Below are 57,671 nucleotides of genomic sequence, written 5' to 3' on the forward strand. Positions count from 1 at the left end.
CCGCGCAAGCCGAGGAAGCTCTGTGGAAGCATCAGGGGCGAAGTCGAGGGTGTGGCCGAAGGGCAACGTTGTGAGGGGTTTGGGCTTCTTGGATTGACCAGAGTTTCTGCCGAGCTGAGGCCAGTGTACGGTCTCTAAAATTTCGCGTGTACCGGGAATAGGCATAGATTTAACAATGCGAGACAAAAGAAATGATTGGCTAGTTTTGGTCATTTTGTTTGGGTCAATGGTTCTCATATGGAGTATTGAGAAGGTACTTTTTCAACAGGTTTCCAGATCAAGTTTTGAGCGGTTCTACGATGTTTTCCTCATAGGAAATCGTTTTGAATATCTCGCTGAATCCTCCAGCAGTGCGGTGTACTTTTTTGCTGCTTTCTTAGTCGCTGCACCCATCACGCTCTTTGTCTACTTCATCTATTTCGTGTTTATCGGTTTCGATGACGCTGCGATTGAAGAGAAATTGGGAGCCGAGAATGGCTTTCTAAAGGGGATTGCGTCTGTTGTTTTTTTGGGCGCAGCCGCTTGTTGGGCCGCTTTTTTTTCTTCCCTCACTGACTACAAGGGTGCTCAGTCTAAAGTGGCGTTTTTTCTCACAACTGAGGCTGCCCCGGTATTCTATGGAGGCTTAATTTTCGGCATTTGTTTGGTCGGATATGCTTGCGTTGTTTTGATCCGGAGGACGCTGAAGAAACATGTCTAACGATTTTGGGGTAGACGGGAATACCGTGGCAGATAGCAAACAGTGCACCGACCGAAATGCGCCAAATCTTTTATTCTCGAAGAATACTAGCAGACGCAGGAAATGCCTTTGCTGACGGCGGTTAATGCTCGGATTGGGGAAAGCGACCCGTGATTGTGCCCCGGATCTAGGCTATCGGGCCGAGAGCTTCTGCGTCGGGTGCCCACGAAACGCCGACCAGAGTGACTTTCCGCTCCTATGCCGGTAATGGGGGCGAGAGGCTTCTTTCGAGCTCCATTATCTGACGACGCCTCTCGCGCCTTGGAGTGACATTGCTAAGGGCATAGTACAGAGTGCGCTTGGAAGGAGTTCCCTAACTACCAGTGCAGAGCATCATCCCAACACACGTCAACAGCGACAACCCGAGCGCCACAGTTTCCCTGTTTGAGACTACTGAACTCCCCTCTGACCATCAAAAGAGGCGCCAAGCAGCTCTCAACCCCGCGGTTCACTCGCCCTCTTCCAGAAGGTGTTGCAGTCGGCCGCGCCAGTCTTGTCGGGAAGAGCCGGATTTGCCGATGGATTGAAACCCGAAATAGAGATGCAGGATCACATCTGCCAGCTCTTCTCTGTAAGCTGCGGTTTGGCCCACCCCCTTGGCGTCCAGAACCGACAAGATGCCACCACGCAGTCGGTCTGCCATGTCTTGTGTCTTGCGGGCGACATCGGGGTTTTCGGGGGCGACCTCGACCATGGCGTTGCAGATAAAACAGCCAAAGCTCGATTTGTCTGAGGGGGTAAACATCGGCATCAGGCAGTCTGTGGCGGAGCTCTCTTCGCATCCACGCAGGATGCCAAGCGTGGTGGTCACGACTGTCTGATCATAGCGTTCCAGTGCCGCTTGATAGACGCTCTCCTTATCCTCAAACGCCTTGTAGAAGCTCCCGCGGGTCAGACCCATCGCGGCAAGCAAGTCTGGCAGGTTGGTTGCTTTGTAGCCCTGGCGCCAGAATATCTCCATGGCACCATCCATCGCCTGATCGATGTCAAATTCCCTAGGTCTCGCCATTTGCCTCTCGTCTTTCCAAATGTGTCTGCGTGCTCACATCGATGTGATTTGTACCATTCGGTTCCCAATGTTACATCATTCCCCATAAGGAACCAAGCAGTTCCTAACGAGATCCAAAACGCTAAGGAGTTTCCAAATGCAAATCTTCAAGACACTGGTTACCGGCGCAGCTCTGTCTGTTGCTCTCGCAACGTCTTCCATCGCCGCAGGCGTTGAACTGAACGCAAGCTCCACTGGCCTGGCACTGCAGGGCTACGACCCGGTTGCATACTTCACCCAAGGTGAACCAACCAAAGGTGACTACCGCATCTCTTCCATCTACAACGACGCGACTTACCGCTTCGCTAACGAAGAGCACAAAGCTGCTTTTGAAGCAGATCCAGAAGCCTACCTGCCTCAGTACGGCGGTTACTGCGCCTTTGGTGCGGCCATGGGCTTCAAATTCGACGGTGACCCAGAGTACTGGAAAATCGTTGACGGCGAACTGTTCCTGAACCTGTCTCAAGACATTCAGGTGCGCTGGGAAGAAGACGTCCCTGGCTTCATCGAGCGCGCAGACACCAACTGGACTGACATCGCTGACAAAGCACCGGAAGCCCTTCAATAACCCCTGACGACTTCCGTCTTCCCCCAGAGCCCCTGCCTTCCCCGGCAGGGGCTTTTTTGCGCCTGAGGAAGTTCGTTGATGTGTGTGTGGCGAGGGAATGTGGCGACCCCGGCAGGATTCGAACCTGCAACCTGCCCCTTAGGAGGGGGCTGCTCTATCCAGTTGAGCCACGGGGCCGTGGTGTATGTGTTCTAGCGGCGATGTTTTGGAATGTCATGGGCGATGTTTGGTACTTGTTACGCGCCCTCGGCCGCTTCAGACCTTCTCAGAAAAATCCGCCACCACTTGGGCATAGACTTCACGTTTGAACGGCACGATGTTGTCGACCAAATCACCGACCGGAAGCCAGCGCCATTCGGAAAACTCCGGATGATCCACCGCGATATTCACATCGCGATCGGTGCCGTGGAAGCGCAGAAGAAACCACTTTTGTTTCTGTCCACGAAAGCGGCCCTTCCAGATGCGTGGCACGATGTCATGCGGCAGATCATAGGCGATCCAGTCTGCGGTTTCCGCTTCGACCGTCACCAGATCTGCAGAGACGCCAGTTTCCTCTTCGAGCTCACGTAGGGCGGCGTCTTTGGCGCTTTCGCCTTTGTCGATCCCGCCTTGGGGCATCTGCCAAGCTGGGACCTCGCTGTCGAGGCGCTGGCCGACGAACACATGGCCGTCGCCATTCACCAGCATCACACCCACGTTTTCACGGTAGGGCAATTTTGCGATCTCTTCTGGTGTCATAACGGGCTCCCTGACTTGATGGTGTCTCACTGGTATCGCCCCTGAAAGAGGGTCGCAAATGAAAACAGCCCCGCGCGGGCAGGGCTGTTTCGACTTCCAGAGGGCGGGCCTTATTCGCCGTAAGGCACCCAGATGTTTTTGACCTCGGTTGCGGCCTGCAGGAAGGCGCGCCCTTCACCATCAGCGCTCTGCCAGTCGCGGGCAGCGCCGTTGTTGACCCAGGTGCGCTTCAGGTTGCCCGCGCTTGCGGCCTCAATCTCCTGCGCCAAGTCGGTGCTGGAGAACGACCAAACCGCATCAACGTCCAGATGCCCGGCCAGCGAGCCTGCGAGTTCCGCGTGAGAGCCGGTGAGAATGTTCACCACACCGGCTGGCACATCGGAGGTTTCCAGCACCTGATAGAAATCAGTTGCTGCGAGCGGGAAAGCCTCGGAGGCGACAAGCACGGCGCGGTTGCCCATTGCGATGGCTGGAGCCATGGCAGAGATCAGGCCAAGAAGCGGGGCTTCGTCAGCACAGAGCGCGCCGATCACACCGACCGGTTCCTTCATGGCAAGGGCGACGCCACGAATGGGCACGCCATGGGCTTGGCCGTCGTATTTGTCGGCCCAGGCCGCATAGGTGAAGAGACGGCTGATCGCGACGTCAACTTCGTTTGCGCCATCTTTGCCGCCGGTCAGCGCGTCGATGCGGCGCGCGAACTCTTCGCTGCGGGCGGAGAGGTTTTCGGCAATGTAGTAAAGGATTTGCGCTCGCAGGTGGCCAGTGGTGCCGGACCAGCCTTTGGCCGCATGCGCAGCCTCGACAGCGTTGCGCACATCTTTGCGGTTGGCGATCGGCGCCTGGCCAAGCAGTGCGCCGTTTTTGCCGTAGATATTCTGGCTGTAACCGCCATCCGGGCGCGCCTGTTTACCACCGACATAGAGCTTGGGTGTGCGGTCCAGCGGATCCACCGGGCCTTTGTCACCGGTGAAGGCTTCAACCGGCTTGAGTGCTTTGGCGGTGCCTTTAGGCTTGGTGTAGGCGGCAAGTCCTTCCCAGCCCCCCTCGCGGCCGTAGCCACTTTCACGCACGCCGCCAAAGCCGGCGGCGGCATCAAAGAGATTGGTGGCGTTCACCCAAACCACGCCGGCAGCGAGTTTGGGCGCGATGTCGAGCGCAAGGTTGACGTTCTCCGTCCACAATGTCGCGGCCAAGCCATAACGTGTGTTGTTGGCCAGCTGTACCGCCTCAGATGGGGTGCGGAAGGTGGTGGAGACGAGCACCGGGCCAAAAATCTCTTCCTGCATCAGCTTGGAGGAGGGGGCGAGGCCAGTGATCAGTGTGGGGGGATAGAAGCAGCCTTCCACCGGCATGTCGATGGCGGCTTGGTAGGTTTCACCCTCTGTGTTGCTTGCGACCATCTCGGTGATGGTTTGTAACTGCACCGGATCCACCACAGCGCCCACATCAATGCATTTGTCCAGCGGGTTGCCAATGCGCAGCCCGTCCATGCGCGCCTTCAGCTTGGCGTGGAAGCGCTCGGCAATGCCTTCTTGCACCAGCAGGCGGGACCCTGCGCAGCAGACTTGGCCTTGGTTGAACCAGATTGCATCCACCAGACCTTCGATGGCGCTGTCGATGTCTGCGTCTTCAAACACGATGTAGGGTGATTTGCCGCCGAGCTCCAGCGTGAGAGACTTGCCGGATCCAGCAGTGGCTTCGCGGATGCGCTTGCCCACAACGGTGGAGCCGGTGAAGGCCACTTTGTTGACGTCGTCATGCGTGGTGATCATTTCGCCGACGGCGCCGTCACCGGTAACGATGTTCACCACGCCCGCAGGCAGGCCCGCCTGTTGGCAAATGTCAGCAAAGAGCAGCGCGGTAAGGGAGGTATACTCCGCCGGTTTCAGCACCACAGTGTTGCCCATGGCAAGCGCAGGGGCCACTTTCCACGCCAGCATCAGCAGCGGGAAGTTCCATGGGATGATCTGGCCGCAAACACCAAGCGCTTGAGCGTTGGGCAGCTCTGCTTCCATCAGCTGCGCCATGCCAGCGTGATAGTAGAAATGGCGCTGCACCAGCGGGATGTCGATGTCGCGGCTTTCGCGGATCGGCTTGCCGTTATCCAGTGTCTCCAGAACTGCAAACAGGCGCGCGTGTTTCTGCAGCAGGCGCGCAATGGCATAAAGGTATTTTGCGCGGCTATGCCCGCCAAGACCTTCCCATTTGCCCTGGGCCTTGCGCGCCGCCTTGACCGCGGCATTGACCTCATCTTGGGAGGCTTGCGTCAGGTCTGCCAGCGTTTCGCCATTGGCGGGGTTCTTGGATTGGAAGTCCTTGCGCGGCGCGGTCCAGGCACCGTCGACGAAATGGCCGAAGGCCGCGCCTTGATCGACGATCCAAGCCAGCGCATCTGCGGCGCTTTCTGGGGCAGGGCCATAATCCATGGTCTCAAAAATCTCTTTTACGGTCATCGTGTCAGCCTTTCTCGGATCAAGCCATCGCGTGGCGGCAGGAGGCCGAGTATTGGCCGGTGACGTGGTGTTCGAGCTGGCGTTCGATGTCGCCGAGCAGGGAAGATGCGCCAAAGCGGAAGAGGTCAGGCTGCAACCAGCGGTCTCCCAGCTCGTCCTTGATCAACGACAGATAAACGAGCGCGTCTTTGGCTTTGGAAATGCCGCCCGCAGGTTTGTAACCCACGCGGAAACCTGTGCGCTCATAATAGTCACGGATCGCGCGGACCATCACGAGGGTGACGGGCAGGGTCGCGTTCACGCTTTCCTTGCCGGTGGAGGTCTTGATGAAATCAGCGCCTGCCATCATGCAGACAAGCGAAGCCTTTGCCACATTGCGCAGTGTGCCCAGTTCGCCAGTCGCCAGAATGGCTTTCACATGGGCATCGCCGCAAGCCTCACGCATGTCTTTCATTTCATCATACAAAGCCTGCCAGTTGCCCTGCAGCACGTGACGGCGGGTGATGACGATGTCAATTTCTTCAGCACCTGCTTTTACGCTCTCGCCAATTTCGGCAATGCGCAGATGATAGGGAGAAAGGCCCGCAGGAAAACCGGTTGACACCGCCGCCACAGGAATGCCGGTGCCTTTGAGGGCATTTACCGCGGTTTCGACCATATCGTGATACACGCAGACCGCTCCCGTGGTCAGGCCTTCCATGCCAAGTGCGGCCAGCAGGTCGGCGCGGACAGGCTGGGCGGCTTTGGCTGCAAGGCGTTCAACGCGGCCTTCGGTGTCATCCCCGGAGAGCGTCGTCAGGTCGATCAGCGAAATTGCCTTGCACAACCAGGCCGCCTGGTAGTCTTTTTTGACAGACCGGCGGCCCGGCAGCGTCTTGGCGCGGCGTTCAATAGCTGAGGTGTTGGCCTGCGCACTGCGCACCCAGTCCAGATCCAGCGCCATGCCGGGGTTGCGCGGCTCCAATGCGGTGGGCAGCTGATGCCCTTCGGAGGTCAGTGTTGACGTAGCCATCGGCCTATCCTGTTGCGAAAAACAGGCTTCAAAATGCCCTACAATATGAGTGCTTGGCAAGGTATGGTGGCGCGCATTTGCTCATTTTTTGACCATATGGTCAGGTAAAAGATGCGAATAAGTCGCAATAGCGTTGACATATTTGAGAATGGTTCTCATATTCAATCTGAACTGGTGAATGAGGGCAGAATGCGATTCTCTCGGCGCGACTTTATTTTGACAACCATAGCGACAAGTTTGGGTGGTGCGATGCCCGCATTCGCTGCTGGCAAGCTGCAGGTTGTGGCGACCACCGGGATGATTGCCGACACGGCGCGCCGCATTGGCGGAGACCTGGTCGCAGTAAAGGGGCTGATGGGACCGGGTGTTGATCCGCATGCTTACCGCCAGACCCGCACCGATATCGTGGCACTGACCAAGGCGGACCTTGTGTTGTGGCACGGCCTCTATCTCGAAGCGCAGATGGAAGAGTTTTTCCACAAGCTGGAGAAGCGCGGCACCGTTGTTGCGGTGACAGACACATTGCCAAAGACACTTTTGCGCGGCCACGACGACTATGAGGACAAATTTGATCCTCACGTCTGGATGGATCCAAAGCTCTGGGTCTTTGTCGCAGAGCGTATCCGCGACGCACTTACAGAGAAGATGCCGGAAGCCGCTGCGCAGTTTGAGGCCAATACCGTAGAGTTTCTGGCGGAGCTTAATGCGCTGAGTGACTATGCGGCCAACGCGTTGACCTCCGTACCGCAAGAGGCGCGCATTTTGCTGACAGCCCATGATGCCTTTGGGTATTTTGGTCAGGCCTATGGGTTTGAGGTTATGGGCATCCAAGGCATTTCAACCGAGTCAGAGGCCGGTTTGAACCGGATTGGTGAGCTGGTTGATATGCTGGTCGCGCGCCAGATCGGTGCCGTGTTTGTCGAAAGCTCCGTCTCTGACCGTTCGATCCGCGCCCTTGTTGAAGGCGCTGCGGCCAAGGGCCATGAGGTTGCGATTGGCGGCGAGCTTTACTCGGATGCCATGGGGGCGGAAGGCGCCTATGAAGGCACCTATGTCGGTATGATTGACCACAACATCACTGTGATTTCACGGGCGCTTGGCGGACAGGCTCCGGTGCGCGGGATGTCTGGTGATCTGACGGTTGGGTCATAAGGAGAAAGAGATGAGCGTTTCCCTGGCAGCAAACGAGGGTGTAGCGCCCTCATCTTCTTCTGTTTCTGACAGCCCGCTGGCGATCCGTGGCATGACCGTCTCTTACGGTCAGAAACCGGTTGTGTTTTCCGTCGATATGACCGTGGCCGAAGGCTCCATGACCGCGATCATCGGGCCGAACGGCGCGGGCAAATCGACTTTGCTGAAGGCGGCGCTCGGGATTGTGTCGCCTCTCGCGGGGCAGGCGACCGTCTTTGGCAAGCCGCTCAAGTCGGCGCGACACCGCATCGCTTATGTGCCACAGCGCGCCAGTGTGGATTGGGATTTCCCAACCCGAGTGATTGATGTGGTGCTGATGGGGCTGTCCCGCGAACTGGGCTTGCTGCGCCGCATTCGCCCGCACCATATGGACAAAGCGCGCGTCTGTCTGGAGCGCGTGGGCATGACCGAATTTGCAGAACGCCAGATTGGCCAGCTTTCCGGTGGTCAGCAACAGCGCGTGTTCCTTGCGCGTGCCTTGGCCCAAAACGCTGATCTCTATCTGCTGGATGAGCCTTTTGCGGGCGTAGATGCCGCCACAGAAAAAGCCATCATCGACGTGCTCAAGGCGCTGCGTTCTGAAGGCAAAACCGTGGTGGCCGTGCATCACGACCTGACCACTGTGCCAACTTATTTTGACCGTGTGTTCCTGATCAACACCCGTAGAGTTGCTGAAGGCACTGTAGCGGAGGCCTTTACACCAGATAGGCTCCACAAGACCTACGGCGGACGTCTGGCAACCGGGCAGATCGATCAGCTGGAACTCGCGGCAGGCTAACCCATGTTGCTTGACGCTCTGACTTTGCAGCTTGGCTACAACGCCACGCTGGTGACTGTGGGTGCCACTTTGCTGGGTGTCGCATCCGGTGTCACCGGAACCTTTCTCTATCTGCGCAAACGTGCCTTGGTCAGCGATGCGATCAGCCACGCGACCCTGCCCGGTGTCGGGCTGGCCTTTATTGTGATGGTGCTGCTTGGGGGCGATGGGCGGTCATTGCCTGGCCTGCTTATGGGCGCCGCGCTTTCGTCGTGGATCGGGCTGCTGTGCGTCAATCTGCTGACCCAGCGCACCCGGCTTTCTGAGGACGCCGCCATTGGCGCAGTGCTTTCGGTGTTCTTTGGCTTTGGCATTGTCTTGCTGACAGTCATTCAAACCATGGGAAGCGGGCGTGCTGCAGGGCTTGAGAGCTTCCTGCTCGGAGCCACGGCGGGCATGTTGTTTAACGATGCGATGGTCATCGCCGTAGGCGGCGCGCTGACGCTTCTGGTGGTTGTGATCCTGCGCCGTCCGATGACATTGCTGGCGTTTGATCCTGAATATGCGGCCGCGCGCGGCTTGAATGTGCAACGCATGGATCTGGCGATCATGGCGCTGGCCATGGCCGTCACGGTGATTGGTTTGAAAATTGTCGGGCTGATCCTGATTGTGGCGATGCTGATTATCCCGCCGGTCACCGCCCGTTTCTGGACTGATCGAACCGACCGTATGACGCTGATCGCTGGTCTTGCTGGCGGGGCTGCCGCGTGGATCGGAGCCAGCCTTTCGGCCATCGCGCCAGCGCTGCCCACCGGTCCGATCATCGTTTTGGTCAGTTTCGCGCTCTTTGCACTGTCGCTTCTGCTCGCGCCCAATCGCGGTCTGCTTGCTGTCGGGATCCGCCACAACCGTTTCCAACGCCGGGTTCATTTGCGGCAGGGCCTGTTAGCTTTGGCGCAGGGGCAGCCGATCTATGAGGCCTATACGCTGCGTCTTTTGCGTCGCGCCGGATTGGCGCATGCCGATGGTGTCGCCACCGACACAGGCCGGGCGCGCGCCGCCAAGGCGCTTCGGGATGAGAAACGCTGGGAAACCGTGCGTCAGGATCAGGCCTTTGAAAGCGCCGCCGCGCTTTATGACGGGCTTCGCGATATCGAAACCGTGCTGACCGCCGACCAGACCGCCGAGATTGACCACCGGATTGGTGGCCCCAAAGAGGTACAGCCATGAGCGGTGTGGAATTTGTCCCTCTGTCACTAACCCCAATGTTGATCGGCGTGCTGTCGGCCATCGCTTGTGCGCTCCCCGGCAACTTTCTTTTGCTGCGCAAACAGGCCCTGATCGGAGATGCCATCTCCCATGTGGTTCTGCCGGGTATTGTCACGGCCTTTCTGCTCACAGGCATCGTCGCGGCCGTGCCAATGATGCTTGGCGCTGCCGGTGCGGCCGTTGTCGCTGTAGTGATGATCGAAGCCATCCGCCGTTTGGGCAACATCGAGCCTGGGGCCGCCATGGGGCTCACCTTCACCACGCTTTTTGCGGCTGGCGTTTTGTTGCTGGAACAAAGCGACACCTCCGGCGTGCATCTGGATGTGGAACACGCGCTTTATGGCAATCTGGAAAGCCTGATCTGGCTGGATGCGATTGGCTGGGAAAGCCTGTTGGCCCCAGTGGCGCTTGCCGGTTTGCCACCAGAGCTGGCCCGCGTTGCCATCGCTTTGTGCGGGGTGGTCGTGTTCCTCTGGCTGTTTTGGCGGCCCTTGGTGCTTTCCACATTTGATGAGAGCTTCGCGCAGTCCATGGGCGTGCCAACCACCGCGCTTGGCATCGCTGTGGTGATGGTCTCGGCGTTGGCTGCTGTGGCGGCCTTTGATGCGGTCGGGTCGATCATTGTGATCGCCATGTTCATCTGCCCACCCGCCGCCGCGCGGCTGATGACCAACCGTCTTGAGCATCAAATTGCATGGAGCGTGGTGTTTGCGGGGCTCTCCGCTGTTCTTGGCTATGTGCTGGCAGGATACGGGCCGTTGTGGATCGGGTTTGAGGACGCCGTGAGCGCGGCAGGCATGATCGCGACTGTGTCCGGTCTCATACTGGCTGTTGCGGCCTTCTGCGCTCCCCACCGCCATCGAACAGGCGCGCCTGCTCTCTAAAATTTTAAACCTGATTAAAAAACTCTGATTGACCTTCCTTACTGTTTTAGTAAGAAAAAGCACTCACCTTGCTCTGATGCTGTGCGAAAGCCGAATCGATAGCGGGTGAAGAGACTGTGCCTACACCTGGAAGGCGAAATGCGATGTCACGCGAAGAAAATAAGAGTTCAAATATGACCGACCGCTTTGACGCAAACACTGTGCAATCGACGCCGATCCACGACGCGGAGAGTCTGACCGATGGCGGAAATCTGGCGCGCATTCGGCTGAATGAAGCAGAATACACCTTGCGCATCACGCGGCAGGGAAAACTGATCCTCACTAAATAAACTGGACCTGTCATGATCATTTGCCACTGCATGAACATATCAGATCAAGAGATTCACGCCGCCATCGACTGGATGCGTGCCTCTGATCCAGCGGCTTTGATCAATCCAGGAAAAGTCTATCACGCTTTGGGTAAAGCGGCGGATTGTGGCGGCTGCATGCCGCTGTTCCTCGACACAATGCGCAAAAATGATAACCTCTCTGTGCCAGCGCACCTTTGTGGTTTGCGCAAGCCACAGTCGGAGGAGTTACCCATTGAAAGGCAATCCAGAAGTTATTGAATACCTGAATAAATCCCTAAGACATGAGTTGACCGCTGTCAGCCAATATTGGCTGCACTATCGTTTGCAAGAGGACTGGGGATTGCTTCACATGGCGAAGAAAAGCCGTGAAGAATCCATCGAAGAGATGGAGCATGCTGACAAGCTCATCGCCCGCATTATTTTCCTGGGCGGTCACCCAAATCTCCAGAAGCTAGATCCGCTCCGCATCGGCCAAACGCCGCTTGAGACACTTGAGTGCGATCTTGCCGCTGAGATCAGCGCGCGCGAGCTGTACGCAGAAGCGCGTGTTTGCTGTCAGTCGGCAGGAGACTTCGTGTCCATGAAGCTGTTTGAAGAACTGATCGCGGATGAAGAAGGTCACATAGATTTCCTCGAAACCCAGCTCGAACTGCACGAGCGTCTCGGTGCGGAAAAATATGCACAGCTTAATGCCGCTCCTATGGATGAGGCGGAATAATCGCGCGACGCTGGAGGTAACCTCGGCGTACGCTGGCCGTCTTGCCGAATAAAACGACACCTGATGCCTGCATTGGGTGTCGTTTTGTTTTGACGTTGCGTCCGGCCTTTTGTAAGCATCGCCCAAACCGTTGGGGTGTCCCACTTGTTGGGGCTGAGAGTCGCGCTTGCGTAAACCCATCGAACCTGATCCGGGCAATTCCGGCGGAGGGAACGGTGTCAAAGTAGATGACGTTTTTGCCGTGCGGAATCCCGTTTGCGAACTGGGAGGCGCCACTTTGGCACGTATCGCTTTGACAATTGCCGGCTCTGACAGCGGCGGCGGCGCAGGTATTCAGGCAGATTTGAAAGCGTTTTCCGCGCTGGGCACCTTTGGCACCAGTGTGATCACCGCCGTGACAGCGCAAAACACCCAAGCCGTAACGGCTGTGCATCCGATCCCGCTTGATGTGGTGCGTGCACAAATTGATGCTGTGCTCTCAGATATGGACGTCAATGCCATCAAAATCGGCATGCTGGCCACGCCGGAAATCATCCAAACGGTGGCCGAGGCAATCAAGGATTTCGCGGGCCCTGTGGTGCTCGACACCGTGATGATCGCCAAATCCGGTGACGCGCTATTGGCCGATGAAGCGGTGGCAACGCTGCGCGAGGTTTTGGTGTCACGCGCGGCGGTGATCACACCCAACCTCCCCGAAGCCGCGCGGCTTCTTGACCAAACTTCTGCTGTAGATGATGCAGCCATGGTGGCGCAGGGGCAGGCGCTTTGTGCGCTGGGCGCGCAAGCGGTTCTGATGAAAGGCGGCCATGCGAGCGGCGAAATTTGCCGAGATTTTCTGGTGTCGCCCGAAGGCGTTGCCGCCGAATTTACAGCGCCGCGCAAAAACACCCGCAACACCCATGGCACCGGATGCACCCTGTCGTCCTCGGTTGCGGCAGGCTTGGCTAAGGGGCTGAACCTTGAGGAGGCTGTGAGGGAAGCGCACGCCTATCTACAGGGCGCGATTGCTGCGGCTGATGATCTCAACATCGGCAAGGGCCACGGGCCGCTGCACCATTTCCACCGGGTTTGGCCTGCATGACACTTTATTCCGTCATAGGTGCGGGCGTGGCTGGATTGGCCGTGGCCACCGAGCTTATGGAGCGCGGGGCCGAGGTGCAGGTATTTGATCCTGCCGGACCACCTGGCCCCCATGGCTGTAGCTGGTGGGCCGGGGGCATGCTTGCGCCATGGTGTGAATATGAAAACGCCGAAGAGCCAGTCTTGCGGCTGGGGCAGGAGGCGATCGACTGGTGGGCCAAACGGACCCCTGTCACCAAATCAGGCACTTTGGTTGTGGCCAACAAACGGGATTTGCCGGACCTGCGCCGCTTTGCCCGCCGCACGGAACAGTTTGTCGAGGTGGGGCGTGAAAAAGTCACCGAGCTGGAGCCTGATCTGCACGGTTTTGGGCAAGGCCTTTTCTTTGAGGGTGAGGCGCACCTCAACCCGCGGCAGGCGCTTCAGGATCTCTACCGGGGTCTCAAAGACAACGGTGTCATCTTTCACAAACGCCTTGCCCCGTCGTCGCTGGAAAACGCCATCGACTGTCGCGGTCTGTCCGCGCGCGAATACCTCTATGATCTGCGTGGAGTGAAAGGCGAGATGCTCATCATCCGTTGTCCGGACGTGGAAATCACCCGCCCTGTGCGCCTGCTGCATCCGCGTATCCCGCTCTATATCGTACCGCGCGGCGAAGGTATCTATATGCTTGGCGCGACAATGATTGAAAGCGAAGACAGCAGCCGCATCACCGCACGCGCCATGCTGGAAATGCTGAGCGCGGCCTATGCACTGAACCCGGCTTTTGGCGAGGCCGAAGTTCTGGAAATTGGCGTCGATCTGCGCCCCGCGTTCCCTGACAACCTGCCACGCATCCGTCGCTTGGGTCGGACAATCTACGCCAATGGGCTTTACCGCCATGGCTACCTGCTCGCACCAGCCTTGGCGCGCGGCGTGGCAGATCTGGCGCTTCACAACACACATTCGGAGATGGTCGATGAAGATCGTGCTTAACGGAGAGGCGCGCGATGTCGCTGCCACCACCCTTGCCGCGCTTTTGGAAGAATGCGGTTTCTCGGGCCGCGTGGCGACCTCTCTCAATGAAACTTTTGTTCCGGCCACCATGCGCGGCGTTCAGACGTTGAATTATGGCGACCGCATCGAAGTTGTCGCACCGATGCAGGGAGGCTGAGTGATGAGAGCGTTTTATGGTGTTGATCTGCTCAATCCGCTAATGCTGGGCACCGCACAATATCCAAGCCCGGCCATTCTCGAAGAGGCCTTCCGCACAAGTGGCGCTGGCGTGGCCACGGTGTCTTTGCGTCGTGAAGGGGCTGGCGGGACCGGGCAAACATTTTGGAAAATGATTCAGGATCTGGGTGTGCACGTGCTGCCCAACACCGCGGGCTGTCACACCGTCAAAGAGGCTGTCACCACCGCCCATATGGCGCGTGAGGTCTTTGACACGAAATGGATCAAGCTTGAGCTCATCGGCCACACCGACAGCTTGCAGCCAGATGTGTTTCAGCTCGTGGAAGCCGCGCGCATCCTTTCAGAAGACGGTTTTGAGGTGTTCCCCTACACTACCGAAGATTTGATTGTGGGCGAGCGCCTTCTGGAGGCGGGGTGCGAGGTGCTGATGCCATGGGGTGCCCCCATTGGTTCCGGCCGGGGCCTCAACAACATCTACGCCCTGCGCGCCATGCGGGCCGAATTTCCGGATGTGCCTCTGGTGGTGGATGCGGGCATTGGTCTGCCCTCCCATGCGGCGGCTGCCATGGAGCTGGGTTTTGACGCGGTGCTGCTCAACACCGCTGTCGCCCGCGCCGGAGATCCTGCGGCTATGGCCAAAGCCATGATGCTGGCCGTCGAAGCCGGGCAAGCCGCGTTTGAAGCCGATCCCATTGAGGCGCGCGATATGGCCGAAGCCTCCACGCCGGTAATTGGAAAGGCCTTCCTGTCATGATGCTTGATCGTTTCTATCCCATTTTTGATGACGTGAGCTGGCTCAAGCGGATGTTGCCGCTTGGTGTGAAACTCGTGCAGTTGCGCATCAAGGATCAGCCAGAGGCACATGTGCGCGCCCAGATTGCCGAAGGTCAGGCGCTCTGTCGCGAATACGGCGCGGTACTGGTGATCAATGATTACTGGCAGGCGGCGATTGATCTGGGCTGCGAGTGGATTCACCTCGGGCAGGAAGATCTCGACGACGCGGATATGAAAGCGATCCGCCAAGCAGGTCTCAAACTCGGCGTGTCGACCCATGACGATGATGAGCTGGAGCGTGTTTTGGCGATGTCTCCGGAGTATGTCGCACTTGGCCCGGTCTATCCGACCATTCTAAAAAAGATGAAATGGCACCAACAGGGCCTGCCCCGCGTGACCGAATGGAAGGCTCGCGTGGGAGCTGTGCCGCTTGTCGGGATCGGCGGCATGTCTGTCGAGCGCGCGCAGGGCGTGTTTGAGGCCGGTGCCGATATCGTGTCCGCAGTGACCGACATCACGCTCAATTCCGACCCGGAAGCGCGCGTGCTTGCATGGTTGGAGGTCTCAAGATGAGCCGCTACGCGCGCCAGATGATCTTGCCTGAGGTTGGTGATGCCGGGCAGGAAAAGCTCGCCGCCGCTCATGTGCTGGTGATTGGCGCGGGTGGTTTGGCTGCCAGCGCTCTGCCGCTTATGGCAGGGGCGGGTGTGGGCCGCATCACCATTGTGGATGGCGACCGCATAGAGCGCTCCAATCTGCACCGCCAAACTCTGTTCACAGAGCGGGACGAAGGTTTGCCCAAGGCTGAGGTGGCCGCTGCGCGGTGCACCGCGATCAACGGCGATATCGCGGTTGAGGCCGTGGTGGCGACACTTACCCCTGCGGTGGCGTCGGTCATGGTCGAAGAGCCCAATCTTGTGCTCGACTGCGCTGACAGCTACGCGGTCAGCTACACCTTGAGCGATGTGTGTTTCGCGCAGAATGTGCCCCTGATCACCGGTTCTGCCCTTGCATTTTCGGGCTATGCTGCCGGTGTGTGCGGCGGCGCGCCCTCGCTGCGCGCGATTTTCCCGGAGGCCCCGCAAAACGCGGCCAGTTGCGCCAGCGCTGGGGTGCTGGGGCCGGTGGTTGCCATGATCGGAACGTTGCAGGCGCAAATGGCGCTGTCCTGTCTGATCGGTTTGAGCCCGAGTCCGCTTGGCCAGATGGTGCAATATGACGCCACAACTCTGCGCAGCGCGTCGTTCCGCTTTGACGGCGCAGCTGAACCGGCGCAGGCCTTCCCCTTCGTCAGCCCGGATATGCTGGAAAGCGGCGACACCATTGTCGAGCTGCGCGACGCCGATGAAGCCGCCATTCCAGCGCACCCCAATGCGCGCCGGATCGACCCCGCAAAACTCAAAGAGACCTTGCCTGCAAATGGCACCGGCCGCCTCGCGTTGTGCTGTGCCACAGGTCTGCGTGCCTGGCGCGCTGCAGAATCCGCAACCGAATTTTGGCCCGGCGAGATTGTTCTCGTCGCGGCTTCCGCTTCTTAACTCGAGAGGGAGACGCATGAAGCACCTAGTGACTGCCCTGGCCATGTTGGCCGCCACCCCAAGCTTTGCCGCAGACAAGATGACCCTGCTGCTGGACTGGTTTGTAAACCCCGACCACGGCCCGATCATCATCGCCGAAGAGAACGGCTATTTTGCCGAGCAGGGGCTTGAGGTTGAGGTGATCCCACCAGCTGACCCCTCCATGCCGCCGCGCCTTGTGGCTGCTGGCCAGGCTGACCTCGCGGTTTCCTATCAGCCGCAGCTGCACCTGCAGATCCACGAAGGCCTGCCGCTCAAGCGCGTTGGCACCCTCGTGGCAACCCCGCTGAACTGCCTGCTGGTTCTGAAAGATGGCCCAATCAAATCCCCTGCCGATCTCAAGGGTAAGAAGGTTGGCTTCTCTGTGGCGGGTGTCGAAGAGGCCGTGCTTGGCGCCGTTCTGGGCAAATATGGCGTCACGACCGATGACATTGAGCTGGTCAATGTGAACTTTTCGCTGTCCCCATCCCTGATGTCTGGTCAGGTGGATGCTGTGATCGGCGCTTACCGCAACTTTGAGCTCAACCAGATGGACATCGAAGGCGCGCCGGGCACCTGCTTCTACATCGAAGAAGAGGGCGTGCCGTCTTATGATGAGCTGATCTATGTGGCCAACCCGGACACCATGGATGCCGACAAAGTGGCGCGTTTCATTGCGGCGACCGAAAAGGCGACCCAGTACATCGTGAACAACCCGCAAAAAAGCTGGGAAATCTTCGCATCCACCTCCACCGAGCTTCAGGACGAGCTGAACGCGCGCGCTTGGGTCGACACCCTGCCACGTTTCGCACTGCGCCCTGCGGGCTATGACGCTGGTCGTTATGCGCGCTTTGAGCAGTTCCTGCATGACAGCGGTATGATCGAGGGCACCAACCCTGTGGATGCCATCACCATCGACGTGACTGCAGAATGAACACGCCAGAGTACGGTCGTGGCTTCGCGCTGATGCGCGAGGCCGCAGGGGAGGCATGGGCGGATTACACCCGCCATGCCTTCGTGGAAGGTCTCAAGGATGGCACCCTACCGCGCGAAGCGTTTTTGCATTATCTGCGTCAGGATTATGTGTTTCTGATCCATTTCTCTCGTGCTTGGGCGTTGGCGGTGGTCAAATCTGAGACCCATGAGGAAATGCTCGCTGCGGTTGCCACGGTCAACGCATTGGTGGCTGAGGAAATGCAACTGCATGTCGGTATTTGCGAAGCGGCAGGCATCCCGCAGGATGAGCTTTTTGTAACGCCTGAACGTCCTGAAAACCTCGCTTACACGCGCTTTGTGCTGGAGGCCGGCTACTCAGGAGATCTCTTGGACCTTCTGGCGGCATTGGCCCCCTGTGTGATGGGGTATGGCGAGATCGGTGCGCGTTTGGGACAGGAAAAAACCTCCGAGGCCTACGCAGACTGGATCGGTACTTATGCTGGCGAAGGGTTTCAAAGCGATTGCGCAGCGGTTGGGCTGCTTTTGGATAGCGCTTTGGAACGTCGCCTTGGCAAAGACTATGCAAACAGCCCGCGTTTCGCGACGCTGTGTGACAAGTTCCGCAAGGCAACCGAGCTGGAAGTCAGCTTCTGGCAGATGGGCCTGACCCCATGACCCACGCACCCGGCATCACGCTTAAGGGCGCGGCCTCCATTGAGGGGCGGCAGCTCTTTGCACCTTTGTCTCTGACGCTGGATGCCGGGCGCTGGACCTGCCTTCTGGGCGGGTCCGGTGTTGGAAAAACAACGGTTCTGCGCCTGTTGGCTGATTTGCCAACGGGGGCAGCCTTTGACGGCACCATAATGGCTACGGATGGCGCTGGTGTTGCTGATCGTATCGCCTACATGGCGCAGGATGACTTGCTTTTGCCATGGGCCACGGTTGAGAAAAATATCACCTTGGGCACACGCTTGCGGGGCCAGAAAGCGGATGACGCGCGGCTTTCCCGACTGCTTGATCGCTGTGGCTTGCGGGATCATCTCGGCAAACGTCCCTCCGAGCTATCCGGTGGCCAACGACAACGGGTCGCGCTCGCGCGCACCTTGATGGAAGACAAACCCATCATCCTGCTTGATGAGCCTTTTTCTGCCCTTGATGCGCAAACCCGCGCAGCCATGCAGGATCTTGCAGTCGAGCTTCTGGCCGGTCGCACGGTTTTGGTTGTCACGCATGATCCCGGCGAGGCCGCACGGCTTGGGCATGCCATCCACGTGATGACGCCAGCAGGCCTGACCTCGGTTGCGCCACCTGCAACCGCCGTGCCGCGCGCAGTCGAAGCGATGGAAACTCTGACCTGCCAGTCAGATCTCTTGCGTTTGTTGATGGGACAGGCCGCATGAAAATTCTTCCGGCCGTAGCCGCCACACTCTTTGCGCTTGCCGTCTGGCAAACCATTGTCTCACTCACCGAGCTGCCGCGGTTCATCCTGCCTGGCCCGATGTTGGTGGCGGAAACCTGGTGGACCAACCGCGCTGTGATTGCAGAACATACGTTGGTCACCGCCCAAGAAGTGCTGTTGGGTCTCGCAATTGGCACGGCGCTGGGCATTTTTACCGCGCTGCAGCTCGCCACATCCAAAACAGCGCGTTTGCTGGTGCAGCCCATTCTGGTGTTCACACAAGCGCTTCCGGTCTTTGCACTGGCCCCGATCTTGACGCTTTGGCTCGGCTACGGGCTGTGGTCAAAGATCGCTATGGCGGTTCTGATCATTTATTTTCCCGTGACCTCGGCCTTCTTTGACGGGCTCATGCGCACGCCACCGGGCTATCTCGACCTTGCCAAAACTATGCAGGCCAGCCCGTCTCGCGTGCTTTGGCACATTCGCGTTCCCGCTGCGCTGCCTTCTTTGGGTGCCGGGGTGCGACTGGCGGCGGTCTACGCGCCGATTGGCGCTGTGATCGGTGAGTGGGTTGGGGCGTCAAAGGGGCTTGGCTATTTGATGCTTCTGGCCAATGGTCGTGCCAAGACCGACCTGATGTTTGCCGCAATGCTGACGCTCGGGGTGTTGTCTGTCCTGCTGTACGTTGTGATCTCCAAACTCACCAAGAGTTTGGGAGATCGGGAAACCTGATTTTCCCAGCAATCCAACGGGCAATTGGTGCACGCCAGCATCGTTCACAAGTTTGAAAAATTGTGGTGGCAGACAACTTGTGCGCTATATGGTTAATCTTTCTTTAAGCACTCGCTGCCACTGACAGGTTAGCTTGCAAACCACGACTACTCCGCTGAGCGATTATGGCCCAACTGCGCACAACCAAAAGATTTCTTCGCCTGCGCAGTGGGACAGCGCTGGCCATTTTGCTGGTGGCCTCGTTGATTGCCCTTGTGGTTGCGCTCTCTGGACGCGACGCTGTGGAGACGCGCACAAATAACACCACCCGGATTGATGCCATCCTGCTATCGCTTTCAGAGATGTCGGTTGTGTTTCATCAAATTCAGGACGGAGAAAGCCAAAGCCAAAATCTCGTTTTGCGCGGACAGCTGCGTCGTGCGGCCCATAACGCGCAAGAGGCTTTTGACGCTCTGTCGGGCCCAAACGTTGTAGAGAGTTTCTCGCCGGATGCGGAGGCCATCCTGACGCGCCCCAACATGAATCCGTTGATGGAACTCGAAGAGGTGCTCTATCTGGCTGATGTGGTGGTCGCGGCAAGTGCCAGTGACACATCTATCAACCTTGCGGCCAAATTGGCGTCTGATCTGTCCTTCCGTCTCATGCCGTTTTTCAACCGGGTGCGCCAGTCAGAGGTGGAAGCCGCGGAGGCCGCTGCGGATGATCAAGTGCTTTACGGTCTCGCAGCATTGCTGGTGACCATTCTGGGCGTGGGTATTGCGATCCAATTCGCCCACCTTCCCATGGAGCGCTATGTGCTGGGCGCGCAGATGGAGATCGAACGCAACCAGCGCGCAGCCGAAGCTGCCTCAGAAGCGAAATCCATGTTCCTCGCCACGATGAGCCATGAAATCCGCACGCCGCTAAATGGCGTGCTGGGGCTTGCCGATGTGCTTTCTGATACGCAGCTGAACAAAGAACAGCGGCGCATGTTGGGGATGATCTCTTCCAGCGGCCGGGATCTGCTTCAGATCATCAACGATGTGCTCGACCTCTCCAAGCTAGAGGCTGGAAAATCGACACTGGAGTTTGTCGATTTTGATCTCGAGACCCTTTGTCGCGAAACCACCGACCTGTTCTCAGGTCAGGCGATTGGGCGCGATGTAGAGCTTTCGGTCTCGGTGTCCCCGTCAGATGCTGGTTGGTATCTGCATGCCGCGCCAAGCGCGGTCCGTCAAGTGCTGAGCAACCTTGTCGGCAATGCCGTCAAATTCACCGAGAACGGCAAGGTCACGGTCCACCTTGAGGACATGCCCGGGCCGGAAGGCGCCCCACGTTTTGTGCGCATTGCCGTGAAAGACGAGGGGATTGGGATTTCGCCTGAAGCGGTGGATCGCATCTTCAATCAGTTCGAACAGGCAGACACCTCCACCACCACCCGTTTTGGCGGCACCGGCCTTGGTCTGTCTATCGTGAAGCGTCTCGCAGAGACTATGAACGGGCGGATCAATGTGCACAGCGTCCTGCACGAGGGATCTGAGTTTGCGCTAATAATCCCTGTGGCCAAAGCGCTGCATCGCAAGGAGCGCCCCCAGGTCATCAAAGATGCACTGTTTGACAAATTTGTGCTGGTCGCCGACGACAACCGCGTCAATCAGATGGTGGCACAAAAGCTATTGCAGAAATTGGGGTGCGAAGTGCGCTTGGCCGGAAACGGCGAAGAGGCTGTCAAACTTGTTAGCGACTGGATGCCGGATCTGGTTTTGATGGATGTGCGTATGCCTGTCATGGATGGGCTGGAAGCCACCCGCCAGATCCGGGCCGATCTCAGCATTCCCAACGCCCAAACCCTGCCGATTGTCGGTCTTTCAGCCAATGCGCTGGATGAACATGCAGATGCCAGCGCGATGGCAGGGATGAGCGGCTACCTTGAAAAACCGATCACGCGCGAAGCTTTGATCGCGGAACTTCTGCGTCATTGGCCTGACACGCCACAGGCGGATGATCGAGAGGATCTCAGCGCATGACCTTCAAGCACTTTCTTCGCCCACTCGGATTGGCGGCCACGGTCTGTTTCGGCCCCACGGCTCTGAAAGCGGGTGAAGATCTCGCTTGGCTTTATACGTGGCGCGCAAGCACGCCAGATGCGTTTTCCGAGAGCTTTGTCAAAGAACACCCGGAAGGCTTGGTGATTGACACGTTTATGGTGCCAGACGAAGCCGAAGCCCGGCTGGCGGCCCAGAACACGGGTTATGACGTCTCAGTACTGCCGGCAGAAATTGTGAAACGCCTGGCTGACATGGACGCTTTGATGCCGATCGATACGCCCGTGGCGATCGACTGGGAGGCGGCACCAGCGTCAGCCTCTGTTGCGCAAACTGATGCGCTGTCGCGGGTGGCAGACTACTATGTGCCTTATGTCTGGGGCACCACTGGGCTTGTGATGGATGTGGAAGCGATCCGCGCGCGCCTGCCGGATGCCCCACTGGACAGCTGGGATCTGCTCTTTGATCCTCAAAACGCGGCAGCGCTCTCTGATTGCGGCATTTCAATTGTTGAGTCCGCACAGGAGGTCTTCGCCATTACTTTGCATCATCTTGGGCGCGATCCGAATGGTATTACGACCGAAGACTTGGATGCTGGTTTTGCCACCCTTCGCGAGATTATGCCCCATTTGCGTGGCATCTCCGCCAAACAGTTGGAAGAAATGAGCTCCGGCGACACTTGTCTGGGTCTGGTTTGGAGTACGGTTGGCCTGACATTGGCAAAGCACGTGCCCAATTCAAATTACACTTATGTGGTTCCCAAGGAGGGTTCACTGATCTGGTCCAACGTTCTTGTAGCGCCCAAGAGCGAGGAAGCCGACTCCCACCGCAGCGGGTTGCTCACGCATATCCTGTCTGAAGAGAATGCCGAAACCCTTGCCAACTATGTGCAGGCGATCCTTTCGCCCAAGACATTTGCGGGGGATATGTCTGCGGAGCAGGCCGCGATTGCAAAAGCATCGCTGCCGGAGGGCCGTGATGATTTGATGTTCGCACTGCGACCGCTGTCCGGTCCCAAGAAATATGCCTTGGACAAGCGCTGGCGCCGTCTTCTCATCAGTCAGTAATGGAGCTGCGCCTGCGGGTGCTCAGCGTGTCTTAGTAAGACAGCGCCCCGTCAGCCTTATTCAACATGACGCCCAGGATGGGCTTCACCTCAGACAGGATCTGCTCGACCTTGCGCACATCCTCTGCCGTTGAAACGCCACCACCGGCAACAATCAAAACAGCGTCCACATTTGGGAGAAATCCCAGAACATCGTCAAATTCCAGAGCCGGAGGCATGTCAAACAACATGAGGTCCGGGCAGAGCATTTCCTCAAGCTCCTCCAGAACGGTGCCGGTCATTTCATTTTGAAACAGCTCCGCAGAGTTCTCACTTGGGGTGTCATTCAGTGCCAGCGCCAGGTTGGCGCGCGCTTTGATCAGAAAGTTTTCCGGCGCAATTGTGCCGCTCAGGTAATCCGCCATCGAATCTGGCGCATCAAGGCCCAAGGCCTGGTCCAAACTCGGGGTGCGCAAATCCATGTCCAGCATCACGGTGCGCACCGTTTCAAGGCGCGCCATGGAAAACGCCAGATTGGCGCTGACAAAGCTGCTGCCACAGCCGCGCGTCGGGGCGGTTACGGCCACCCGGCTCCAGCCATGTTCGTTTAAGGCCTGCAACAGGCGGGTGCGCAGCATATCAAAGGCGGCATGCGCCTCATGTGACCGCGTTGCACTGATCATATGGTTCTGCGCCAAAACCGCGTCGTTAAGCGCGGCGACGGTCAAGTTTTCCCAGAACACATCAGGGTCATGCAGCGCCGGAAGGCTCTGCTGCGTTGCAAGGTCCGCATCTTGGGAAGACTGGTTTTGATCGTAGCTCATCGTCGCGCGTTTCCGCATTGTTTGCACCCAAAATCTAGCAGTCAAATGCAGACAAAAGAAAGGCGCCAATGCGGAGATAGGGCGGCTTTGGCTTTGAGGAGGGGCGTGCCGTGCTCTGTTGGATTGGCCCCGCAGGCGGCCTTTGAGGCGCTGAGAGCTGCTCTAGGGCAGTGACCTATGCGGGAAGCACAGAGTGATTCTACACCAATAGCGTTGAAATATATCAAGTTAAGTGTATGGAAAGGCAGCGAAAAATGCTCAAATATGGGGCATTAGCTACCCTAACGTCTCAAAAGGCGCAAGGGAAAGTCAGCTTTAAGCTCTTGTAAGCTTATTGGACCACAAAGTGCCTCCACTCAGGAAATAAACGTACCCGGTTAGGACACCGCGATGAAACTCAGATTAGTCATGCTGTTGGTTATCGGCCCGCTTTTTGTATATGCGGGCTACCTCAAATTCCAAGACATCACGACCCAGCGTGCGGCGCTCGCGAAGGCCCATGAAATCACAGTGATCACCCATGAAGAGGCGCTGGTCGATGATGTGATCCATGAGTTGCAGAAGGAGCGCGGATACTCTGCAGGCTTCATCGCCTCAAGTGGCAAAAACTTCGCCAAAGAGCTGGAGGCGCAACGCCAGGAAGCCTCCCACGTGATCGCGGGAATGCGCGCAGAGGTCGTTGCCTTGGTGACGGAAAAAGCGCAACTCATGGCGGAGGTCGAAGATCGGTTTGACGCCTTGGATGACATGCGTGGGCGGATCGATAGAGCGGCTGCAACTGTACCGGAGATGGCGGCGTTCTACACGGGCACCATCAACCTGCTGATCGATTTGGCGCGCCCGCCGACAACCGGAAGCGCCGGCGGCAGACTTGAGGCCATCTTGCACGCTCGGGCTCTGGTTGGATCTGCTAAAGAAAGCGCCGGACTTGAGCGCGCCACAGGGGCTGCTGGTTTGGGCCGGGGCTTCACCTTGGATTTGCACAATCGCTACATTGCGCTCGGAGGGCAGCAGCTTGCTCTGCTACATGAAACCGCCGGTGTTTTGGCAGAATCCAAATGGGAAACCGACCTTCTGGCGAGCCAAGAATTCAAGGCGCTGCAAGCCGCGCGAAATGAGATTGTCCCGCGTTTTGGCTCGCATGAAGAGCTGACAATCACCGCTGGGGAATGGTTTCAGATTTCCAGCCGGTGGATCGACCTGCTGCGCGCCAAAGAGCTTGAATTTGTGGTTGAGGTTGCGGCAATCACCGAAGGTTTTGAAGCCGAGGCCCAGTCGAGTCTGAACAGCCTGATTTGGATTGGTTTGATTGTGTCCTTATTGGTTCTGACATTTGCTGTGACCGCCTTTGAGCGGGTGATCGGACGGATCAAATACCTGGTCACCGTGCTCGATGACTTTGCCAAAGGAAATTACGAGGCTGAAATTGATGGCTTGGAAGGTCGCGGTGAGCTTCACAGCTTGGCTCGAGCCTTTGATAAGTTCCGTCATGACACGCTGGATATGCAGGCCGCTTCTGATACGCTCAAGTCCGAGCAGGAGCATCTGAAAGCGCAGCAGGACAAAGTGGTCGCGGAGATCAGCGCCGGATTGGAGCGTCTGGCCGAAGGGGATCTCACCTACAAGTTCTCTGAGACTTTCCCAGAGGAATACGCCTCCTTACGCACTGATTTCAGCGGTGCCATGGCAAAGCTCAACGACACGCTGGCAAGCGTGGTGCACAACACCTCCAGCATCCGCAATGCTGCAACAGGCATCACGGAAGCTTCGCTGGAGCTCTCACGCCGCAGTGAAAATCAGGCGGCGACACTTGAGGAAACCTCCGCAGCGCTTGAGGAACTGACCTCCAGCGTGCGCGCCGCAGCAGAAGGCGCGCGCGGCGTTCAGAACACAACCGACAGCGCGCGTTCTGAGGCGACCGAAAGTGGTCAGGTGGTCATGCAAGCCGTTCAGGCCATGTCGGAAATCTCAGAATCGTCAGGCCAGATCGCGCAGAACATTGGTGTCATTGACGACATTGCCTTCCAAACGAACCTCTTGGCGCTTAACGCAGGTGTTGAGGCTGCTCGGGCCGGGGACGCGGGCAGTGGCTTTGCGGTTGTGGCGTCCGAAGTGCGGGCGCTGGCGCAAAAATCCTCAGAAGCCGCCACCGAGATCAAATCGCTAATAGGCGAAAGTACGGATCATGTGAGCAATGGTGTGGAGCTTGTGAACAAGACAGGCAAGGCACTGGAAAACATCGTGCACCGCGTAGGCCATATCTCCGAGCTGGTCTCTGAGATGGCGGCAGGCTCCAGCGATCAGGCCACCGGTCTTGGGGAGCTCAACGCCGGTGTGGCCCAGCTTGATCAGGTCACACAGCAAAACGCCGCCATGGCGCAAAACGCCAACACCACTTGTCACACCTTGAAAGAAGAAGCCGACGAGCTCGAGCGCTTGGTGGGGCAGTTCACCCTCTTTGAGGGGGGCGGGGTGACAAGTGATGCGATTTTTGACGGCGCGGCGGATGACGCTGAGGAGTATGAAGGCACCGCATTTGTTGCGGGCAAACAGGCCAAAACCGCGGCCTAAGCTCGCGATTGATGTTAAGGCCGCCAACGCAGCTTGAGCGCTGGCGGCCTCATTTATATTCGATGATCCGCATGCTGCGCCCCATAAGGCGGCGCCAGTGAAACATCCCCATGCCAAGAATATTGGGCACCTTCGAGAGGGTGATCAGCCGCGCATGACGCCAGGCCTCCCAATAAGGCAGGCCCGCCGTGACAAGACCGTTCTTTGTGCGGATGTAGCTTGCCGTATAGATCATGAGCACGGTCACAAAGGCCCAGCGATTGCTCAGCAGGCCCCAGGTTGCGAGTGCGGGGAAAAGCGCGCCATAGACAACCGCACGGGCTTGTTCTCGCAACGCATAGGGCGGATGCATCCACCCCACCTGCGCATAGGCATGGCCACCGCGCACGGCGCGCTGCCACCATTGCGAAAATTCCAGCATTGCGGCGTCATGGCGGGTCATCTCTTCGGGCAGGCGGCGGAGTGTCCAACCCGCTTTGCCGACCCGAAGGCAAAACTCTTCATCTTCTCCTGCAATCACCGTCGCATCAAATCCACCGGCCGCTACAAAGGCCTCACTGCGCACCAGCATATCTCCGCCACAAACGGTTATGTCCCCTGCTGGCCGATGCCATTCAAAATCGCATAGCGCGTTGTAGACACTGCGCTCCGGATAGAGCTCCGCGCGCCAGCCGGTCACCAGACCAAGTTTGGGATCTGCTTGCAGCGCCGCTTCTCCGGCCGCGATCCAGCCCTCGGCCACAATGCAGTCTCCGTCCACAAACTGCACGAACTCCGGCAGATCGTCGGTTTCTGCCAAAGCGTCAAATCCGGCCTGCCTTGCCCGCGCGGCCGTGAAAGGCAGGCTGTCATCCAGTTCGATGACCAGAGCGCCGGCTGTTCGCGCCGCCTCCACGGAGCTGTCAGAGCTGCCGCTGTCCACATAGACAATCTCGACGTCCTGCGCGACGAGAGAGGCCAGGCAGGCGACCAACCGCTCGCCCTCATTGCGCCCAATCACAATGGCCGTGGTGGCTCTCATCGCGCGCGCTCCTGCAGCAGAGCCCGCAACCGTGCGGCTTCTTTAGCAATATCAAAGGCCGCCTCTACCTTGGCGCGCCCTGCGATCCCCATTGCCGTGGCGCGCGTAGGGTTGGCCAGCAGCTTGGCAATGGCCTGCGCCAGCGCATCCGGATCTCCCGGTGGCACCAACAGGCCAGAGACGCCTTCGGTCACCAGTTCGGGAATGCCGGCAATCTGGGTGGCCACCACAGGTCTGCGCGCGGCCATTGCCTCCATCAGCACCACGGGCACGCCTTCCGCAAAGCTCGGCAGCACCAGCATATCCGCCGCAGAAAGCGCCTCCGCCACCTCTGACTGGGATTTGTATCCAACAAAGGAGACATGATCTGAAAGCCCGGCCGCGTCGGTCTGAGATTGCAGTGCTTTGCGGCCCGGCCCGTCTCCGATCACGGTCAGATGCACATCCGGTTCTTTTTGCACCAGCTGTTCCATCGCCCGCAGCAGGATCGGCAACCCTTTGACGGGGGCAAGTCGTCCCACAAACAGCAGCTTGGTGCCCATCGGCGCCTCCGCCCCATCATAGCGCGCGGGCTCCACGCCGCAGTGGATGATGTGCAGTTTGCTCCAGTGCTTGGGATCGCTGAACGCCATCGCTTGTGAGCGGCAAAAATGACTGATGCAGGCCACAAAGCCTGCGCGCGCGATCTTTTCATCGAGCCGCCAATGGTCCGGAGCAAAGAAAATATCGGGCCCATGCAGCGTGAAACTATAGGGGATGCCGGACAGTTCGGAGGTCAGCATCGCCACGCTGCAGGATGATTTTGCAATGTGGTTGTGCAGATGCCGCACGCCCTTGTTGCGAAGATGTGCGGCCAAAACGGCGGCTTCTACAAAATAGAACAGTTGATAGAGCAGATTGCGCAGGCCGGGCGGCGCAGTTTTGACCGCCAATACCAACGCGCGCAGGAACCGAAGCGGGTTGCGCAGCAGGGCCCCAAACACCGCTGAGAGCAGCGGCAGTGGGGATTTGGCCGCCGCCAGAATGTAAAAGGTGGCCTTGGCTTCGGCCTTCTGTTCCTCACCCACCAGATGTTCTGCACCTGTGCGGCGTACCGAACATGTCTCCACCCGCTGACCTTGAGCGCGCAAGGCGGCCACCTCGCGTTGAATAAAGGTGTCGGTCGCGCGCGGATACTCTCCGGTCAGATAGGCGATGGGGGCGTCTTGCTGGGTCACGGTGCTTCGGCCTGCTGCTGGCGATTTATTTCTGCTTGCATCGCGGTTTCAAAGGACACCATTTCAATTGGCCCTAAGATCTTGTGCATACGAGTATTGTCATATGTCAGCGGGCGGTGACGAGTCTCCAAAATTGGGGTGCGCAGCAGACCCGGCATCGCGCCAATATCAGGTGTGGCAGAGGCGAACAGCCGCCAAACCCCAAGCGGAATGCGCATAGTGGCCTTGGGCCAGCCACAAGCGCGAAAGGCGGTCACAAAGCGGCGTCGGTCCGGCAGATCATCGTCAACCACATTTACGATGCCCACGCCAGTTGGGGTTTGCGCCGCGCGCACCAGCATGGTGGCTGCCAGTTCCATACGACACAATGGCAGCGTCCCACCGCCGTCAATCATCATCAAAAGGCTGCTCACCGCAGGGCCAACATGTGCATTGAACAGATGCTCTGGCCCCCATACCGCCCCGAGCCGCAGTGTGCTCAGCGCAAAACCAAAAAGCGCCGCCCCGTCGTCAAACATGGTCTCCTGCGCGTGTTTCGCATTGGCATAATCCGTGCGCCCCGCGGCACCCGTAGGGCAGGCTTCGGTCAGAGTGGCATGATCCGCAAGTTGGCGCACGTCATACACATCAAACGATCCGGCCAACACTACATGTGGCACGTCTGCGGCCACCACTGCGTCAATCACGCGTCGACTGACGGTCAGCGTGTCGCGGATCTGATCGCCCGATAGCGTGGCGGCGCAGTGAATGAGGGTTTGAACACCTTTGAGTGCATCGGCCAGTGCGTCGCTGGATTGCGCCAGATCCAAAGCCACAACCGTGATGCCGCTGTCCGTTTTCCAATCCGCCGGCACACTTTCAAGGCGGCGGACAAAGACGCGCACAGGGATGTTCTGTCTGCGCGCTTCCGCCACGCAGTGGCGTCCAATAAAACCGGCTGCACCGGTGATGGCCAAATCTGTCATCGTCAAACCGCCCAAGGCATTGCAGGAATAGGGTCGCACCGTGTCGACATTTCTTGAGAGCCGCTGTCCGCTCCGGCGTTCTGAATGGCGAGAGTCACCTCGTTCAGATGCAGCGCGAAATCCGCGCTTAACCGGCAAGGGCGCTCTTCGCGCAGCGCGTCCAGCATTTCCACCGGCCCCAGCGCAAAGTTCATGGCGGCAGCGCCCCATCGTGCGACTTTTGGATGGGTGGCACCAGACAGGCGCTGGCGCTTGCCGATTGGATGTTCCATCAGCCGCCGCCGCAGGGTGAACCGCTTGTGAAACCGCACCGCCGCTTCGTTGTCCCAGGCCTGTTTGACCTGCAGCACGCCTTTGTCGCCAAAGACCCGGATGCGATGATCATGGCTGCCGACAATCGAACAGGTCAGCCTTGCGGTGATGCCGTTCTCAAAAAAGAGCGTGGCGGTGGAGAAATCCGGTGTGCGGTGAACCCCTTTGTAAGGCACGCATTCCGCAGATGCCGCCACAACACGGCGCACAGTGCCAAACATGCCAATCAACCAGGTGAGGTAATAGCCTGCATGCTCAAGCGTGCAGCCCACCACAAATTCATCCTTCGCGGGCCAGGGCGCGCCGCTGTCGCTTTGCCAGCCGCCATAAGGCGCCTGCGGGACAAAGCCGTCATCAAGCTCCGCGTAAATCAGCCGCACAGATCCTGCCAAATCGTCACGGATGGCTTTGGCAAGGGTCTGGGCTGCCTCCCCAAGCACAGAGCAGGGGGCCGAGGCCAACATTAGCCCCTTTTCCGATGCCAGATCATGCAGGGCAATCGCCTCGTCCATTTCCATCGCCAACGGCTTTTCGGAATACACATGATGACCGGCGCTGAGGCAGGTGCGGCTGATTTCATAATGCGCTGATGGGTTGGTCAGGTTGAGAACCAAGGAGCCTTTCGGCAGGTTCGCCAAAAACCGCTCCAAACTGTCGGCTTTGTGCAGGTTCCAATGGGTCGCAAAATTCTGGAGCCGCTCAGGATCATGGTCATAAACTTGGGTCACCGCGACATCGGGATGCGCCGCAAAAGAACGCATATAAAGGTCGGCCACAAAGCCGCATCCGATAATGGAAACGCTACGTGTCTTGCCGGCGGTCATAGAGCGAACCCTTTAGAAAGTAAGTACAATAAACTATAGGCTGCGCGCGGCCCGTTGCCACCATGGCGGGGATGGCTTCGCCGCGAGATGTGGCCCAATAGAACCACTTGCCGCAAATTCAGACGCCCGCTTGTGACAGGTAAAAATACTTGGTGATAAGTTCTGCAAAACCCTTAAGGCAGCGGCGGTTTCTTGCAGTTTTCCACGATCACAAAGCCGGTCTCGGTCAATATCGCCACCATGACAGCGCTGCAATCTGCGGTGCAGGCGCGGTTTGCAACGGGGGATGGGTTTGCCTTGGCGACGATCAATCTCGATCATCTGGTCAAGCTACGCAAAGATGTGGCCTTTTGTGAGGCCTATCTGGCGCAGGATTTTGTTGTTGCAGATGGCAATCCCATCGTCTGGCTGTCGCGTCTCGCAGCCAAGCCAGTGGCGCTTCTGCCGGGGGCTGATCTGGTGCTTCCTCTGATGCAATGGGCGGCGCAAGCGCAGGTGCCGGTCGCGCTGATCGGCAGCACGGAGGCCGCCCTTCAGGTCGCGGCAGTCGCGTTGAAAGATCAAGTGCGTGATGTTGAGATTGTCGCCACGCTGGCGCCGCCGATGGGATTTGATCCTGACAGTGAAGCGGCCGAAGCGCTTCTGCAGCAGGCGGCCGATGCGGGTGCGCGTATGACCTTTCTGGCTTTGGGGGCACCAAAACAGGAACGCCTTGCCGCGCGCGGTCGGCAGATTGTGCCGCAAATGGGGTTTGCCAGTATCGGGGCAGGGTTGGATTTCTGGGCAGCAACACAGCACCGCGCCCCCCTTTGGGTGCGGAAACTGGCTCTGGAATGGCTGTGGCGCGCGGTGAGCAACCCGTCACGTTTGGCTGGACGATATCTGCGTTGTTTCGCCATTTTGCCCAACCTGCTGATCGGCGCGCTGAGGCAGCGGAGGGCCTAAAGCACGATCCGCCGGGGCTGTCGCCGTTGCATGCGGATCAAGTCCTTCACACGCCCCTTTAGGCCACGTGGCGGCAAAACCTCTCTATCCCGATCAAACACCGCGCCGTTCAGGCTGGGATCATTCCACAATGCCAGGGCTACGCCCCACTCTGCCGCCAACGTTGGGTCAATGCCGTCTTCCAGTCCCATATCGGTGCGCAGAATGCCGGGCATCCAGGTGTTGATCACAATCTTTGGCAAACGATCTCCCAAATCTGCGATCAATGCCCGCGAAAAGCTGCGCACCGCCCCTTTTGAAACACTATAGGCCGCGCTGCAGGGCAGGGGGTGCAAATCGGCAAAGCTGCCGACATTCAGAATGCGGCCATGTCCAAGCGCCGTCATGTCCTTGAGCGCCTCAGACGTGCCATTCACCACGCCCCCCAGATTGACCGCCATTGTGTGCATAAAGCTTTCAGGCGTTTCATCGAGAATATCGCGGTGCGGATAGACCGCTGCGTTGTTGATCAGGATCGAAACCGCCCCATGCTGCCGCACGGTGCCAAAGGCGGTGCGCACCGCGTCAGGATCCGCAACATCCGCAACGATGGGGAGGAACTGTGCACCGGCAAGCACGGCCGTTTCTTCAAGCTTTTCAGCGCGCCGTCCCAAACCGGCAACGGTGATGCCTTTGGCTGTCAGCGCAATAGCCAACGCACGCCCAAGCCCCGACCCGGCCCCCGTCACCACGGCGATCCGCCCAGCGTTCTGCTCAGCCATCCGGTCTGTCCTCCGCTTCAAAACTGTCGGCGATCACATCCCCCACTCTCAGGGCATTGGCGGCGATGGTCAGGCTCGGGTTTACCCCCATCGACGTGGGCATGAAACTCGCATCCACCACCCAGAGGTTGGGCACCCCATGCACCGCGCAATTGCGATCCAGCACCGAGGTTTGCGGATCATCGCCAAACCGCAACGTGCCACAGGGGTGGCCAAAGTTCAGCTCGGGACCAGCGCCGACAAACATCATCCGAAGGCCTTTCAGGCTTTGGCGAAGCACCTTGCGAAAGGCTGTGCGGCGGGCGAGCAGCTCAGGCGCCATTGTGTAAGAAATCGCCAGACGGTGCGGGTCTTTGGGGTCAAACACCACGCGATTTTCAACCTTCGGCAGATCCTCCAAAATCCCGACAAAGAGCTTGGCGCTGCCAAAGAGCTTTGTCGCGAGTGCCGTTGGCAGGCGCAGTAACGGCTTCACAGCGCGCAGATGCCGCAGCGGGCTGCGTTCAAACGCCATGTTCAGATAATGCAGGATCTCCCCATACCGCGCCTCAACGCCCATGGCCTGCACCATGCCAAACCGCTCCCCGCTTTTGTGATAGAGATCGCGAAAAGCCAAGGCTTTGCTCGCGCCATTGCTCTTTGCGCCGCGCTTGGGCCACAGCAGGAACATCTCATTGAGATGAAACATCAAATTACGCCCGACCATGCCGCTTTGGTTGCCCAGGTCACCCGACGTCATGAGCACACGCGGCGAATGCAGCGCGCCTGCTGAGAGCACGTATCCCCGCGCGCTCAACTCGGCCTCTTCGCCAGCTTTGCGCAGGCGCAGTGCCGTGACCCCGTCACCTTGATGCAGAATCTCGGTGACCTCACAAAGATCAATCAAGGCGGCCTTGCCGGTTCCCAATGCCGGTTCCACCCCGGCTGAACGGCCGTCCATCTTGTAGTCGTGAGGGCATTTGCGGCCCAGGTAATCAGCTCCGCGGACACTATCCTTGAGCGCCAAGTGGCCTTTGTAGGGATGCAGCCCCGCCGACGTCATGGAGTCAAAAAGCGCCTGATCCGCTGCGGACATGGGCGCGCCATCTGGGATTTGAGACGGCTGCCCCAAAGGATCATCCGTGCCGCAGACATGATACATCGCTTCTGCCGCATCAAAATAAGGCGCCATCTCCGCATAGGACACGGGCCAACCGCCAGTGGGGTGTGGCGTCTCAGCGCTGTGATCCAGATCATGCGGCGCCGGGCGTTCCAACGCTGCGGCATAAAACACTGAACTGCCGCCGACGCCTGCCCCAAGAGGCGCGTTGAATGTGGTTGAAAGGCCGTTCACCGTGGCTTCCAGCGGCTCCGGCCAATAGCCGCGCACCAGCCGCGCTTCCCGATCCCAAATGTCGGGGTTGAGGTCATGCTCCTCCGCGCGCACCCCAATTGGCCCGCGTTCCACAAACAAGACCGACAGCCCGCGCTCCGCCAGCCGCCTGCCAATGGTGCCGCCTCCCATGCCCGTGCCAATCACGATCACGTCCCAAGTGCGCGCGGTCGCTTCGGTTAGAGAAATCGGGGCGGTGGTGGTCATCCCGGATGCCACGTCATGACAGGGTAAAACACCGCGCGCATCCGGCGCGCCGCCGCGTTGGTGACATGGTTGTTGTCAAAATACTGTCCCACGCCTCCCTGCACCGCATCACAGAGGAATGGATCGCAAAACCAATCCCATGTGTCGAGAATTTGCGCGCCACTCCGACTGAGCGCCTCATTGGCCCCCGCAGCACGGCGCTCTGCATTTGTCACGCTGATCTGCCCGATCCGGCGCGCAAGTTGCGCCGTCAGCCGCCCATGCACCAAAGCCCGGGCAATATCGGGTGCCTTGTAGTAGGCGATCTCCGGCGGTTGGCGCAGCACATAAACATCTCGATCGAGCTGCGCGATCTCTTCCGTTGTGGCGGCCAGCGCTTTGGCCAGCAATCTGTCTTGGGTCATCGGGCCCAGGGCCTCACTGCGCAAACGGATGGTGTTGTGAATGTCGTTGCCGCTGCCTTCACCCGTGGCGTAATAGGCCCAGCGTCCGATCAGCAGCACATCGCGCAGATCGGGCATCTGCTGCAGCGCTGCTCTGATCTGACGGTTTGCCGCTGCGCAGGCCGCGTCTTGGGCGCGGGTGGCCGCGCTTTCCTGTTTGGTGACGTCAAACAGCGGCGCACAACCCGCGCGCCAAATCACCAGCCCGCTGCGTTTGGTCTCATGGGCCGCCTGATCCAGCCCCTCAAAATAAGCCCGCACGTGGCTGTCACCCCAAACGATCAGGTTGTGATGTGCGCTCTCAGGTCCGATCGGACACACCTCCAGACCTTCAAACGGGCCGTCTTTTGGCACGTAACAGCGGGAGAAGTCCTGAAGGAAGTCGCCCGTCGCGGCAATGTGCATCTGGGATTGTGTATCAAAGCGTTGCGGCAATCCATCGGTGCGGTAGATCACCCATGAGAAGCTCACGGCGAGAGCCGAGGCGGCCACCAATGCGCTGAGCAGAGACCAGCTGGCCAGCTGTGTTGCCTTGCGCACCGGCTGTTCCACAAAGCGCCACGACAGCGTTGCCAAAACGAAGGAAATCGAAATCCAGAGCGCGGTCTCGGCGGGCCCGGCGTAGCTGCCCTGCAGATAGGTTGTCAGCGTGTAAACGGGCCAGTGCCACAAATAGAGCGAGTACGAGATCAGGCCGATCAACACAGGCACGCGCATTGACAGCACGCGGTTGACCCAATTGTCCTCCTGCCCGTTGGCAATCAACATCACCGTGCCCAGCACCGGCGCGATCACCTGCCATCCGGGAAACCCGCTGCCCGCCTGCACAAACAGAATGGAGACACCCAAAAGCAAAAGGCCAACCCAGCTGATGGCCTGATGTTCGCGCATCAGGTCGGGGCGCTCATGGCGCAAAACCGCAAGGCCCACGCCCGCCAGCAGTTCCCAGGCGCGGAACGGAAACAGATAAAACGCCGCAGGATGGGCGCGCGGGGTCATGATCAGATTGCCCAGCAGCGACAACACAAAACAGCTTGCCAAGGCGATCCAAAGCCCACGTGCGCTGCGGGCGAAAATCAGGAACAGTAGCGGCAGAAACACATAGAATTGCTCTTCAACCGAGAGTGACCATGTGTGCAGCATAATCTTTTCTTCTGCAGCCCCATCAAAATATCCGGCCTGCCGATAAAACATGACATTGGATAGATAGACCGTCGCGGCCACCACGCCTTTTGCGGTTTCGCGGAAATCGGAGGGCAAAAGGATCAGCGCACCAATCGCAAGCACTGCAAAAGCCATCACGAAATAGGCCGGTGCCAGCCGCCGGATGCGCCGCATATAAAACTGCCCAAGCGCCAGCCGCCCGGTTTCCTGATGCTCGCGCCACAGAAGGCCGCCGATCAGAAACCCCGAGATGACAAAGAAAATGTCGACACCGACAAAACCGCCCCCAAAACCGGGCACGCCGAAATGAAAAAACACCACAGCGAGTACTGCGATGGCACGCAGGCCGTCGATCTCTCTGCGGTGAAACGGCCCGCCCAACGCCTCTGCGCGCGGGGTATCGGCCTCGTTCGTTTTCTCTTCCGGCTGATCCGAAATGTCTTTGTTTAGGGCACGTTGCATGCGCGCGGTGTTCCTTGCGTCAGATGGGTCTTGGCGCACAGAGAACACCTCTGTGCAGTGGGGGGCAAGCTTCGCCTGACGCCATAGTAACGTTGCTTTATTAAAGAGGTTTTGCGACAACGCTTTGAAATGCGCATGGATGTGTTTTGCGCCCTTTGGAGAGCCAGATTTGCAAGACCCTACGCAGGTTTCCGCAACCACACCGGATTGGAGCCGGGAGCAGATCTCCCGTTTCTGGGACCCTGCGCCTAAACTTCTGCGCGCGATCCGCCGCTATCAGGCCGCACGTGCCAAAGGGGGCGTCTGGGGCGGATTGGTCTCCAAATACTGGGTTCTTGTGCATCGCTTCTGGTCGCTGATCACCCAATCCGAAATCCATCTCAATATGGCCATCGAAGGCGGCCTGCGCCTGCCGCATCCCACAGGCATCATTGTGCATTCCAGCGCCAGAATTGGCCCGAACTGCCAGCTCATGCATCAAGTCACCCTTGCAGGTACTGTGGTGCTGGAGGGGCATGTGGATGTGGGGGCGGGCGCCAAACTGATCGGCCCTCTGTTCGTGGGGCGTGATGCGGAAATTGGTGCCAATGCGGTGGTCACGACAAATGTCCCCGCTGGTGCGGTGGTCGGCGGTGTGCCCGCGCGGCTGCTTAAAATGAAACCCGGCTATGAGGTGCCAGCGCAAGGCAAGGCGCAAACGCGCCACTGATACGGCCCTAAAGAATGGTGCGCGGACGTTCTTTTTGCGCCTGATCCGCGTTTGTGCCTTGTGGCGCATCCGATGTCTGCGCGCCGTGCAAACGCGCGCGTGCCATGCGTTCCGCATGACCAAACAGTGTCCCGGCAATCAGCCAAGTCGTCGGGGTCAGCGTGGCGTTGGGGAGCATATCGATCATGTTAAAGCCCAGCATTACCGCAAGCGGCCCGATATAGGGGGACAACCCGTCCTCCGATGTGTCGCGTGCTGAAGGCGCATCTAGCAGCTTATAAGATCTCTCTGAGCGCAGCCGGTCCTGCTCCTGCACATGGGCGTGGCGTAGCTCTCTGAAAATCAGCCAGATCGGCAGCGCCATCAGGCCAAATTGCGCTAGATAGCCGACCCAGCCCCAGACCCCAATCACGATGATCCAATAGCCGTCAGACACCGTGGTGATCGCGCCCGTGGTGCTGTCGCGCAAATGATTGCGCCCCCAAATGCCCCATCCAAATAGCGGCTTCTCCATGGCGCGCTCAAACAGAATGTCTTCGTTCACAATCCGGAAATTCAGCGAATGGGCCCGCTCCGCACTGACCGCTTCGGCCTGTGCTACAATCGCGTCACTCGGCACCAGATTGGCAAGCTTCAGCGCCGGATAAAACAACATCAACGCTGCCAACAAGGCGGCCACGCGCACCTGCGCACGCCGTCCCATGAATAGGATGACACAGCCCGCCGCCGCAGCATAAACCAGCGTTGCCAGCGTTTTGCACAACACCAGCACAGCTGCCAGGTAGAGCGTCGCAAGCAAGAATTTCGCCCGCATCTGCCCGCTATCCGCTCGCCACAAAGCAAGTGCTGCGAGCAACGCTGTCAGGACAAAATACGCCAGCCAAATCCCATGGTAGAGGAACACCATCGGGCGATATCCACCGCCGCGAATGGTTTGCGAAAAGAGGTGCTGATAATAGCCGTAAACCCAATTGTTGAGCTGCGGGCTGAGCCGGACCTCCAGCAAAATGGGCAGCGAATACGCCAACCCGCCAATCATCAGCGCGATCAGCAAATCTCGTTGATCCGCGCGAGTCTGCAAGAGCGCCCGCGCCAGCAGAAAGCCGATCACCAGAATGAAATTGTTGATCGGCTGCGCCACCGCATCCTGCAGGTACAATCCGCGAATGAACATCTCGGTGAAAATCAGCGGCTCGCCATTGCTCAGCACCGTTGCCACCGGACTCAGCACAAAAATCGCCAGAAGCCAGCGCGCGAGCACACTTTCGGGCAGCAGCTTTGGCCGCTGCGGTAGCACGAAGACCACCACGATCAGGATTGCCAGATTGGGCAGGCTGGTTTTGTCCAGCGCGGGCATGAGAGGGAAGTCAAACTCGGCCGGTGGTGGGGGCAGCAGCAAATAGGCCCCAAGCAGCGACCAGATCAATGCCCGCCCGGGCGGCAGGCTGACAAACAGCCGCCAAATCACCACCGGCCAAAGCATCAGCATCAGGGTGGCAAGAACATTGGGCATCAGGCGGGGGCCTTCCTCGTCAGCTTTGCGGGTTTTGCGGGCAATGCGCGAAGCCGCCGGTCTCTGACGCCACCTTAACCTGCAGCGTCAGAGCTGTCAGCCGAAGCAGATCAGCGGCCGGTGGCGGCTGTCACCACGGCCACAGTGCGCAGAATGATCTTCAGATCCGTGCGCAGCGACAGCGCGCGGTCATAGTGGCTGTCGTGGATGGCGCGCTCGGCAAAGCTGCATTCGTTGCGCTCAGAAATCTGCCAGAAACCGGTGATCCCGGGGCGCAGGGTGTAGTAAGCTGCACCCGGATAAAGTGTGGCTTGCTCCGGCATCATCGGGCGCGGCCCAACCACGGACATGTCGCCCATCAGCACGTTAAAGAACTGCGGCAGCTCATCCATCGAGGTTTTGCGGATGATCCGGCCAAGCCGCGTGATCCGGGGATCATCGGTCAGCTTCTGCTTGTCTTCCCACTCCATGCGGGCCTTGGGGTTGCGTTTCAGAAGCTCTTCCAGCTCGCTCTCCGCATTGGGAACCATCGAGCGGAGTTTGAGCATGTAAAACCGCTTGCCGTTTTTCCCGATGCGTTCCTGCCGATAAAACGGCGCGCTGCCATCCAGCGAGATCAACAGCGCCAGCAGTGTGATGACAAGGCTCACCGGCAGCGCCACAATCAGCACAAAAATTACGTCACAAAACCGCTTAAACCCGCCTCGGTAGATCCCGTGCCTGTTTGGGGTTACCACAAACCCCTGCGCAAAATCGTCCCGCGAATAAATCGCCATTTGTTTCATCCCCAAAACACACCGGGGAGGGCATCATCGAACACAAAACATCACTGTGGTCGGTCCCATGCGGTTCCGACAAATCCGTCATTCTGAGCTGTTTTGAAAAAGAGGTCCCTATCAGCAGGGATCAGTCACAGTGTCGTCCTTAGTCTTAGTTCTTCAGATGCTCCTCCAAGGAAGCGCCCACCCAAGGACAAACTTTAGCCACAATTTTCCAGAAATCCACCTTAACTTAAGTATAGATTTGGCTAAATGGTTGAAAATAAGCACTTCTGTTGGGTGTGGGGCCGCTAGAAACTGACATATTGGTTAAAATTGAAGTCAGCTTCTCTGGCGCTGGTGTCTGCATTGGAAACGATGGTTTTGAGGGGGCGTGATTGTTTCTGATCGCGTAGGCGAGGGCACACGGGCGCAATCAAAAAAGCACAGGGTGATTCGGCAAAAATCCGCCCATCACCGCCAAATTTGACCGAATTGTGGCGCTCAGCTGCTGAGGTTCAAGATCGCCGTGGCCAGCATCCCAAAGGTTGCGATCAGTGCTGTAAAGCGGGCGACTGAGCCCAAGGTTTTGAGCCGCCTTTGTTTGGGTGTCTGCAGCACCGGAATTGCAGCCACGGCGCGCAGCCGCAGTTGTCGTTCCAGTTGTCCGCGAGTCCAGATCACCGGGCTGCGCATTTCAATCAACAGCACAAAGCTGATGGCGACCATCACGCTCAGCAATCCGCCCATCGCCAGAATGCGTTTGCGCGACGGAGCGACAGGCCAATCCGGCGGCAAGGCTTTTTCCAGAACGGTAAAGCTTTCCGACTGTTGGCTCGCTTCCAGCATCTGCTGCATCTCGGCTTCGGCCTTACCTGCCGTGATTGCCTGATATTGCTCTTCCAGTTTTGCAAGCTGACGCTCCAGCTTGCCGTATTGCTGTTCCAGTCGCGGCGTATCTGCCAGCGCGGCCTCAATTTCGGCAATTTCCAGTTGATAGAGCGCAGCCTCTTCCTTCAGGCGGCGCACACGCTGCGCGCGCACCGAATTGCCGCCGGAAGCTGCACTTTCATTCTCAAGGATTTGACGCTGCACTTCGAGTTCGATCTGCTGGAGATCCACAAGCCGGGTCCGCAGAGCCTCCACCCCGCCAGACAGCAAAACGGCATTGTCCCGTTTGTAGTCAGCGATCTGCGTTTCCATGGCGGCAATACCCGCCCCGACACGGCGCTCCTCACTGTCAAAGAAATTCAGCGTTTCGGTGATGCGTGCGATGCGGCGCTGATCTTCCTGCTCCAGCACATTGTTGACCAGCTCGTTGGCCACATTGGCGGCCAGTACCGGGTCTGTCATCCGCACCGTCACCAGAAGAGCGGACGGGCTGATATCCTGACGCCAGCGAAATTCCGGGTTGATGATATGCACCACCCGCGCAGTTTCGCGCAGCAGGGCCACCTTTTGCATCTCACTCAGGTCAGAGTCGCGATAGAGCCCAAACTTCTGGATGATGGTCAGCAGATTGTCCCGCGCCATCACACGCTGCTCCACGATCTGCAGCTTTTGCAGCATGTCAGCGTTCAACGCACCCGGCGTGGTGCTGCCGGTTTGGATGGAGGGCTGCTCGATCTGAATGGTGGCGGAGGTTTCATACTCTCGCGGCAGGCTCAGCACATAGGCAAGGGAGATCAGCAGCCCAGCGGCAATCACACTGACCCACAGAAACGACCTTCTGCGCAACATGCCCAGCACTTCAGCAATAGACTGGATCTTATCCATGCCCGTCCTCAAACCTTCCAACGGCGCGACTCAGACCCCGCGCTCTTGATGTCCCTTTATGGCGTGTGAATATGGTTATCCCATGGCGCAAAAGGGGAATTCGGCATTTTCCGTCGCCGCGTGCGCGCCTATGGCGACCAAAGCAAACATATGACCACCGGCTTCCCCCACCTGTCCACACAGCGTGGCATTGGCCGGAACACTTCCGACATCTCTCGTAAAACGCGCGGTGAAATATGCGGTGGTTTCGGCCCATGTGATCTCAAGGGTCTTAAAATCAAAAAGACAGCCCGTCAGAGGATATTGCGCCTTGAACACCGCTTCTTTGGCGCAAAACAGCCGTCTTGCGTCTCTCGCGCGCAGGTCGGAAGGGAGCGCAAGCAACCGGTCCAATTCGTGTTGGGTGCAAACCGCGTCGATCACATCTGCCGGGAGCGCCTCCGCTGGCTCGACATCCACACCCAGCGCGTGAAAGTCCTCCCGCCGTCCAAGCACCGCGATGCAGCTTGATCCGTCATGGCTGATTGAGCCGGTCAAACCCTCCGGCCAGATGGGCGCGCGGTCTTGCCCTGCCGGTATCGCCTGTTCTGCGACGTCCAGATCACGCATCGCCATGCGCGCGGCATGACGCCCCGCCGCAAATTCACGCCGTCGCGCGGGCACCGCTTTTGCGATCGCTGGCGCCTCTTCGGGCCAGACCACCGCCAGAGACCCTCTCGGATCGCTGACCGCTACGGCCACCGCCTTGGGCGCAATCCGCGCAAGCCCCTGTTGCAGCGCGATCAGCGGTGGCGCGACCGGTCTCATGACACGCGCGCGCGTCTCTGTGCGCGCATCTCCCGCCGCTTGCGCATGATCTCTGCGCGGCTGTTGCCAAGCGTCTCACGTTCTTCTTGGGGTTTCGCCTCGGGGTCATCCTGAGGGGCCGCGATCCCCAAAAGCTCCTGCACCCGCGCCGCCAACCCGGTCAGAGTGGGGAAACGGAACACATCGGTGATCGACAATTGGGCCGCGCCAGAGCGGTTGCGGATCTCCCTATGCGCTTGCACTGCCAACAGACTGTGCCCGCCAAGGTCAAAGAAGTTGTCACCGCCTTGGATCTCTACCACGCCCAGCACCTCCTCCCAGACATCTGCCACCAGTTTGAGGATGTCGCCACCCGCCGAATTCCCCGGGGTCGTCGCAGGATCAATCGCCTTTGGAGGCGTTGGTCTGGTCTGAGTGTGCGGCGCAGGCAGCGCCTTGCGATCCACCTTTTTGTTCGGGGTCAGCGGGAAAGCATCCATCGTGACATAATGCTGAGGCCGCATGAAACTTGGCAGCGTTTCACTCACAGCGGTTCGGATATCGGCCTCTGCGGGCACAGCCCCGCGCAGATAGGCCACCAGCCGCACATCGCCGGGCACGTCCTCACGGGCGATCACAACGGCCTGCACAATGCCGTCAATTTCCTCAAGCCGCGCCTCGATCTCACCAAGCTCAATGCGATAGCCGCGCAGCTTCACCTGATGATCCACACGGCCAAGGAAATCGAGTTTGCCGTCCTCGCGCCAGCGCACCAGATCGCCGGTCCTGTAGACCCGCCCATCCCCGAAGGGGTTTTCGACAAACCGCTCCGCCGTCAGTGCCGGGCGCTGCCAATAGCCCCGCGTTACCCCTTTGCCGCCAATCCACAGCTCTCCGGGCACACCCACAGGCACCGGAGCCCCTGCCTCGTCCACAACATAGACCTGCGTATTTGCGATGGGTGTCCCCACATTGGCCACATCCTCGGTCTCATCGGCTTGGGAGGTCGTGGACCAGATGGTCGTTTCGGTTGGCCCATACATATTCTGGATGTCAGCCTTGGTTGCGGTCTTAAGATCGGCTACCAGATGGCCCGAAAGCGCCTCCCCGCCGATCATCAAATGCCGCAGCCCTGCCAGCGCAAACCGCGCTTCGGCATTGTCAGCCAGCATGCGAGCCATTGATGGGGTGCATTGCAGATGGCTCACCTCGTGGCGCATCATTTGGGCGGCGATTGACACATCTTCCGGATCGAGCGCCCCACTTTCATTGCAGTGCTGCACAACTTTCGCCAGCGGTTTTAAGCCCTCCAACACAGTCTCTGGCGCGATGCCATAGTCGATCAAACAGGCGATCTCCGTCACACCGATATTCTTAACCTGCGCCACGCGCTCAAGCGCATCCTCGATGGTGCCAAACAGTCCGCTTTCCTCAAAGTAGCGTTGGAAAGCAAAGTCCAGAATGCCTTCAAGCTCCTCGCCGGTCAGGCTCCCCAGATCAAGCTGGAATGCATTGTCCACGCCCTCCGGTCGCTTAAACGCCGGAAACGCCCAGGCATATTGCTTGATCAGCCCAGCTGCCGAGCGCAGGTAGTCTTTCATCGGTTCCCGCGCGATCTCGCGCGCGGTGTCGCGGTCTTCGGCCAGAAAACTGTGCAGCATCAGCGTGACTTTGAAATCCGCCGGATCATGGCCCGCCTCACGCAGCGCAGCATGATAAAGCGTGATCTTCTCGCCCACCTCCTCGATGCTCTGGCCCAGCAGATGCGTCAGCACATGGCACCCGTTGCGCCCGGCTTCTTGCCAGGTTTCCGGGTTGCCCGCTGTGGTCACCCAAAGCGGCAGCTCTTTGGAAACAGGGCGCGGTTGCGTCACCACCGGATGCAGGCTGCCGTCCTGCTTCGGAAAGGAGACCTCTTCGCCGCGCCACAATTTGCGCAGCGCGCCCATCTGCTCAAACATCGCGGGTTTGTTCGCCGGCGGTGTGTTCTCCGGACGCAGCACAAAATCATCAGGCTGCCAGCCGCTGGCAATAGCCAGCCCGGCCCGACCGTTGGTGAGGTTGTCGATCACCGCCCATTCTTCGGCAATCCGTGCCGTATGATGCAGTGGCGCGACGCAAGAGCCCGCCCGCACGCCGATCTGTTTGGTCACAGCGGCCACTGCTGCGCCGGTCACCGAAGGGTTGGGGTAGGGCCCGCCAAAGGCATGGAAATGTCGCTCCGGCGTCCATACCGCGCAGAAGCCATTGGCATCTGCAAATTTCGCACCTTCCAGCAAAAGCTCATATTTCTTTTCGCCCGCGCCGTCATCATTGCCCCAATAATAGAGCGAGAACTCCATCTCGCCCTTGGGCGTGGGCAAGCGACCGCTGGAAATCTGGGTGGATGTTTCATCGCCTGACAGCACGAGCTTGAAGCCTCGCGACAGGGTCCAGAACAGCTCCAGAACCGAAATATCAAACGAGAGCGAGGTGACCGCCATCCAGGCATCGCCCGCCTGATAAGGGATGCGCGCATCCATTCCGGCAAAGAAGTTGGCCACGTTGCCATGTTCTACCATCACGCCTTTTGGGACACCGGTGGAACCGGAGGTGTAGATCAGATAGGCGAGGTCTTCTCCCCGGGCGACCAGCTCAGGATTGCCGCTTTCTGCATCCGCCAGCCGCGCGTCGGTATCCATCTCAAGCACTTGAGCCTGATGGTTGGGCAGCGCGTAGGCCAAGGCAGCCTGCGTGACGATCACGTCACAGCCGCTGTCCGAAATATAATGCGCCAAACGCTCTGTGGGGTAGGTCGGGTCCATCGGCACATAGGCCCCGCCTGCTTTCAAGATCCCGAGTGCGGCCACCACAAGCTCCGTAGACCGACGCAGGCAAAGCCCGACCAGCGCGCCGCGGTCCACCCCCATGTCACGCAAAACATGTGCGGCCCGATTGGCGCGCGCGTTGAGCTCGGCGTAGCTCAGGATTTCATGGCCAAACACCAGCGCAGGCGCATCGGGCGTTTTCGCGACCTGCTCCTCAAACTGCGCGACCATGGTCACATCCGGATCAACCGCTGCCTCTGTGTCGTTCCAGTCGTCTAAAATCTCGGCGCGTTCTTCTTCTGAAAGGGCGCCTGCCTGTGCAACCGTTTCAGCGCTCGCAAGTTGCGAGGCGACCTGCTCCAAGCGCGCCGCCATTTTCGCAGCCTGTTCCGGCTCGACCCGTTTGGCGTCAAAATGCAACGCCGCTGTACCGTCTTTGACCGCTACGGTCATCGCCGCGCCGCCAATGGGCCCGCCTCCCAGATGCACCGCTATATCGGGCACTTTCAGGGCGGAAAGCGCAGGATCGCGTGCGATCAGATCGCGGGCAAAGCCACCGCTGTTGTCCGCTTTGGTCACCAGCGCAGCCATCCGCGCATCCGCCTCTGCGGTGGTGTCGCTCATAAGATCGGCGGGCAGCCGCATTGGCACCCATGGGCAAACCAAAGCTGTGGCAGACAGTGTCGGGCCGCGATAGGCCACGCCGCAGACCTCTGAAACGCCTGATCTCAGCGCCCACACCGCCACAGCTGTCAGAACGCTTTCGGCAGGTGTCTCTGACAGATTGAGCGTCAGGCTTTGCATCTCCGCTTTCGCATTGGCATCGCTTGCCATGGGCAGTGTGGCGGGCACAAATTCCGCCAGACGTTCGCGCCAGTAAGGCTCTGCCTTTGCCACAGGCAACATGGCGGCGGTCCAGGCTTCGCGCGCCTTAAGGTCGAGCGAAGACAAAACCTCGCCCCCCCGCAACACAGACGACAGGCTGAGCTGCGCGCCGTCCAGATCCGTCAGCCCGCCCAGCCGCACCGCGCCTTCACCGCATGCGATGGTCAGGGTGTCGTTGTCAAAGGCAAGCACAGTGCCCGCGGCAGCTGCTGTCGGGTTTGCAACGGGATCGGCGGCGTTGACCAACAGGATGCGATCCACGGCCGCGATCTTCGGGGCCCACAGCGGATTGTAGTAGTCCCCGTGATCCAATGCCCGCACCAGCGCCACAATCGCCTGCGCGCTGTTGGTGAAATCAAGCCGTCCGCCCGCTTCAGGCCGTGCAGTCCGGCCAAAGTAGCTGCGCGCGCCCAGATCCTGCGCCTCTGCATCCGGCAGCCCCGCTGCCAGAGCGTGCACCACATCCGGAAAACTCTCCATCGCTGCGGTGTAGCATTTGGTGTTCAGCGTCAGCGCAGTGTCACTCTCGGCCACATCAAACAGGCGCTGGGCCACGATTTTGCCGGTGTCGGCCTGCGCCTCCATGGTGTGCCAGGTGATGCCGTGGCGCGGCTCCTGATGGATGCGCGCCCAGACCGGCGCATTCAGGCCAGCATATTGGGGCAGCGGCCCATCGTGAAAATTCACAGCGCCCTGAGAGGGTAGATCCAAAACCGCTTGCGGCAGCATATCCAGATTGGCGACACTCAACAGCCAGTCAATTTCAACGCCTCTCAGCGCCGCCACCAAATCCTCATCTGAGGAGAGCACCCGCAGCCCTTCGGCCTCGGCCCACTGGCGAATGTTAGCTGTCCTTGTGACCACCGCCTCAAGACTGTGCCCCATGTCCCGCCAAAGGCTCGCGCATTGCACAAGCAGGCTCTCATTGCCAATAATGACGCCGCGCATGGGCGGGCGATCCATCAGCCGATCAAGGCTCATTTGACAGCCTCCTCAATTGGGGGCAGGGCCGGGGTCTTGGCATCCGACGCGCCCGGTGCGCTCGGCCGCATCCTAATTGCATGGGCGATCAAATCCCGTAGAAAATACTCAGGGTCGCGGCGCGGCTTGCGCCCGACAGCGCGCCGCAGTTTCCAAAGCAGGCTGCCAAGCACATGGGCCACCGTCGCCGCTACGGCGTAGGGGGTGCCGTGGTTCTTGCGGAAATAATGCTGCCGGCTGTCAAACCAGTATTGCGGCATCCGCTGCCAGTTTTTCATTCCGGTGGAGACCGAGCCGATATGCGTGACCTCACTTGCGCGCACATAGTCCACATGCCAACCGGCGCGCCGCGCGCGCAGGCACAGATCGGTCTCCTCAAAATAGAGAAAGAACGTCTCATCAAAGAGGCCGATGTCTTCCAGAACCTGCCGCCGGATCATCATCGACGCCCCCGCGAGCCAATCCACCCGCGTGGTTGCTGAGGGCATGGGCAGCGGCACCACATGGCGCGCAAACAGCCGCGTGATCAGGCCGATCCGCGCAGCGCCTTCAAGCTCGCTCCAAACCGACGGGAAACGGAACGCTGTGATATGCGGTGTTTGATCTTCGCCATGGATGTAGGAGCCCGCAAAGCCGCACTCCGGTGTTTGATCCAGATGATCCACCAGCGCCGCAATGCTCCCCGCATCCGGAAAGGCGTCAGAGTTCAGGATATAGATGTAGTCAAAGCGGCGCTGGGCCAACCCATGGCGCATGCCAAAATTATTGCCCGCGCCAAAGCCTCCGTTGTGGCCGGATTGCACGACCTCAATGCGCCCCTGCGCCCAATCAGCCGCCGCCACCGCGTCGCGTATCTGTTCAAAGGAGCCATCGCCGCTGTCGTTGTCGACAATCACGATCTGCCCCTCAAGCTGCGCCATTTCCCGTGCCGCAGCCTGCGCCGCCTTCAGCGTCATCTCCGGAGTGCGCCAGTTGAGGATGACAGTCAGCACAGAGGAGGGGGCACTCATTCCGCGGCCTCCCGAAGCATGTGCGGCGCAGCCTCAGCTTCCGCCGCTGCGATCACCGCCTTAAGCCGGGTTGCCAGTACCCGCACATTGGGTTCCAGCACCATGGAATCGTGATCTCCCGGCACCTCAAAGACCTGCACATCCGGCACCCATTGGCCCCAGTCATTGTCGTGGAACACATATGCGCGGTCCTGATCCACCAAGCGTCCATTGCCTAGTGCCCATTTGCCCCGAAGCGGCGGGCGGAAAAGGGCGAGGTTGCCACTCCAGCTCTGCACCTGATAGCGCGCCACAGCCTGCAAAAATGCCGCTTCGATCTCCGCATCATGGAATTGCTGCCCCTGCGCCTCGGTTTCCTGCGCAGGTTGGCGTTTCGCGATCTCCCAGGCGATGCGGTTCTTGGCCCAGATCACCGGATAGGCCACACCTTTGGCGCGCAGCTCCTGCAGCTGAATGCGCATCCGGTCCGCACGGCTCAATGCGCGGCGCACCGGCAAAGGGGTATCGAGCATCGCCACCAGCCGGACATCATCGCCCATGGCCTCAAGCTGTCGCGCGATTTCATAAGCGGTGATCCCACCACCGGAGAACCCGCCCAACAGATAAGGCCCCTCCGGCTGCAACTGCTTCATCTCCTTGATGTAGTCTGTGGCGGCCTCCACCAGATCATCGTGGGGCTGTGCATCCCCAAACAAACCACGCGCCTGCAGGCCGTAAAACGGGCGGTCCGCGCCGATCAGATGCGCAAGATGGCGCAGGTTCAACACATTGCCAAACATCCCGGCCACAAGGAAAAACGGCGTCCTGGAGCCACCTTCCCCCTGATGCATCGGCACCAGATGGGTGAAGCGCGTCGTCGGTTTGGTCTCTTCAGGTGCATCGGCGCTTTGCGCTAAGGTCTGTGGCCCCTGATCCCCGACACGATCCGCGATCAGCGCTGCACAAGTCTCAATGGTCGGCGCTTCAAACAGAACCGAAATCGGGAAGTCGATCGACCAGGCTTTCTTGACCATGGCAAACAGACGCACCGCAATCAGGCTGTGCCCGCCGAGATCAAAGAAACTGTCCTGCACGCCAACCTGCTCAACACCCAAAAGCTCCTGCCAGAACCCGGCCAGCGTGCGCTCTATATCCGTGCGTGGGGCGATGAAATCAGTCTCTAATTCAGGCCGTTCAAAGCTCTGCGTCGGCCCTGCGTCTTCCTGAACACTGGCCTCCGCCTGCTTGATCAACGCGGCGAGATCCAGCGAGGACACCACCAGTTGCGCGCGTCGATCACGCAGCGCCGCCTCAAACATCTGGGCGCCAATTTCTGGGGGAATGCCTTGGGACAGATTGTGGGCCAGCCGCTCCTCTGCGGCAGAGAGCGGGGCGAGCGCTGCGCCCGGGTCTGCAAACTGAAATTCGCTCTTGCTCAAGGGCTGTGCCTTGGTGAATCCGGCAGCGGTTTCCACTTGGCGCAAGGCAAGCCCGCTCACCTTGACACATATGTTGCCCCCAGCATCCGCCAGCGACACATCAAACCGTGCCGAGCCTGACGCGCTGTCTCCGCTCACCAGCCGCACATGGCTCACAACAGTTTCAGGCAGTGGAGCAAACTGGGCCAGTCGCGCATATCTCACCGGCACCCACAAATGTCCTTGCGCATATCCGGGGATCAGGTCCATCGCCCACCCGGTGGCAATATCCAGCAGCCCCGGATGCATCTGCAAACCGTCCCCGTCAAACTGGGCATCAAGCCGCAGCTTTGCCAGACCTTGCTTCTCGCCCAGAGCGGTTTCGCGCAATACCTTCCAGCGCGGGCCAAAGCGCATATGCGCTTCCTGCGGCGCGCGCAATGCTGCGCCAAAGCCATCATTGTTGATCGGACAGGACGCCGCGATTTCAGAAACATTCAGCCGCGTCGCCGGTGTTTCCCTCACAGGAACGAGCTGCGCTTCCGCATGTGTCTGCCAGCCCTCTTGCCCGTCAAACTGCACCGCCGTTTGCACAGCAAAAGCATAGCCTGCAGGGCTTCGCCGCAGGGTGACGCGCAGCGCGCAATCCGCGTCCTCCGCCACATGTAAGGGCCGCAGGAACAGCAGGTCCTCGATGGCAAAGCTCTCGCTTTCCCCCTGCGCAGCCAGTGCCTCATACGCTAGGGCGATATAGCCGGTGCCCGGCATCACCGCCGCACCGTCCCCCGTGCGATGCTCATCCAAAATCCAGTCCTGAGCTGTCAGGTCGGCAGTAAAGATGCGGTTGCCCTGTGCATCAAACCCGGCCCCTGTGAGCAAGGGCGTGTCAATCGCCTCAACCGGCGCCTCCGTTGGGCTGCCTTGCCGCGCCGCCACGGCGTCTGCCGCCATGCCGACCTCGGCCCATAGCCCCCAGTTGATTGCGCGCACCCGCGTTTTTCCGCCTGCGCGCGTCTGCGCGTAGGCATTCAGATAGGCATTTGCCGCCACATAGTCGAGCTGCCCCGCAGGGGCTGTGGCGGTAGAGGAGGAGGCGAACAGCACCAGCCAATCAAGGCTGCCATCCGGGAACAGCTGCTCCAGCACCTGCGTGCCGTGCAGCTTGGGCGCCAGCACATCTTCGATGCTTGCTGAGGTCTTTGCCAATAGGGGGCCGTCATCAATAAGACCCGCCGCATGAATCACGCCGTTGATCTCGCCAAAAGCCTCTCTTGCGGCGGCGACCGCTGTGGCCATCTCGTCACTGTTGCACACATCCGCCGCCAGGGGCAGCACGCTGCCACCAAGGCTTTCGAGCCGCTCTACCGCGCGCATCCGCTGCGCCACGCGATCGTGTGGAGCATGGTTTTGCAGGTAGTGCGCCCAGCTTTCACGTGCGGGTAGGCTCTCGCGTCCCAGCAGAACAACATTTGCACCGGCTTCGCGGATCATGCGTTCCGCCAATGTAAGCCCAATGCCGCCAAATCCACCGGTGATGAGATAGGTGCCACCTTGTTGCCAGACGGGCATGTCTTCGCCTTCAAGCGCAACTTTGCGATAGCCACGCTCAAACCGTTTTTCTCCGCGCCACGCTGCGATCTGCGCTTTTGGCGGGGCCAGCACTTCCTCCAAAAGGCGGGGGATCAGCGTGCCACGTGTCTTTTTGCTCGGCGCCTCCACATCCAGCAGGCTTGCGCTTCCCCCGGGCAGCTCGCGACCCATCACCTGTACCGCCCCAAGCGCAGTGGCTTTCTCCGGATAGGGCAGGGCCTCTGCACGCGCCTGCACGGCGCCATTGCTTACGGCTGTGATGTGCAGTGGGGTCGGCAGGTTTTCTTCGCTCACCGCCTGCGTGATGAAAAACAGGCTCATCAGCCCCTGTTCCTGATTGCGATGGAAAAAACTTGAACCGGGGCGATGGCTTTCATCTTCAGTGAGCAGCCACAGATGCACAATCCGATCCGGCGCGCGCCCTTTGGCCATCAGGCTATGCATCAAGGCATCATAGCCCTCGCGCCCGCGTTCTGGTGCCAGCGCATAGGCATCCGGGCCAATCTCGGCAAAGGCATCACCGGTGATGACTGTCACCACATCCTGACCCGCAGCGCGCAGCTTGTCTGCCAGGGCCGATCCAGTGCCGCCTTGATCAACAAAGATCAGCCAACTGTGCCGCTCTGCCCGCTCCAGTTCTGTTTCAACATCAATCTCGCATTCCGCCAGCCGCGGCGTCCATACGGGAGCGTAGGTCCAGTCGGCGGTGTCCTGCAGCCGCATCAGCAGCTCATCTGCCGCGTCAGCCTGCCCTTGCCCCGGCTCAATGAAATAGCGGCTGCGCTGGAACGCATATGTGGGCAACACAACTTTCTGACGGGGCAGCTCTCCCCAAAGATGCTCAAAATCCACTTCCACTCCGAAGGTCCAAAGCTCGGCCAACACGGTCAGGAAATAGAGATCATCGGCGGTCTGTTCTTCCGGGTGGCGCAATGACGACAGCACCTGATCCGCCTTCACGTCAGCATGCATTTTGCTGAGAGATGACAGGGCTTTGCCGGGGCCGACCTCCAGATAGATCCGGCCGGATTTCTGGGCCAGCTCAGAGATGCCATCAGCAAACAGCACGGTATGGCGCAGATGACCGACCCAGTATTCTGGGTCCGTCGCCTCGTGATCCAGCAGCGCTTTACCGGTGCGGTTGGAAATGATCGGCAAGGTTGGCGCGGTGAGGTCAATCCCGCGCAGATAGTCGCCGAATTCCTCAAGGATCGGTGTGAGCATCCGCGAGTGTGCGGCGATGTTGATCGGCACACGCTGCGTGTCGATCTTCTTCATCGCCAGCTTGGTCGCGAGCACATCCAGTGCCACGTCTGAGCCTGAAACCACAGTGAGTGTGGGCGCATTTACCGAGGCAATGTCCAGATCTTCGCCCAGATACGCCTCAAGCTCCGCCAGCGGCAAAGGCACCGACAGCATCCCGCCTGCGGGCACCCGGTCAAACAACTGTCCGCGCAGATGCACCAGCCCAAGACAGTCCTCAAACGACATCACGCCAGCCAGACAGGCGGCCGTGTTCTCGCCCATGGAATGCCCGATCAATGCGGCGGGCGTCACCCCCCAGCTGATCCACAGCTGCGCCAGTGCGTATTCCACCATCATGATCAGCGGCAGTTGCAGGCTTGGCCGTTTCAGCCGCTCCTCAGCCTTTGCAACATCCTCGCCCGTCGCAAGCCACAGCGCACGCAGCTCTTCCCCGCCTTTGTCCGCCAGATGTGCAAAGCCGCGCTCCATCCAATCGGCAAAAACAGGCTCTGTTTCAAAGAGATCACGCCCCATGCCCACATATTGCGCCCCGCCGCCCGGGAACATGAAGACCACTTCCGGCGAAGCTTCTGCGCGGCGCGTAAACACCCGTCGCGGATCATTACTTTCCAGAAGCGCCGCCGCGTCCTCATGGCTTTCTGCCAGCACAATCCGGCGATTTTCAAACGCGCGCCGACCGGTCAATAGGGTGAAGGCCACATCCGCCAGCGGCTGCTCCGGGTGCGCCCTCAGATGTGCCGCCAGATTGGCTGTATTGGCTTCCAAGGCCTTTGCGCCGCGCCCTGACACCGCAATCAGTTGCAGCGGCCAGTCACTTTCAGCGCTGTCTGGGCGGCCCGGGGCTTCTTCAATCACCACATGGGCGTTGGTGCCCCCCACGCCAAGGCTGTTCACCCCGGCGCGCCGTGGCCCCTTGCGTCGCTCCCAGCTCCGCAACGCGGCATTCACCGCAAATGGGCTGGTTTCAAAATCTATCGCCGGATTGGGCGCTTCAAACCCGAGGCTTGGCGGCATCTCTTTGTGATGCAGCGACAGCGCCGTTTTGATCAGGCTCGCAGCCCCTGCCGCCGTGTCCAGATGGCCGATATTGGTCTTCACCGATCCGATCCGGCAAAACCCAGTCTCTTCAGTGGTTTCCCGATAGGCTTCGGTCAGCGCGGCTACTTCTATCGGATCCCCCAGATAGGTGCCGGTGCCATGGCACTCCACATAATCCACCGTGTCCGCACTGACATCCGCGATCGAAAGCGCATCTGCCACCGCCGCCGCTTGCCCGCCCACAGAGGGGGCCAGATAACCCGCCTTGTCAGAGCCGTCATTGTTGACCGCAGAACCCTTGATCACGGCCCAGATGTGATCGCCATCAGCAATCGCATCGCTGAGCCGGCGCAGCACAATCGCGCCTGCGCCCGAGCCAAACACCGTGCCCTGCGCACGATGGTCAAAGGCATGGCATTCCCCATCCGGTGACAGGATCTCGCCATCCTGAAACACATAGCCCCGCCCATGGGGCAGCTCGATGGTGACACCGCCTGCAATCGCCATGTCACACTCGCCATTCAGGATTGACTGCGCCGCATAATGCACCGCGACCAGCGAGGTGGAACAGGCGGTCTGCACGCCAAGGCTGGGGCCTTTCAGGTCCAGAATATGGCTCAGCCGCGTGGCCAGAAAATCCTTATCGTTCCCGGTGTGGCGCAGCAGAAACATGCCGGTGTTGTCCACCAGATCACGGTTGCTGCAGAGGTTGAAATAGAAATAGCTGCCCATGCCGCAGCCTGCGAAAACCCCGATGGGTCCGCCAAAATGCTCTGGCATATGGCCCGCGTTTTCAAGCGCTTCCCAGCTCACCTCAAGAAACTGGCGGTGCTGCGGGTCCATGATCGCGGCCTCTTTGGGAGACAGGCCAAAAAACTCCGCATCAAACTCGGCAAACCCGTCCAGCATCGCCGCCGCAGGCACGTAATTTCGGTGGTTGAGCCGCGCCTGGCTTTCGCCGTTTGCCAGCAGGTCCTCTTCGCTGAGCTGTTTGATAGAGCGGATACCGTCGCGCAAATTTTGCCAATATTCCTCAATGCTGGCCGCGCCGGGCAAATGCGCCGCCATACCGACAATGGCAATATCTGTCGCTTGGACAGTCTTCGTTACAGTGTCGCTCAAATTCTTGCCCGCCAAAGTCACCTGCGCCAAACGCGCGTGAGATCAGCCTTTCCTTTACAAAAAAGCTCTTTCATTTCGCTTAAAAGTAAAATCACAACCATACTTCAGAAAGGTCAAATCAGGGCAAATTGAGGGCAGAAAGTGCGAAAATGGTCTTTTGATGCAAGACCCATACCAATGCACCGACCCCAACGCCCACAGCCCAGAACAAAGCATCGTGGCGCGCGTCCCACGCCGCGTGTTTGCGCGCCAGCCAGATGACAACCGGATAGGCCAACATCATTGCCAAGCCTTGCCCGATCAGCGCTCCCGTCAGGCCGAACTGCGTTCCTCCCAAGATGAGCCCTGTCATCACCAATCCGGCGCGTGTCGCGGCAAGCAGGAAAAACCCTCGGCTGTCACCGGCCGCCAGCGCCGCATTGTCATAGGTCAGCGCAATCATTTGAGGGATCTGCATCAGCGCGAGCAACACAACAATCCCGCCAGCCAGTGCATAGCGCGGGTCATAAAGTGTCTCGACAAGCCACGGTCCAAGCAGCGCGAAACTTGTCAGCAGCGCAAACAATCCGCCGCTCAGCAACAGCCGCATCTTGTGTAAATGCGCGCGGTTCTCCGCGCTCTCATGCGGAGGCTTTTCGCGGTAAATCGGGATCAGCAATCGCCCCGCCAGCATCCCGCCCAACAGCCATGGGAAGGAGGCTAGGAAATAGCCGATGTTGTAGATGCCAAGCGCACTCAGGCTCAGGAATTTCCCCAGAACAATTTTGTCCCCCTGACTCAGCAGGAACCCGGCCGCCGTAGAAAGAAAGATCCATTTGCCAAAGTGGATCAGTTCCCGTGAGGCCGGACGCTCCCAGCGGACGTGATTTCCCGCTCCGGGCAGCAGCAGGTGGTAGGAGATCAGCTGGATGATCAGCGTGGACACCGCGCTGGCCACCAATGCCCACACGGATCCTGTGGCCCAGGCCACCAGCACACCCACCACCAATCCAATCACCTGCGCGCCCAGGTCAATCGCTGTGAGATGGCCCAGAACCAGATTGCGGTTGGCGCTGTCTTTCTTGGTGGGAAACAGACCGGAAATCAGCAGGGTGATCCCGACCACAGGCAGGATCTGCGCCAGCTCCGGTGCGTCATAAAACACCGCCGCCGGTGCCGCCAAGGCCCAGGTCATGACCATCAGCACCGCGCCCCGCAACACCTGAATGGTCCAGGCCGTGTTGAGAAACGCCGGATCCTCGCCCCGCTTGGATTGCAGGATCGACTGGCTCACGCCCATATCACTGAGGTTGTTCAGCCCCTGCATGAACACCCAGACAAGGCTCATCAGGCCAAAGGCTTCGGGGAACAGAAGCCGCGTCAAAATCAGGTTGGAGGCCAGCCTGAGCGCCTGACTGCCACCATAACCCAAAATAGTCAGCCCGCCGCTGCGCAACGCGCGTGCGGCCAGCGATTGGCCTTTCGTGATCTGCTGCAGGCGGCTCATCGCCCGCGCTCCCAACCCTGCGCCCTCTGCGGGGTGAATTTCACAACCAAGGCCACCGCCACATAAACGCCAAACCCAATCGGATCACACAGCGCCATGCCCAGCATTTGCCCCGCACGTACCGGCAGCTTGTTGTCGTTCTTCGCCAGCTCTGGAAAACGCGCAAAAACCTCACCCACACCGGCATTCTGCCGCCGCCGCACCCGAACCAAGGCACCAAAGCCTTCTACCAGCGGCCAATCGTATCCGGCTGACACGCCCACCCGTTCTGCGGGGGCAAAGGACAGCCGCACAAAGGTGTCATCAGAGATAATGTCGGGAAAGTCGCCCCAGCGCGCGCGCCCTGCGGCATTCACTGCAAACAACCCTGCACCGGGCACGCCTTCGGTGATGAAAGGCACTTTGGCATAGGTGCGCGCATAGGCCCGTGTCGCCCAGGTCGCGGCCTTGCTCAGGCGCAACTGACCGCTTGCATAGCGCGGCGCCTCTGTTGCCAGAACACCTGCCAGCTCGCCAAACACTGCCGCATCGACGATCACATCCGCATCCAGATAGGCACGCATTTCGTAATCTGCCGCCGCATCCGCTGCATTCAATGCACCAATCTTACCGATGGCAGGCAGGTCCAGAACAACCAGATCCCAGCCCTTCTGTGCCGCGCGCTCCGCAAAACCTTTGGCGATTGTCACAGTGCTGTCGCTGCACCCATTGGCAGCCACCACAATCTGCGCGCATGCCAGACCCTCTGATGCCAGCACAGCCTCAAGGCAGGTCCCGATATGGGCCGCTTCATTGTTCGCTGGAATGAGGATGCTCAACACCGCGCGGATGCCTTCTTCTTGTCAATCGCGGCGACCCTAACAGAGCCAATCACACACGGGCAGGGGGATCTGCCTGCATTGTCAACCCTGTGTCTCAATTGCCCTCTACAGAAAGCCAGAGAGTGGCAGCACCAATGCCGGCGCGTCCTCAAAGGCCACGGCCTCGATCTCGGTCAGAAGATAGTCTCGCCCTTCCGCGCGGACACGCACCCGCGCGCCGTCACGTTCCCAGCTGTAGTCTGCACGGGTGCCCGGCAGCAGCACGCGATCCAGGCCAGGCCCGCCATGCAGCAGATCGCCGCGTCCGCGGGCGACCAGAATATCATTGCCATCCCCGCCCAAAAGCACATCGCGCTTGCCGGTGCCTTCGAGCCGGTCCCGCCCGTCGCTGCCCAGATAAATCCCGCCGTGCAAAAACGCATCCCTGTCGCGGGTTTCGGCCCAATGCGGCCCGTCGATGTTGTAGGCGGTCAACCGGTCTTGGCGCGGGGTCTTGTCCCACAGATGCCGCAGATGCCCCCAACTGCCCCATTTGCTGGGACGCCCCACGTCGCTGTAGGCATTAAAGCCGCGCCCGCCCAGCCGCCGCCAGGCCACCAGCATCTCATCATAGACCTCCGCCAGCTCTTCGCTTGCGCTGAAGGCGGTGAAGAAATCCGTGAGCGCTTCGTCATTGGCCTCAACACCAACGCCCACCACATGGCTGCCGCCTTCATACATCAGGAAATCCAGCCCGGCTTCGCGCGCGCGCTCTGCGTGATAAGGCAGGTACTCCTGCGTCATCCGACGCAGATCGCCTGACCGCAGCGCCTCTGCGGCTTTGGCAAACAGCCCATCATGTCGCCGCTCCGCCACAAATTCACGCAATGCAACCCGTTGCAGGCCTTCCGCACTGCCGGCTGCCTCCGCTGCCGCGCGCGCCTCTTCAAGCCAGCCACGCACGGTTTCCGCACCCTCTTCAACGCCAAGCGAAACGCCAAAATATCCGGTCACAGCATAGGCCTCAAACAGGCTCACCGGAGCAGGATTGCCCTCTGCCTGCCATAGCGGGGCCTCAAGCAATCCGTCCTCATAACCGGGCCAGCCGGTATGCACTGCGATCACCCGGCTCAGGCGCGCCTCTGCTGCGTCGCCGAAGACATCCCCCCAGATCTGCGCCATCTCGGCGGCTTTCATCCCGGCAAACTGCATCTGCACGTCGCTGCCTTTGCCCCAGCGGGCCTCGCCTTCGCGCAACACCCATTGCGCCTGCTCAAATCCCCAGTTCCAAAGCTCGTTGGAGTATTCCACATGGGCCACCAGTTCCGGGTCCAGATGGTCGCGCACATAGGTGGCAAAGCGGGTCATATAGTCAGCCTCCGCGAGGTGAGGCATGTTGAACCAAGGGTCCGCACCGATTTGATTGGCCAGCGCAACCATCACCTCAACCGGGACACCGCGCCAGGCATAGGTGAAATCGCTGGGCAAGGGGCGTCCGTCCCAGCGCGATTGCGTGGAGCCGTTGGTCTGCATCCAATCCATGAACCGGACCTGACGCAGATCATCCACCACGTTCAGCCAATCCGGATTGAAAATCACACCCGCCTTCCACAGCGGGATATGCACCATCGACAGCACTGTGATGTCGCGCACATAGTCGCCGGACAGCTCCGGATCCGGGTTGCGGATCTTGATCCCCACCAGCCCATCGCCGGGCGTGTAATCAAACCAGATCTCTCCCGGAGCTTCCCGCACCACACGCGCACGCCCGGTGAGCTCGATTGCGCCTTTGCCCTGCCAGGTGACGCGGTAGCGCCCAGCGAGTCCTGAGGACTCCTCCGGCTGATCGGTGAACAACACCGTTTCAATCGCCTCGATATCTTCGGGCAATCCCCAGACCCAGCCGTGCTCATCGACCAATCCGCGATCCTGCAGGTCCTCAAAACTCAGCGCGCCCCAGCGCCCGTCGACATGGCCAACCCAGGGGCGCGCAGTCTTCATACGGTTGAGAAACGGATGCTGCGTCGCCCAATCGCTGACCTCGCTCAGCCCCATGGACAGCGCCGGATCGGCCAGCCCCAGTCCTGCCAATTCCGAAGGGCTGTCTACTGCGTCGGAAAATCCGCTTTGCTCCAGCGCCGCGCCTTTGTTGGCCGCCTCAATCGGGCGCAGCACCAGACGGTGAATTTCATCGCGCACGGCCTCCCAAT

Annotated in this window: 46 protein-coding genes, 1 tRNA gene and 1 riboswitch (1 of these 48 running past the window's edge); of the genes, 24 read left to right on the forward strand and 23 right to left on the reverse strand. The window is 59.5% G+C overall.

The features are described 5' to 3' along the window. The first annotated feature begins 175 nt into the window (after window positions 1-175). On the forward strand, window positions 176-700 hold the full coding sequence (locus J7400_RS14435) for a hypothetical protein (protein WP_209064526.1): 525 nt from the start codon (window positions 176-178) through the stop codon (window positions 698-700). Between the two features lie 487 nt (window positions 701-1,187). Here J7400_RS14435 and J7400_RS14440 read toward each other — a convergent pair whose 3' ends face one another. Continuing rightward, entirely contained in the window at window positions 1,188-1,748 is a 561-nt protein-coding gene (locus J7400_RS14440) for a TetR/AcrR family transcriptional regulator (protein WP_209064528.1), read from the reverse strand. A gap of 136 nt (window positions 1,749-1,884) precedes the next feature. Between J7400_RS14440 and J7400_RS14445 the strand changes: the two genes are divergently transcribed. Continuing rightward, complete coding sequence (locus J7400_RS14445) at window positions 1,885-2,355, forward strand: YHS domain-containing (seleno)protein (protein ID WP_209064530.1); 471 nt, start codon at window positions 1,885-1,887, stop codon at window positions 2,353-2,355. A 100-nt stretch (window positions 2,356-2,455) separates the two neighbouring features. On the opposite strand, the gene J7400_RS14450 is transcribed toward J7400_RS14445, so the two are convergent. From J7400_RS14450 to deoC, 4 genes are all read right to left on the reverse strand, one after another. Continuing rightward, a tRNA-Arg gene (locus tag J7400_RS14450) sits at window positions 2,456-2,532 on the reverse strand. Between the two features lie 78 nt (window positions 2,533-2,610). Continuing rightward, window positions 2,611-3,093, reverse strand: coding sequence for an RNA pyrophosphohydrolase (locus tag J7400_RS14455; protein WP_209064532.1), 483 nt, complete (start codon window positions 3,091-3,093; stop codon window positions 2,611-2,613). Between the two features lie 110 nt (window positions 3,094-3,203). Beyond that, window positions 3,204-5,549 carry an aldehyde dehydrogenase family protein gene (locus tag J7400_RS14460; RefSeq protein WP_209064534.1) on the reverse strand — a complete coding sequence of 782 codons (2,346 nt, stop codon included), beginning with the start codon at window positions 5,547-5,549 and terminating at the stop codon, window positions 3,204-3,206. Window positions 5,550-5,568: 19 nt separating this feature from the next. Beyond that, window positions 5,569-6,561 carry a deoxyribose-phosphate aldolase gene (deoC, locus tag J7400_RS14465; RefSeq protein ID WP_209064536.1) on the reverse strand — a complete coding sequence of 331 codons (993 nt, stop codon included), beginning with the start codon at window positions 6,559-6,561 and terminating at the stop codon, window positions 5,569-5,571. 249 nt (window positions 6,562-6,810) lie between these two features. On the opposite strand from deoC, the gene J7400_RS14470 reads away from it, so the two are divergent. The 19 genes from J7400_RS14470 to J7400_RS14560 all read left to right on the forward strand — a co-directional run bounded on the left by J7400_RS14470 (window position 6,811) and on the right by J7400_RS14560 (window position 22,471). Next, the gene (locus J7400_RS14470; RefSeq protein WP_247738821.1) at window positions 6,811-7,713 is read left to right on the forward strand and encodes a zinc ABC transporter substrate-binding protein; all 903 of its coding nucleotides are present in this window, start codon (window positions 6,811-6,813) and stop codon (window positions 7,711-7,713) included. Window positions 7,714-7,723: 10 nt separating this feature from the next. Further along, on the forward strand, window positions 7,724-8,530 hold the full coding sequence (locus J7400_RS14475; protein WP_209064540.1) for a metal ABC transporter ATP-binding protein: 807 nt from the start codon (window positions 7,724-7,726) through the stop codon (window positions 8,528-8,530). A 3-nt stretch (window positions 8,531-8,533) separates the two neighbouring features. Continuing rightward, window positions 8,534-9,739 carry a metal ABC transporter permease gene (locus J7400_RS14480; RefSeq protein WP_209064542.1) on the forward strand — a complete coding sequence of 402 codons (1,206 nt, stop codon included), beginning with the start codon at window positions 8,534-8,536 and terminating at the stop codon, window positions 9,737-9,739. Beyond that, window positions 9,736-10,662 carry a metal ABC transporter permease gene (locus J7400_RS14485; RefSeq protein ID WP_209064544.1) on the forward strand — a complete coding sequence of 309 codons (927 nt, stop codon included), beginning with the start codon at window positions 9,736-9,738 and terminating at the stop codon, window positions 10,660-10,662. The genes J7400_RS14480 and J7400_RS14485 overlap by 4 nt, the downstream gene beginning before the upstream one ends. Window positions 10,663-10,835: 173 nt before the next feature. Continuing rightward, window positions 10,836-10,991: a hemin uptake protein HemP gene (locus tag J7400_RS14490; protein ID WP_209064547.1), complete on the forward strand. Its 156-nt coding sequence runs from the start codon at window positions 10,836-10,838 to the stop codon at window positions 10,989-10,991. Window positions 10,992-11,003: 12 nt separating this feature from the next. Further along, window positions 11,004-11,270 carry a (2Fe-2S)-binding protein gene (locus J7400_RS14495; protein ID WP_209064549.1) on the forward strand — a complete coding sequence of 89 codons (267 nt, stop codon included), beginning with the start codon at window positions 11,004-11,006 and terminating at the stop codon, window positions 11,268-11,270. Further along, complete coding sequence (gene bfr, locus J7400_RS14500) at window positions 11,245-11,730, forward strand: bacterioferritin (protein ID WP_209064551.1); 486 nt, start codon at window positions 11,245-11,247, stop codon at window positions 11,728-11,730. The genes J7400_RS14495 and bfr overlap by 26 nt, the downstream gene beginning before the upstream one ends. A gap of 121 nt (window positions 11,731-11,851) precedes the next feature. Then, window positions 11,852-11,959, forward strand: a riboswitch (TPP riboswitch). Between the two features lie 48 nt (window positions 11,960-12,007). Then, window positions 12,008-12,811, forward strand: coding sequence for a bifunctional hydroxymethylpyrimidine kinase/phosphomethylpyrimidine kinase (gene thiD, locus J7400_RS14505; protein ID WP_209064553.1), 804 nt, complete (start codon window positions 12,008-12,010; stop codon window positions 12,809-12,811). Continuing rightward, window positions 12,808-13,785: an FAD-dependent oxidoreductase gene (locus J7400_RS14510; protein WP_209064555.1), complete on the forward strand. Its 978-nt coding sequence runs from the start codon at window positions 12,808-12,810 to the stop codon at window positions 13,783-13,785. The genes thiD and J7400_RS14510 overlap by 4 nt, the downstream gene beginning before the upstream one ends. Beyond that, entirely contained in the window at window positions 13,769-13,963 is a 195-nt protein-coding gene (gene thiS / locus J7400_RS14515; protein ID WP_209064557.1) for a sulfur carrier protein ThiS, read from the forward strand. Before J7400_RS14510 ends, thiS begins: the two co-directional genes overlap by 17 nt. 3 nt (window positions 13,964-13,966) lie before the next feature. Continuing rightward, entirely contained in the window at window positions 13,967-14,737 is a 771-nt protein-coding gene (locus tag J7400_RS14520; RefSeq protein WP_209064559.1) for a thiazole synthase, read from the forward strand. Continuing rightward, window positions 14,734-15,330 (forward strand): thiamine phosphate synthase, encoded by a 597-nt coding sequence (locus J7400_RS14525; protein WP_209064561.1) that lies wholly within the window; start codon window positions 14,734-14,736, stop codon window positions 15,328-15,330. The genes J7400_RS14520 and J7400_RS14525 overlap by 4 nt, the downstream gene beginning before the upstream one ends. Then, window positions 15,327-16,295 carry a HesA/MoeB/ThiF family protein gene (locus tag J7400_RS14530; protein ID WP_209064563.1) on the forward strand — a complete coding sequence of 323 codons (969 nt, stop codon included), beginning with the start codon at window positions 15,327-15,329 and terminating at the stop codon, window positions 16,293-16,295. Before J7400_RS14525 ends, J7400_RS14530 begins: the two co-directional genes overlap by 4 nt. 16 nt (window positions 16,296-16,311) lie before the next feature. Next, on the forward strand, window positions 16,312-17,247 hold the full coding sequence (locus J7400_RS14535; RefSeq protein ID WP_209064565.1) for an ABC transporter substrate-binding protein: 936 nt from the start codon (window positions 16,312-16,314) through the stop codon (window positions 17,245-17,247). After that, window positions 17,244-17,924, forward strand: coding sequence for a thiaminase II (gene tenA, locus J7400_RS14540; protein ID WP_209064567.1), 681 nt, complete (start codon window positions 17,244-17,246; stop codon window positions 17,922-17,924). Before J7400_RS14535 ends, tenA begins: the two co-directional genes overlap by 4 nt. Then, complete coding sequence (locus tag J7400_RS14545) at window positions 17,921-18,649, forward strand: ABC transporter ATP-binding protein (protein ID WP_209064569.1); 729 nt, start codon at window positions 17,921-17,923, stop codon at window positions 18,647-18,649. Before tenA ends, J7400_RS14545 begins: the two co-directional genes overlap by 4 nt. Continuing rightward, window positions 18,646-19,380 (forward strand): ABC transporter permease, encoded by a 735-nt coding sequence (locus J7400_RS14550; protein ID WP_209064571.1) that lies wholly within the window; start codon window positions 18,646-18,648, stop codon window positions 19,378-19,380. The genes J7400_RS14545 and J7400_RS14550 overlap by 4 nt, the downstream gene beginning before the upstream one ends. Window positions 19,381-19,544: 164 nt before the next feature. Beyond that, window positions 19,545-21,386 carry an ATP-binding protein gene (locus J7400_RS14555; RefSeq protein WP_209064573.1) on the forward strand — a complete coding sequence of 614 codons (1,842 nt, stop codon included), beginning with the start codon at window positions 19,545-19,547 and terminating at the stop codon, window positions 21,384-21,386. Beyond that, window positions 21,383-22,471: an extracellular solute-binding protein gene (locus J7400_RS14560; RefSeq protein ID WP_209064575.1), complete on the forward strand. Its 1,089-nt coding sequence runs from the start codon at window positions 21,383-21,385 to the stop codon at window positions 22,469-22,471. Before J7400_RS14555 ends, J7400_RS14560 begins: the two co-directional genes overlap by 4 nt. 31 nt (window positions 22,472-22,502) lie before the next feature. On the opposite strand, the gene J7400_RS14565 is transcribed toward J7400_RS14560, so the two are convergent. Further along, complete coding sequence (locus J7400_RS14565) at window positions 22,503-23,273, reverse strand: CpsD/CapB family tyrosine-protein kinase (RefSeq protein ID WP_209064577.1); 771 nt, start codon at window positions 23,271-23,273, stop codon at window positions 22,503-22,505. 390 nt (window positions 23,274-23,663) lie between these two features. Between J7400_RS14565 and J7400_RS14570 the strand changes: the two genes are divergently transcribed. Then, entirely contained in the window at window positions 23,664-25,844 is a 2,181-nt protein-coding gene (locus tag J7400_RS14570) for a methyl-accepting chemotaxis protein (RefSeq protein WP_209064579.1), read from the forward strand. Between the two features lie 49 nt (window positions 25,845-25,893). Here J7400_RS14570 and J7400_RS14575 read toward each other — a convergent pair whose 3' ends face one another. Genes J7400_RS14575 through J7400_RS14590 form a run of 4 tightly spaced genes read right to left on the reverse strand, consistent with a single transcriptional unit; the run spans window position 25,894 to window position 30,183 of the window. Then, a complete protein-coding gene (locus tag J7400_RS14575; protein ID WP_209064581.1) occupies window positions 25,894-26,865 on the reverse strand; it encodes a glycosyltransferase in 972 nt (323 codons plus the stop codon). Beyond that, window positions 26,862-28,082 carry a glycosyltransferase family 4 protein gene (locus tag J7400_RS14580; protein ID WP_209064583.1) on the reverse strand — a complete coding sequence of 407 codons (1,221 nt, stop codon included), beginning with the start codon at window positions 28,080-28,082 and terminating at the stop codon, window positions 26,862-26,864. Before J7400_RS14580 ends, J7400_RS14575 begins: the two co-directional genes overlap by 4 nt. Further along, window positions 28,079-29,047, reverse strand: coding sequence for an NAD(P)-dependent oxidoreductase (locus J7400_RS14585; protein WP_209064585.1), 969 nt, complete (start codon window positions 29,045-29,047; stop codon window positions 28,079-28,081). The genes J7400_RS14580 and J7400_RS14585 overlap by 4 nt, the downstream gene beginning before the upstream one ends. Before the next feature lie 2 nt (window positions 29,048-29,049). Beyond that, on the reverse strand, window positions 29,050-30,183 hold the full coding sequence (locus J7400_RS14590; RefSeq protein ID WP_209064588.1) for a Gfo/Idh/MocA family oxidoreductase: 1,134 nt from the start codon (window positions 30,181-30,183) through the stop codon (window positions 29,050-29,052). Window positions 30,184-30,375: 192 nt separating this feature from the next. On the opposite strand from J7400_RS14590, the gene J7400_RS14595 reads away from it, so the two are divergent. After that, the gene (locus J7400_RS14595) at window positions 30,376-31,128 is read left to right on the forward strand and encodes a WecB/TagA/CpsF family glycosyltransferase (RefSeq protein WP_247738822.1); all 753 of its coding nucleotides are present in this window, start codon (window positions 30,376-30,378) and stop codon (window positions 31,126-31,128) included. On the opposite strand, the gene J7400_RS14600 is transcribed toward J7400_RS14595, so the two are convergent. From J7400_RS14600 to J7400_RS14610, 3 genes are read right to left on the reverse strand one after another with little or no spacing between them, the layout of a single operon-like run. Continuing rightward, window positions 31,125-31,889, reverse strand: a complete 765-nt coding sequence (locus J7400_RS14600; protein WP_209064590.1) for an SDR family oxidoreductase — start codon at window positions 31,887-31,889, stop codon at window positions 31,125-31,127. The genes J7400_RS14595 and J7400_RS14600 overlap by 4 nt on opposite strands. Then, the gene (locus J7400_RS14605) at window positions 31,882-33,468 is read right to left on the reverse strand and encodes a GMC family oxidoreductase (protein ID WP_209064592.1); all 1,587 of its coding nucleotides are present in this window, start codon (window positions 33,466-33,468) and stop codon (window positions 31,882-31,884) included. Before J7400_RS14605 ends, J7400_RS14600 begins: the two co-directional genes overlap by 8 nt. Continuing rightward, complete coding sequence (locus J7400_RS14610; RefSeq protein WP_209064594.1) at window positions 33,465-35,537, reverse strand: acyltransferase family protein; 2,073 nt, start codon at window positions 35,535-35,537, stop codon at window positions 33,465-33,467. Before J7400_RS14610 ends, J7400_RS14605 begins: the two co-directional genes overlap by 4 nt. Window positions 35,538-35,706: 169 nt before the next feature. Here J7400_RS14610 and J7400_RS14615 point away from each other — a divergent pair, with 169 nt between their 5' ends. Further along, entirely contained in the window at window positions 35,707-36,246 is a 540-nt protein-coding gene (locus tag J7400_RS14615; protein WP_247738823.1) for a serine acetyltransferase, read from the forward strand. A gap of 7 nt (window positions 36,247-36,253) precedes the next feature. Here J7400_RS14615 and J7400_RS14620 read toward each other — a convergent pair whose 3' ends face one another. The 10 genes from J7400_RS14620 to J7400_RS14665 form a co-directional block, all read right to left on the reverse strand. Next, window positions 36,254-37,759 carry a hypothetical protein gene (locus J7400_RS14620; RefSeq protein ID WP_209064598.1) on the reverse strand — a complete coding sequence of 502 codons (1,506 nt, stop codon included), beginning with the start codon at window positions 37,757-37,759 and terminating at the stop codon, window positions 36,254-36,256. A 110-nt stretch (window positions 37,760-37,869) separates the two neighbouring features. Continuing rightward, window positions 37,870-38,535 (reverse strand): sugar transferase, encoded by a 666-nt coding sequence (locus tag J7400_RS14625; protein WP_209064600.1) that lies wholly within the window; start codon window positions 38,533-38,535, stop codon window positions 37,870-37,872. Window positions 38,536-39,021: 486 nt separating this feature from the next. Next, complete coding sequence (locus J7400_RS14630) at window positions 39,022-40,293, reverse strand: Wzz/FepE/Etk N-terminal domain-containing protein (protein ID WP_209064602.1); 1,272 nt, start codon at window positions 40,291-40,293, stop codon at window positions 39,022-39,024. A gap of 75 nt (window positions 40,294-40,368) precedes the next feature. Continuing rightward, entirely contained in the window at window positions 40,369-41,100 is a 732-nt protein-coding gene (locus J7400_RS14635) for a 4'-phosphopantetheinyl transferase superfamily protein (protein WP_209064604.1), read from the reverse strand. Beyond that, complete coding sequence (locus tag J7400_RS14640) at window positions 41,097-45,752, reverse strand: MupA/Atu3671 family FMN-dependent luciferase-like monooxygenase (protein WP_247738824.1); 4,656 nt, start codon at window positions 45,750-45,752, stop codon at window positions 41,097-41,099. Before J7400_RS14640 ends, J7400_RS14635 begins: the two co-directional genes overlap by 4 nt. Beyond that, window positions 45,749-46,762 (reverse strand): glycosyltransferase family 2 protein, encoded by a 1,014-nt coding sequence (locus J7400_RS14645; protein WP_209064607.1) that lies wholly within the window; start codon window positions 46,760-46,762, stop codon window positions 45,749-45,751. The genes J7400_RS14640 and J7400_RS14645 overlap by 4 nt, the downstream gene beginning before the upstream one ends. After that, the gene (locus J7400_RS14650) at window positions 46,759-53,175 is read right to left on the reverse strand and encodes a type I polyketide synthase (RefSeq protein ID WP_209064609.1); all 6,417 of its coding nucleotides are present in this window, start codon (window positions 53,173-53,175) and stop codon (window positions 46,759-46,761) included. Before J7400_RS14650 ends, J7400_RS14645 begins: the two co-directional genes overlap by 4 nt. Window positions 53,176-53,293: 118 nt before the next feature. Continuing rightward, the gene (locus J7400_RS14655) at window positions 53,294-54,661 is read right to left on the reverse strand and encodes an oligosaccharide flippase family protein (RefSeq protein WP_209064611.1); all 1,368 of its coding nucleotides are present in this window, start codon (window positions 54,659-54,661) and stop codon (window positions 53,294-53,296) included. Beyond that, on the reverse strand, window positions 54,658-55,482 hold the full coding sequence (locus J7400_RS14660; RefSeq protein WP_348540179.1) for a glycosyltransferase family 2 protein: 825 nt from the start codon (window positions 55,480-55,482) through the stop codon (window positions 54,658-54,660). The genes J7400_RS14655 and J7400_RS14660 overlap by 4 nt, the downstream gene beginning before the upstream one ends. A gap of 105 nt (window positions 55,483-55,587) precedes the next feature. Then, on the reverse strand, window positions 55,588-57,671 hold the 3' portion of the coding sequence (locus J7400_RS14665; protein ID WP_247738825.1) for a calcium-binding protein. The gene runs 898 nt beyond the window's last position; 2,084 of the gene's 2,982 nt are visible here — the last part of the coding sequence; the start codon falls outside the window, past its right edge; its stop codon occupies window positions 55,588-55,590.

The organism is Shimia sp. R9_2, assembly GCF_017743735.1.
In the GTDB taxonomy this organism is placed as follows: Bacteria; Pseudomonadota; Alphaproteobacteria; order Rhodobacterales; family Rhodobacteraceae; genus Shimia.

Coding starts and splice junctions, on each gene's coding strand:
- J7400_RS14435 (WP_209064526.1), top strand. CDS start 176: ATGCGAGACAAAAGAAATGATTGGCTAGTTTTGGTCATTTTGTTTGGG.
- J7400_RS14440 (WP_209064528.1), bottom strand. CDS start 1,748: ATGGCGAGACCTAGGGAATTTGACATCGATCAGGCGATGGATGGTGCC.
- J7400_RS14445 (WP_209064530.1), top strand. CDS start 1,885: ATGCAAATCTTCAAGACACTGGTTACCGGCGCAGCTCTGTCTGTTGCT.
- J7400_RS14455 (WP_209064532.1), bottom strand. CDS start 3,093: ATGACACCAGAAGAGATCGCAAAATTGCCCTACCGTGAAAACGTGGGT.
- J7400_RS14460 (WP_209064534.1), bottom strand. CDS start 5,549: ATGACCGTAAAAGAGATTTTTGAGACCATGGATTATGGCCCTGCCCCA.
- deoC (WP_209064536.1), bottom strand. CDS start 6,561: ATGGCTACGTCAACACTGACCTCCGAAGGGCATCAGCTGCCCACCGCA.
- J7400_RS14470 (WP_247738821.1), top strand. CDS start 6,811: ATGCCCGCATTCGCTGCTGGCAAGCTGCAGGTTGTGGCGACCACCGGG.
- J7400_RS14475 (WP_209064540.1), top strand. CDS start 7,724: ATGAGCGTTTCCCTGGCAGCAAACGAGGGTGTAGCGCCCTCATCTTCT.
- J7400_RS14480 (WP_209064542.1), top strand. CDS start 8,534: ATGTTGCTTGACGCTCTGACTTTGCAGCTTGGCTACAACGCCACGCTG.
- J7400_RS14485 (WP_209064544.1), top strand. CDS start 9,736: ATGAGCGGTGTGGAATTTGTCCCTCTGTCACTAACCCCAATGTTGATC.
- J7400_RS14490 (WP_209064547.1), top strand. CDS start 10,836: ATGACCGACCGCTTTGACGCAAACACTGTGCAATCGACGCCGATCCAC.
- J7400_RS14495 (WP_209064549.1), top strand. CDS start 11,004: ATGATCATTTGCCACTGCATGAACATATCAGATCAAGAGATTCACGCC.
- J7400_RS14510 (WP_209064555.1), top strand. CDS start 12,808: ATGACACTTTATTCCGTCATAGGTGCGGGCGTGGCTGGATTGGCCGTG.
- thiS (WP_209064557.1), top strand. CDS start 13,769: ATGAAGATCGTGCTTAACGGAGAGGCGCGCGATGTCGCTGCCACCACC.
- J7400_RS14520 (WP_209064559.1), top strand. CDS start 13,967: ATGAGAGCGTTTTATGGTGTTGATCTGCTCAATCCGCTAATGCTGGGC.
- J7400_RS14525 (WP_209064561.1), top strand. CDS start 14,734: ATGATGCTTGATCGTTTCTATCCCATTTTTGATGACGTGAGCTGGCTC.
- J7400_RS14530 (WP_209064563.1), top strand. CDS start 15,327: ATGAGCCGCTACGCGCGCCAGATGATCTTGCCTGAGGTTGGTGATGCC.
- J7400_RS14535 (WP_209064565.1), top strand. CDS start 16,312: ATGAAGCACCTAGTGACTGCCCTGGCCATGTTGGCCGCCACCCCAAGC.
- tenA (WP_209064567.1), top strand. CDS start 17,244: ATGAACACGCCAGAGTACGGTCGTGGCTTCGCGCTGATGCGCGAGGCC.
- J7400_RS14545 (WP_209064569.1), top strand. CDS start 17,921: ATGACCCACGCACCCGGCATCACGCTTAAGGGCGCGGCCTCCATTGAG.
- J7400_RS14550 (WP_209064571.1), top strand. CDS start 18,646: ATGAAAATTCTTCCGGCCGTAGCCGCCACACTCTTTGCGCTTGCCGTC.
- J7400_RS14555 (WP_209064573.1), top strand. CDS start 19,545: ATGGCCCAACTGCGCACAACCAAAAGATTTCTTCGCCTGCGCAGTGGG.
- J7400_RS14560 (WP_209064575.1), top strand. CDS start 21,383: ATGACCTTCAAGCACTTTCTTCGCCCACTCGGATTGGCGGCCACGGTC.
- J7400_RS14565 (WP_209064577.1), bottom strand. CDS start 23,273: ATGAGCTACGATCAAAACCAGTCTTCCCAAGATGCGGACCTTGCAACG.
- J7400_RS14570 (WP_209064579.1), top strand. CDS start 23,664: ATGAAACTCAGATTAGTCATGCTGTTGGTTATCGGCCCGCTTTTTGTA.
- J7400_RS14575 (WP_209064581.1), bottom strand. CDS start 26,865: ATGAGAGCCACCACGGCCATTGTGATTGGGCGCAATGAGGGCGAGCGG.
- J7400_RS14585 (WP_209064585.1), bottom strand. CDS start 29,047: ATGACAGATTTGGCCATCACCGGTGCAGCCGGTTTTATTGGACGCCAC.
- J7400_RS14590 (WP_209064588.1), bottom strand. CDS start 30,183: ATGACCGCCGGCAAGACACGTAGCGTTTCCATTATCGGATGCGGCTTT.
- J7400_RS14600 (WP_209064590.1), bottom strand. CDS start 31,889: ATGGCTGAGCAGAACGCTGGGCGGATCGCCGTGGTGACGGGGGCCGGG.
- J7400_RS14605 (WP_209064592.1), bottom strand. CDS start 33,468: ATGACCACCACCGCCCCGATTTCTCTAACCGAAGCGACCGCGCGCACT.
- J7400_RS14610 (WP_209064594.1), bottom strand. CDS start 35,537: ATGCAACGTGCCCTAAACAAAGACATTTCGGATCAGCCGGAAGAGAAA.
- J7400_RS14620 (WP_209064598.1), bottom strand. CDS start 37,759: ATGCCCAATGTTCTTGCCACCCTGATGCTGATGCTTTGGCCGGTGGTG.
- J7400_RS14625 (WP_209064600.1), bottom strand. CDS start 38,535: ATGGCGATTTATTCGCGGGACGATTTTGCGCAGGGGTTTGTGGTAACC.
- J7400_RS14630 (WP_209064602.1), bottom strand. CDS start 40,293: ATGGATAAGATCCAGTCTATTGCTGAAGTGCTGGGCATGTTGCGCAGA.
- J7400_RS14635 (WP_209064604.1), bottom strand. CDS start 41,100: ATGAGACCGGTCGCGCCACCGCTGATCGCGCTGCAACAGGGGCTTGCG.
- J7400_RS14640 (WP_247738824.1), bottom strand. CDS start 45,752: ATGAGCCTTGATCGGCTGATGGATCGCCCGCCCATGCGCGGCGTCATT.
- J7400_RS14645 (WP_209064607.1), bottom strand. CDS start 46,762: ATGAGTGCCCCCTCCTCTGTGCTGACTGTCATCCTCAACTGGCGCACT.
- J7400_RS14655 (WP_209064611.1), bottom strand. CDS start 54,661: ATGAGCCGCCTGCAGCAGATCACGAAAGGCCAATCGCTGGCCGCACGC.